Origin of the sequence: Sphingobacterium sp. 1.A.5 (assembly GCF_002734235.1) — a bacterium.
GTDB lineage: Bacteria > Bacteroidota > Bacteroidia > Sphingobacteriales > Sphingobacteriaceae > Sphingobacterium > Sphingobacterium daejeonense.
The window spans coordinates 1-42,175 of the sequence record NZ_PEBA01000019.1 but is presented as its reverse complement, the minus strand read 5'-3'; the positions used below and the strand labels follow the sequence as shown (position 1 = coordinate 42,175).

35 protein-coding genes are annotated in these 42,175 nt (G+C 37.8%); 17 read left to right on the top strand and 18 right to left on the bottom strand.

Annotated features, from left to right (window positions below):
- The 4 genes from CRT24_RS10080 to CRT24_RS10065 all read left to right on the top strand — a co-directional run.
- On the top strand, window positions 1-166 hold a 166-nt coding region (locus CRT24_RS10080; protein ID WP_180269106.1), incomplete at its 5' end, for a transposase.
- A 1,239-nt stretch (window positions 167-1,405) separates the two neighbouring features.
- The gene (locus tag CRT24_RS10075; protein ID WP_099371114.1) at window positions 1,406-2,797 is read left to right on the top strand and encodes a TolC family protein; all 1,392 of its coding nucleotides are present in this window, start codon (window positions 1,406-1,408) and stop codon (window positions 2,795-2,797) included.
- A 2-nt stretch (window positions 2,798-2,799) separates the two neighbouring features.
- On the top strand, window positions 2,800-3,765 hold the full coding sequence (locus CRT24_RS10070; RefSeq protein ID WP_099371113.1) for an HlyD family secretion protein: 966 nt from the start codon (window positions 2,800-2,802) through the stop codon (window positions 3,763-3,765).
- Window positions 3,766-3,768: 3 nt separating this feature from the next.
- Complete coding sequence (locus tag CRT24_RS10065) at window positions 3,769-4,944, top strand: ABC transporter permease (protein ID WP_099371112.1); 1,176 nt, start codon at window positions 3,769-3,771, stop codon at window positions 4,942-4,944.
- 208 nt (window positions 4,945-5,152) lie between these two features.
- On the opposite strand, the gene CRT24_RS10060 is transcribed toward CRT24_RS10065, so the two are convergent.
- The 5 genes from CRT24_RS10060 to CRT24_RS10035 form a co-directional block, all read right to left on the bottom strand.
- Window positions 5,153-5,776 (bottom strand): hypothetical protein, encoded by a 624-nt coding sequence (locus tag CRT24_RS10060; protein ID WP_099371111.1) that lies wholly within the window; start codon window positions 5,774-5,776, stop codon window positions 5,153-5,155.
- 49 nt (window positions 5,777-5,825) lie between these two features.
- Window positions 5,826-6,941 carry a lipid-A-disaccharide synthase gene (lpxB, locus tag CRT24_RS10055; RefSeq protein WP_099371110.1) on the bottom strand — a complete coding sequence of 372 codons (1,116 nt, stop codon included), beginning with the start codon at window positions 6,939-6,941 and terminating at the stop codon, window positions 5,826-5,828.
- 602 nt (window positions 6,942-7,543) lie between these two features.
- Complete coding sequence (locus CRT24_RS10045; protein ID WP_099371108.1) at window positions 7,544-8,746, bottom strand: porin; 1,203 nt, start codon at window positions 8,744-8,746, stop codon at window positions 7,544-7,546.
- Window position 8,747: 1 nt separating this feature from the next.
- Window positions 8,748-9,818 (bottom strand): agmatine/peptidylarginine deiminase, encoded by a 1,071-nt coding sequence (locus CRT24_RS10040; RefSeq protein WP_099371107.1) that lies wholly within the window; start codon window positions 9,816-9,818, stop codon window positions 8,748-8,750.
- Between the two features lie 71 nt (window positions 9,819-9,889).
- Window positions 9,890-10,765 (bottom strand): carbon-nitrogen hydrolase, encoded by an 876-nt coding sequence (locus CRT24_RS10035; RefSeq protein WP_099371106.1) that lies wholly within the window; start codon window positions 10,763-10,765, stop codon window positions 9,890-9,892.
- A gap of 113 nt (window positions 10,766-10,878) precedes the next feature.
- Here CRT24_RS10035 and dinB point away from each other — a divergent pair, with 113 nt between their 5' ends.
- Window positions 10,879-11,949, top strand: a complete 1,071-nt coding sequence (dinB, locus tag CRT24_RS10030; protein ID WP_099371105.1) for a DNA polymerase IV — start codon at window positions 10,879-10,881, stop codon at window positions 11,947-11,949.
- Window positions 11,950-11,968: 19 nt separating this feature from the next.
- Here dinB and CRT24_RS10025 read toward each other — a convergent pair whose 3' ends face one another.
- From CRT24_RS10025 to CRT24_RS10000, 6 genes are all read right to left on the bottom strand, one after another.
- Complete coding sequence (locus CRT24_RS10025) at window positions 11,969-13,387, bottom strand: exonuclease domain-containing protein (RefSeq protein ID WP_099371104.1); 1,419 nt, start codon at window positions 13,385-13,387, stop codon at window positions 11,969-11,971.
- A 69-nt stretch (window positions 13,388-13,456) separates the two neighbouring features.
- Window positions 13,457-14,461: an aspartate--ammonia ligase gene (gene asnA / locus CRT24_RS10020; protein ID WP_099371103.1), complete on the bottom strand. Its 1,005-nt coding sequence runs from the start codon at window positions 14,459-14,461 to the stop codon at window positions 13,457-13,459.
- A gap of 143 nt (window positions 14,462-14,604) precedes the next feature.
- The gene (locus tag CRT24_RS10015; RefSeq protein ID WP_099371102.1) at window positions 14,605-15,885 is read right to left on the bottom strand and encodes an anthranilate synthase component I family protein; all 1,281 of its coding nucleotides are present in this window, start codon (window positions 15,883-15,885) and stop codon (window positions 14,605-14,607) included.
- A gap of 9 nt (window positions 15,886-15,894) precedes the next feature.
- A complete protein-coding gene (locus CRT24_RS10010) occupies window positions 15,895-17,166 on the bottom strand; it encodes an adenylosuccinate synthase (protein WP_099371101.1) in 1,272 nt (423 codons plus the stop codon).
- A gap of 128 nt (window positions 17,167-17,294) precedes the next feature.
- Window positions 17,295-17,789, bottom strand: a complete 495-nt coding sequence (locus CRT24_RS10005; protein ID WP_099371100.1) for a Fur family transcriptional regulator — start codon at window positions 17,787-17,789, stop codon at window positions 17,295-17,297.
- An 81-nt stretch (window positions 17,790-17,870) separates the two neighbouring features.
- Window positions 17,871-20,075, bottom strand: a complete 2,205-nt coding sequence (locus CRT24_RS10000) for a bifunctional (p)ppGpp synthetase/guanosine-3',5'-bis(diphosphate) 3'-pyrophosphohydrolase (RefSeq protein ID WP_099371099.1) — start codon at window positions 20,073-20,075, stop codon at window positions 17,871-17,873.
- Between the two features lie 172 nt (window positions 20,076-20,247).
- On the opposite strand from CRT24_RS10000, the gene CRT24_RS09995 reads away from it, so the two are divergent.
- The 3 genes from CRT24_RS09995 to bshB1 are packed head-to-tail and all read left to right on the top strand — an operon-like array spanning window position 20,248 to window position 22,139.
- The gene (locus CRT24_RS09995; RefSeq protein WP_257214016.1) at window positions 20,248-20,859 is read left to right on the top strand and encodes a DUF4294 domain-containing protein; all 612 of its coding nucleotides are present in this window, start codon (window positions 20,248-20,250) and stop codon (window positions 20,857-20,859) included.
- A 13-nt stretch (window positions 20,860-20,872) separates the two neighbouring features.
- Complete coding sequence (locus tag CRT24_RS09990) at window positions 20,873-21,370, top strand: glutathione peroxidase (RefSeq protein WP_099371097.1); 498 nt, start codon at window positions 20,873-20,875, stop codon at window positions 21,368-21,370.
- Between the two features lie 49 nt (window positions 21,371-21,419).
- Window positions 21,420-22,139 (top strand): bacillithiol biosynthesis deacetylase BshB1, encoded by a 720-nt coding sequence (gene bshB1 / locus CRT24_RS09985; RefSeq protein ID WP_099371096.1) that lies wholly within the window; start codon window positions 21,420-21,422, stop codon window positions 22,137-22,139.
- Window positions 22,140-22,458: 319 nt separating this feature from the next.
- Here bshB1 and CRT24_RS09980 read toward each other — a convergent pair whose 3' ends face one another.
- The 5 genes from CRT24_RS09980 to CRT24_RS09960 form a co-directional block, all read right to left on the bottom strand.
- Window positions 22,459-23,442, bottom strand: a complete 984-nt coding sequence (locus tag CRT24_RS09980) for a bifunctional riboflavin kinase/FAD synthetase (RefSeq protein WP_099371095.1) — start codon at window positions 23,440-23,442, stop codon at window positions 22,459-22,461.
- 25 nt (window positions 23,443-23,467) lie between these two features.
- Window positions 23,468-24,190, bottom strand: coding sequence for a tRNA pseudouridine(55) synthase TruB (gene truB / locus CRT24_RS09975; RefSeq protein WP_099371094.1), 723 nt, complete (start codon window positions 24,188-24,190; stop codon window positions 23,468-23,470).
- 470 nt (window positions 24,191-24,660) lie between these two features.
- A complete protein-coding gene (locus CRT24_RS09970; protein WP_099371093.1) occupies window positions 24,661-25,479 on the bottom strand; it encodes an undecaprenyl-diphosphate phosphatase in 819 nt (272 codons plus the stop codon).
- Entirely contained in the window at window positions 25,479-25,733 is a 255-nt protein-coding gene (locus CRT24_RS09965) for a DUF3098 domain-containing protein (RefSeq protein WP_099371092.1), read from the bottom strand. Before CRT24_RS09965 ends, CRT24_RS09970 begins: the two co-directional genes overlap by 1 nt.
- A 24-nt stretch (window positions 25,734-25,757) precedes the next feature.
- Window positions 25,758-26,636 (bottom strand): ABC transporter permease, encoded by an 879-nt coding sequence (locus tag CRT24_RS09960; protein WP_099371091.1) that lies wholly within the window; start codon window positions 26,634-26,636, stop codon window positions 25,758-25,760.
- Between the two features lie 171 nt (window positions 26,637-26,807).
- Here CRT24_RS09960 and leuS point away from each other — a divergent pair, with 171 nt between their 5' ends.
- Window positions 26,808-29,591: a leucine--tRNA ligase gene (gene leuS / locus CRT24_RS09955; RefSeq protein WP_099371090.1), complete on the top strand. Its 2,784-nt coding sequence runs from the start codon at window positions 26,808-26,810 to the stop codon at window positions 29,589-29,591.
- Window positions 29,592-29,678: 87 nt separating this feature from the next.
- Here the strand turns inward: leuS and CRT24_RS09950 are convergent, their stop codons facing one another.
- The gene (locus CRT24_RS09950; protein WP_099371089.1) at window positions 29,679-30,986 is read right to left on the bottom strand and encodes a S41 family peptidase; all 1,308 of its coding nucleotides are present in this window, start codon (window positions 30,984-30,986) and stop codon (window positions 29,679-29,681) included.
- A gap of 892 nt (window positions 30,987-31,878) precedes the next feature.
- Here CRT24_RS09950 and CRT24_RS09945 point away from each other — a divergent pair.
- The 6 genes from CRT24_RS09945 (at window position 31,879) to CRT24_RS09920 (ending at window position 39,691) form a co-directional block, all read left to right on the top strand.
- Window positions 31,879-32,412 (top strand): RNA polymerase sigma factor, encoded by a 534-nt coding sequence (locus CRT24_RS09945; protein WP_099371088.1) that lies wholly within the window; start codon window positions 31,879-31,881, stop codon window positions 32,410-32,412.
- Window positions 32,413-32,564: 152 nt separating this feature from the next.
- The gene (locus CRT24_RS09940; protein ID WP_099371087.1) at window positions 32,565-33,533 is read left to right on the top strand and encodes a FecR family protein; all 969 of its coding nucleotides are present in this window, start codon (window positions 32,565-32,567) and stop codon (window positions 33,531-33,533) included.
- Between the two features lie 89 nt (window positions 33,534-33,622).
- On the top strand, window positions 33,623-37,018 hold the full coding sequence (locus CRT24_RS09935; protein ID WP_099371086.1) for a TonB-dependent receptor: 3,396 nt from the start codon (window positions 33,623-33,625) through the stop codon (window positions 37,016-37,018).
- A 105-nt stretch (window positions 37,019-37,123) separates the two neighbouring features.
- Window positions 37,124-38,512 (top strand): hypothetical protein, encoded by a 1,389-nt coding sequence (locus tag CRT24_RS09930; RefSeq protein ID WP_257214015.1) that lies wholly within the window; start codon window positions 37,124-37,126, stop codon window positions 38,510-38,512.
- Between the two features lie 57 nt (window positions 38,513-38,569).
- The gene (locus CRT24_RS09925; RefSeq protein ID WP_099371085.1) at window positions 38,570-39,367 is read left to right on the top strand and encodes a hypothetical protein; all 798 of its coding nucleotides are present in this window, start codon (window positions 38,570-38,572) and stop codon (window positions 39,365-39,367) included.
- 9 nt (window positions 39,368-39,376) lie between these two features.
- Entirely contained in the window at window positions 39,377-39,691 is a 315-nt protein-coding gene (locus CRT24_RS09920) for a hypothetical protein (protein WP_099371084.1), read from the top strand.
- A gap of 39 nt (window positions 39,692-39,730) precedes the next feature.
- Here the strand turns inward: CRT24_RS09920 and CRT24_RS09915 are convergent, their stop codons facing one another.
- Window positions 39,731-40,615, bottom strand: coding sequence for a bestrophin family protein (locus tag CRT24_RS09915; RefSeq protein WP_099371083.1), 885 nt, complete (start codon window positions 40,613-40,615; stop codon window positions 39,731-39,733).
- Between the two features lie 49 nt (window positions 40,616-40,664).
- On the opposite strand from CRT24_RS09915, the gene CRT24_RS09910 reads away from it, so the two are divergent.
- A complete protein-coding gene (locus CRT24_RS09910; RefSeq protein WP_099371082.1) occupies window positions 40,665-41,510 on the top strand; it encodes a glycoside hydrolase family 25 protein in 846 nt (281 codons plus the stop codon).
- A 36-nt stretch (window positions 41,511-41,546) separates the two neighbouring features.
- On the top strand, window positions 41,547-41,843 hold the full coding sequence (gene trxA, locus CRT24_RS09905) for a thioredoxin (RefSeq protein WP_099371081.1): 297 nt from the start codon (window positions 41,547-41,549) through the stop codon (window positions 41,841-41,843).
- The last annotated feature ends 332 nt before the right edge of the window (window positions 41,844-42,175 follow it).

Here is a 42,175-nt window from a genome sequence, read left to right as displayed (position 1 = left end):
GGGCAGGGCACACCGAAAGAAACGATGCTATGATGTGGAATCGGTATTCGGAAACATAAAAAAGAACCACGGGTTCAAGCGATTTATGCTCCGTGGAAAGCAAAAAGTGGAAATTGAAATGGGATTATTGGCAATAGCACAGAATATCAGGAAGAAAGCAGCATAGAAAGCTGCTTTTTCTCTACAATTGGACTTCCGAAAGGCAAAAAATGAAAAATCAAGCCGAGGTCATCCACAGACCCTGAGAAATTGATTAGACCAAATATTAACTGAAATATAAATGTGATACAGCCCCGTAATTTCCCCCAAAACCACCCTCATTCCTTAAACAAAGCTGACATTCTTTAGCCTGCTCATTTCCAGTGGCGGCAGGATGGATAAAAGGCCGCGGCCATTGTGCGTCGGCCTTGCCCTTGGATGCTTTCAAGCAATTATCTCCTCCAAAGAGATAATTGATTAGAACGGCATCCTCGGCAATAAGGCATTTTGTTCATGTGCGTTGGGCTAGCGCGACAAGCCACATTAAATGAGCAAGCGTTTTGGTTACTTTTGCGCCTCAAAAGTAACTGCATCTTGCCATGAAATGGTAAAGAATTTGGGTTGTTAGCCCAAGTCAGGCCACCGCGCAAGACTTGCGCTAGCAATGCTAAAGATGGTCGATAGCGTAGCCGAAGCGTGCGCTAGCGTTGCTGAAGATGGTTGGTGTGGACACCAACCATGGCGTATGTGATGCCGCATGGCGTTCAATTGAATTTCAAAGCTACCAATAGAATTTTCAAAGCAGATGTCCGCTCATTTTTAGTGGCGGAAAGATGAATAAAATGCCGCGGCCATTGTGCGAGGGGATTGACCTTGGATGCTTTCAAGCAATTATCTCCTCCAAAGAGATAATTGATTAGAACGGGATCCTCGGCAATAAGGCATTTTGTTCATGCGCGTTGGGCTTGCGCGAAAAGCCACCTTAAATGAGCAAGCGTTTTGGTTACTTTTGCGCCTCAAAAGTAACATCTCATGCCATGAAATGGCATTATTAAATAGTGAAAATTAGCTCTGCTGTAGATGGTTGGTGGGGACACCAACCATGGCGGCCAGGGACACCATGCATAATGTGCGCTATATCCGCAATTACCACCATGTAGGGGTGTCACTATTATAGAATTGATTATTCAACGTCCACTAACCCCGCTAAGGGTGTCACTATTATAGAATTGATTATTCAACATCCACTAACCCCGCTAGGGGTGCAACTATTATAGAGGACAATTCCAAAACCAAATCGTCTCACAAAAAATACCACTCTATTCTTTAAACTCGCAAAATGCTTTTTTTAAGATATCTGAAAATTATTAACCTAAAACAGTCCCATCTTTGTCTTGTTAAAAGATATAAGTCAAACTAATTCAAAATGGATTTTAGATTTAAAAAAACCTTTTCTAGCTTAACCCTTACCTTGTTGACTGCAATGTCTGCATTCGCACAAGATGGGTTAAACAATTTTAAGGTCCCTGTACAACAGGCAGTAACTCACAACAAAAGTCTCATCAATGCAAACCTTGAAAATCAAAAAGTAGCACTGGACAGAGAAAATGTTAAAGGAAAATTATTACCAACTGTATCCGCAAATGCCATGTATGGCTATTTAAACAGTACTTTGGATATAGATCTCCCCGCTAAAACATTGCCTCTATTGGGAACCACAATTTTTGATGGTACCCAAAAAATGAATATGTCAACCCAAATTGGATTGGCAGGCGTAACTGCTACTCAAGTGATTTTCTCGGGATTGCAGATCACGAATGGACAAAAAGCGCTAGAACAAAAATTTAAAGCGCAGCAATTAATGACTGAAGCAGGTTATGACCAACTTGCCCAAGAGGTAATGACAAGTTTTGACCAATTGATGTTGCTCAAAGAAGTGGATCTTTTGATCCTTGATTCAGAAAAACGCCTCAATAAAGAGCATGAAAAAGTTTTAAAAGGAATTGAAAACGGATTCGCAATTCCTTATGACCGTGATAAAATCAAACTGGCAATGCTGGAGCTTGAATCTAAAAAAGCAGAAGTCCAAAGTAACAGAGAATTGCTTTTCTTTAAATTAGAAGAATTGACAGGGATGTCAATGGAGGAATTGAAGGAAGTTAATTATAAACTGGACGAACTCAACCTGGAAATGGATTCAGCAAATCAGATGAACAGAAAAGAGCTGCAAGCATTAGAAGCTTCGCAAAAAGCTTATGAGTTTGTCCTAAAAAAGGAAAAAGGAGCAAAATTACCGCAGGTATTTGCCTTTGGAAACGTGTCTTATTTGAACGCGTTTGGTACCGATTTAACGGTTAAGGATCTTCCTCGTGTGGGTGATTTGAAATTAGAATCCAATCACTTGAGGATGGCGCCGAATTTTGCATTAGGTGTTGGAATGAAATGGACTATTTTTGAAGGTAAAGCTCACAAAACAGCAATCGACAAAGCTAAATTAGATATCCAAATCAATGAAAACAAGCTTGCCGACACCAAGGAAAAACTGTCTTTGCTGCAGCGAAAAACTGAGGTAGATTATAACCTTGCCCACAAAAAAATCCAAGTGAGCAATCAACAGGTTGAAATAGCAAAAAACAATCTGCACCTAGCATCACGTCAATTCGAAGAAGGTCTATCTGATGTGACAGAAAGATTGGAAGCCGAAAACGAATTCTATAAACAGTCTCTAGGCTATTATAATCAAGTACTCAACCAAAGAATGGCAGCATCTGAACTATTGAAAGCAAACGGAAATCTTTACCAAACCATCACTAAATAATCATGAAAAATATTTTATACACTATAGCAGGAATTATTCTTTTACAAAGTTGTTCTGGTGACAACCAAAAAAAGCAAATAAAATTAGAAGGAAAGATCGAACGTGATCAAATCGCGGTCACAACAAAGATCCCCGGGAAAATTCAGAAAATATTGGTCGAAGCAGGTCAGAATGTCCATAAAGGGGATACCTTGGTGATTTTGGAACTTCCAGAGGTAGACGCTAAAGCAATACAGGCAGAAGGAGCTCTTTCCGCTGCGCAAGCGCAATATGAAATGGCAGTGAAAGGTGCAACAGATGGACAAATGAAACAGTTGCACGCCAAAGTAGACGGCTTAAAAGAACAGTACGACTTCGCGCAAAAATCTTTGGACAGAATGAACAACCTTTTGCGCGACTCCCTGATCTCGCAACAAAAGTATGATGAAGTATATGCAAAATATCAAGGTGCAAAAAACCAATACCTTGCCGCTCAAGCCGAATTAGCTGATGTGCAACACGGTGCTAGGATCGAACAACAAAGAATGGCACTAGGCCAAAAAGAACGTGCATTAGGGGCTGTAGATGAAGTGAATGTAGCGGCTAAAGAACGTTATATTTTAGCTCCTCAGGATATGAGCATTGAGAATATAAACTTGCAGGTAGGAGAGTTGGCAATGGCAGGATATAGCTTAGTATCTGGATATATCAATGATGGTACATTCTTCAGGGTAACAATCCCAGAAAGCAAAATCAAGGATTTTGTAAAAGGTCAAAACAAAACCCTTATTATTCCATACTTGGAAAATAAAGAGGTACAAGCTAAAGTCGAAACAATTAAGCCATTGAGCTCTTATGCTAATATCTCAACGGCTTATCCTGATTTTGAAGAACAAGAAACTTTGTTCGAAGTACATTTAAAACCTGTAAATATTCAGGAATCTAAAGACCTGCTAACAAAAGCTACATTTATAGTAAAACAAAATTAAGACATGAAGAATTTTTTGAGTTTATTAAAAAGAGAATTCAGACTCTTCTTCCAAAACAAGGTCTTGCTTGTTCTATTCTTGGGAGCTCCGATTTTATATGGAGTTTTGGTAGGAGGGGTCTATAAAAAAGGAAAGGTTACTAACTTACCTATTATCGTAGTTGATGAAGATAAAAGCCCATTGAGTAGACAATTGATCGATATGTTCAATGAAAATGATGTTATCTATGTAGCCAAGGTCCTTAATGATCCATTCAGAGCAAAAGATGAAGCCCTGAAAACAGAATCTACTGTCGTGGTGCAAATCCCAAGGAATTTTTCTGCAGATGTAAACTATAATAGAAGTACTGAATTGACATTATTTGTAAATGCATCCAACACATTGACCTCAAATTCAGCAATGATGGCAGTAAACGTTGCAGCATCTACTCTAAAAGCTGGGATACAGATCAAGGCGCAACAAAAGAAAGGTGTACCTGAATATGTCGCTTCAAAACAGTTTGAACCCTTCAAAATAACCATGATCAAACAAAACATAAGAAGCGGTAACTATCTTTATTTTATGCTCCCTGGAGTTTTGTTGACTGTATTGCAACAAGTAATGATGTTAGGACTGGCATTGAGTTTTGCCTCAGAATTTGAAAAAGGGACATTCCCGGAACTGGTTCAAAAAAGCAACAATGTATTTGTCCTTATATTGGTGAAAATCTTGCCTTATATCTTTATGTCTGGCTTGATATATATCTTATATTATGGTTATTCCATTTGGTATAGAATGCCATTGAACTTGGACGGCGGAGCATTTTTTGCAACAACCATACTCTTCTTGTTAGCGGTAAGCTTTATTGGGATTTTGGTTAGTATTGCCATTCCAAGTCAGCTGAAAGCTACAGAGATCTTAATGGTCATTGCTACACCGAGCTTTATCCTGAGCGGATTTACATGGCCATTGAGTCAAATGCCTGAATGGGTAGTCGCTATAGCCAAAATGATTCCACTAACACATTACTTGCAGATCTTCAGAACATTAATGATAGAAAAGGGAAGTATAGAATATCTTCAAGGGCCAGTTATTGGACTTGCAATAATAGCAGCTGTGACTCTAATAGCTTCAATTATCCTTCTCCAGATTAAAATCAATAAGGTCAAGAAAAATAAACAGGTCCAAGCAACAGTTTAACTTTGTCTTTTAACAAACCTGTCAAGCATTGAATCACTCGATTCAATGCTTTTTTATTTACACCCCTCGGTCCCTGGGCTTCGACTCCTCTCAGCCACCGAGCCGAAGGGCGGTCCCTGGGCTTCGACTCCTCTCAGCCACCGAGTCGAATGGCCAGTTCTAATGTCTAATGTCTTATGTCTAATGTCTTATGTCTAATGTCTAACCCCTACTTCCCCTCAATAACCACACTTCCTTTCTTACCAGGCGAACCAGAATAAATCTGTCCTTGAGGCATACCTCTAAGACCAGGCTGAGCCATGGAAATACGGCTATAGATCTGACCAATCTCACTGGTTGGATTAACTCGTAACCCACCTTCTTGTACATCCACAAAAAGATAGTTGTTTGCTTTTTTATCGCTGAACTGAGGTTTGATACCAGAAAGATCATACATGATTACAACATCGCCACCATCACCGTTGGGATGAGTCTTGGTGCCATTAAATGCATCTATCCCTCGAGCTATAACAAATAAGGATCCCAATTTATTGAACTTTACATCCATATTGATGTCCGTAGCATTGTTTTTGCTGTCCTGACCCGTAATAACTACATTTTTACCAATCTCAGCATAACCAATCTCCAACTTTACGTCCTTTTTCGCATAAAATTCAATCTTGGACCTATCCTTCATAATCAGCGTATCAATCTTCAAAACCATGGATGAGTCTCCACGGTTGAACACTTTTTTATCCTTCTTTCCAAGTTCTAACTTAGAAATATGCTCTACTTGTTGACCATAAGATAACATGGTACCCAACAATAAAGCTAAACTTAATATATATTTCATTGTACAATTCTCCTTTCTAGTAGGACAAAAATTAAGGGAAATAGTTTAACTATTCCCCTCGCATATATTCAACGATTAGTTTTGCTGTCTTTTCTGAAGCCCCTGGGCTGCCCATTTTTTCAATGAGAACATCATAATTCTCCAAAACACTCGCGCGATGCTCTGGATCAGCAATTAATCTCCCAAGTTCATCACCAATATTGCTTGTTGTACAATCCTGCTGGATTAATTCAATAACTGACAAGTAATTGTTGATCAAGTTGACCAATGATATAAATTGTACTTTAATAACTTGTCTGGCAATCATCACGGTGATTGGATTCGCTTTATAAACGACCACTTGCGGCACTCTTAAAAGAGCGGTTTCTAAAGTTGCAGTTCCGCTAGTAACGGCTGCTGCTTCAGCATTTTTCAACAAATCATAAGTCTGGTCAAAAACAACCTTGATAGGATAGTCACCAATATATCTTTGATAAAGGCTAAGGTCAAAATTAGGAGCACCTGCAATAACGATTTGATGTGCCGGAAAACGATCATATAAGCCAACCATTTCAGGTAATAAATGCTCAATTTCCATTTTGCGACTGCCGGGAAGTAAAGCAATGATTGGACTTTGATCCAATCCATTTCGCTCCCTGAAATCTGACTGGAATTTATACGCCGAAATAGCATCCAATAATGGATTCCCTACATAGTCGACATCATATCTAAATTCCTTGTAGAATTTAACCTCAAATGGTAGAATACAGAACATATGATCAACAACCTTCTTGATCTTATAGACTCTCTTTTGATTCCATGCCCAAATTTTTGGGGAAATATAATAACAAACCCGAATGCCCAACTTCTTGGCAAACTCAGCAATCTTCATGTTGAAACCAGGGAAATCTATCAAGATAACAGTGTCAGGTTGATATCTTTGTATATCTGCCTTTACTTTTTTGAGGTTTTTGGAAATACTCCTCAGGTTTTTCAGAACCTCAATAAAACCCATAAAGGCCATCTCCGAAGTATGAATAAACACGGGAACTCCAGCTGCAGCCTGCATCTGGTCGCCACCTACAATTTGAAATTCCGCTTCCGGATCTTCCTTCTTCAAGGACTTGATCAGATTTGCACCATGTAAATCACCCGAGGTCTCTCCAGCTATTATATAATATCTCATTATTCCGATTAATCTTTAAAGATAAGAATTCTTACAACCATGATGCAAAAATTCAATAAAATGCATAAACCTAAACTTAGTAGCCCACTTTAAACTATTCAATCCTTTCCAATTTGACCTGTCCCAAATCCTTTCGAATTACTAACTAATAGGTGCTTTGTTATACTCTCATTCGTCTCTTGTTCGGACCTCGTTCGGACCTCGTTCGGAGCTGCTTCGGAAAACACCCGAACAAGGTCCGAATCAGGTCCGAACAAAAGAGGACGGAGAGTGGAAGGAGAGTGGAAGGAGAGTGAAACAAGACTATACTCAGAAAAAATAAAAATGACAATATTAAAAACCACAGAAATTAATATTGAACCCATCCAAAATCAAAAAAAATGGCCCGGAATTAATTCCAAGCCATCCTCTAATCAAATATCTACCGACAATAATAATATCTTTCTAAACCATCTCTCTGTCCTTCATTTCAAGTCTATAAATAATAGACAATAGACATTAGACAAGAGACAATAGACACATACAACAGTCAATAGTTTGCAGACATAAAACCTCAACATGTCATTGTCTTATGTCTTATGTCTATTGTCTACTGTCTATGTTTAAATCCCCAACTCAACCTGGAACATAGCGCCCCATGCACTTTTATCATTGTGGTTGTTGAAATTACCGTCTTTGAATGTATAACTTCCATTTAATTGAAATTTCAAACGGTGAGCTTTCATGTACTTGGTAAGACCTACCTCCATAACTTCGGTTTGTCTTTCAAAAGCCTGAATATCTTTATGAGGCTCAACGTAGGTATATCGACCTGCAATTTCATAACCGTGGTTCAACAAATAAGATACTTGTTGATTCACACCCCAACCTTTATAGGCAACTGTTTCTTGAGGATCGTCCTCATCGGTCATATTAAATGGGTTGTCTACATCACGGCGCATGTATTCAGCTTGATAAGCAAATCCTGCATACTTGAATATGGCATCAGCAAACGCAATTTTAAAAGTAAATGGGTTTTGTACAAATCTACCCAATTGACCTGCTTCGCGTTTTGTTCTATCATTATAGCTATAACCACCACCGATTGACAACTTAGGAGTTTCTTCGCGCTCTAAATCACCTTCTTGGTAATCATTGTCATTGGTGAAGTCGCCCAATGGAAGGAATTCAACACGACCGGTATAGGCTAATCCGGCATCTGTTGAAGATGCTGCACGACCCTCACCAGTAGATATCGCTGCCTTAGCATTGATTGGTACATTTCCAATCTTTTTGCTCAAGTTCAAAGAAACACCAAAGTCACGGTCCAACGTGAAGTTCTCGTTTACTAATGAACGATCCGCAAACTGCAACTGACCCGAAGAATTTACACGCTGGCGGTTACCAGGTAACTTGTTCTGACCAAAAGAAATGTAAAAATCATCCGTAAAATTATAGAACATCACCGCGTCCCTTACAATATTTGGAATCTTGGAGTCGTCATAATCTTGGTCACTGCGGGTAAATGCCAACTGAACCGAATAGGAAATCTTAGGTGTATAAATATAACCATCCATACGCATTCTTAGCCTCCTGATACGAGCATCAAACTTACCATCATCTATGCCATTTAATTCTTCCTTGTATCCTAACCGGTTTTGCATACGGAACCTGAAGTTCACATAAAACAATGAATCACTGGATTTATACTGAATTCCTTTGAAATTAAGGATCGTTGCACGGTCATCACGTTCTTGGGCGTAGGCTGATGTAACTCCAATAATTACAAGAGTTAAAATAAGGTAAAGGTGTTTTAATTTTTTCATGTTAAATAGATGGTTCTTGTTGGCTTAAGCAATGAAAACTTCCTAATCCCCAGATAATATCTACGGAATCAATTCCAATTACTTTTCTATCAGGAAAACAACTCTGGATGATTTCGAGAGCCTTAGTGTCATTCTTATCATTGAAAACAGGTACAACGACAACTTTGTTTGCAATATAAAAATTTGCATAGGATGCAGGCAATCGTTGGTCATCGTATTCAACTGGTCTTGGCATGGGTAATTCGATGATTTTCAATGGTCTACCATCTAATAATCTCATGCTTTTCAAGTTTTCCAAATTCTCCTGAAGCAACCCATAATTTTCATCATTATGATCTTCCTCAACCACAGTTAAAACAGTATCCTCAGATACAAAACGCGTAATATCATCGATATGGCCATCTGTATCATCCCCTACAATCCCATCACCTAGCCACAATACCTGTTCTTGCCCATAATAATCTTTTAAATAACCTTCAATCTGATCCTTGGTTAGATGTGGATTGCGGTTTTCGTTCAATAGACAAGCCGTCGTGGTCAGCACAGTACCTTTACCGTTGAATTCTACTGATCCTCCTTCCATAACGATGGGAGGGGTAAACAATTTCAAGCCAAATTCATTGGCAATTCTAGTGGGTACCACATCGTCCAAATCAAAAGGAGGGTATTTACCACCCCACGCATTATAACCCCAATCCACAATTGCTTTTTCGCCTGTTTCCTTATTGATCACAAATGCAGGGCCGTGGTCGCGACACCACGCATCGTTGGTCGGGTTAAAATAAAAACTGATGTTCTCCATCTTGGCACCGCTTTTCTCAATGTGAGAAATAGCAAAGGCCTTCATCGCTTCATCAGCAACATTGATGCGTACTAGTTGATCGGCTGCCACTAATTTGATGAACTCCGCATATGGAGCATAAATAGTGTCAATCTTTCCCGGCCAAGATTCCTCTTTATGAGGCCAGCTTAACCAAAGCGCATCTTGCTTTTCCCATTCTGCAGGAAATACAAAACCCTGGGCCTTGGGAGTATCGTTGTAATTGTAAAAGTCGGAATTTGTTGTGCTCATCACGTGATAACATAAAAGAAAATGCTTCCCTGAGAAAGCATATTTCTAATGGTCAATTTTTTATATTAAGATTAATCTTCGTCAATAAATCTCTTGGTAATAGGCGCATAAGTTTCAATACGTCTATCGCGCAGGAATGGCCAGTGTTTGCGGAAGAAATCAGATTCATTAAGATCAATTTCAACCACCTCAACTTCTTCTTGGTCATGTGAAGCCAAATACAACAACTTCCCTTGAGCATTGGTCGCAAAACTACCGCCCCAGAATTTCATCGCACCATCTTGCTCAAATCCAACACGGTTCACCGAAACTACAGGAACACCGTTAGCAACAGCATGAGAACGTTGAATCGTTTGCCATGCATTGTATTGGTCTTTGTTGGTTTCTTCATCTTGATCCGTAGCCCAGCCAATAGCCGTTGGGTAAAACATAATCTCTGCACCCATCAAAGCTGTAATTCTGGAAGCTTCAGGATACCATTGATCCCAACAGATCAATACACCAATCTTGCCGAATTTCGTCTTGAATACTTTATATCCCAAATCACCTGGAGTGAAATAGAATTTCTCGTAGAATGCAGGATCATCAGGAATATGCATTTTACGGTATTTCCCTAGATATGAACCATCAGCATCCAAAACAGCTGTTGTATTATGATATAATCCTTGTGCTCTTTTTTCAAACAATGAAGCAATAATCACAACTCCCAATTCCTTGGCAACTGCAGATAATGCATCCGTAGAAGGACCCGGAATGGCTTCCGCCAATTCAAAATTGTCGTAATCCTCTACATCACAGAAATACAAAGAGGTAAATAGCTCCTGTAAACAAACAATTTGTGCGCCCTTGGATGCAGCCTCACGAACCTTCTCTATTGCCTTATTCAGATTGGTCTGCTTATCCTTAACGCATGACATCTGAACCAAACCAACTTTTACTTTACTCATCTCTTAAATTATAATTATGATTCGGCGCAAAGATACTATTATTTCATGGCTTATGGGAAGGTTGCCGTTATTTTTGTTGTCAGGTGACAAAAAATTTCCCCTACATTTGTAGCATGCGAAAGATCATTCATATCGACATGGATGCGTTCTATGCTTCTGTGGAACAGCGCGATTTCCCTGAGTTCCGTGGTAAGCCCCTTGCGGTCGGAGGTTCCCCGGATGGAAGAGGTGTAGTCGCAACAGCAAGCTATGAAGCCCGGAAATATGGCGTCAAGTCTGCGATGTCTTCCAGGATGGCCTTGAAGCTATGTCCTCACCTTTTGTTTACCTATCCAAGATTTGATGTGTATAAGGAAGTTTCAAATCATATCAGGTCTATTTTTGCCAGATATACTGATCTGATCGAACCGCTATCCTTGGATGAAGCCTATCTCGACGTTACAGAAGATAAAATGGGAATCGGATCGGCAATAGAAATTGCAAAGGAAATCAAAGAAGCTATTTCAAATGAGTTGAACCTCACCGCCTCAGCTGGAGTTTCAGTCAATAAATTCGTCGCAAAAATAGCCTCCGATTTTCAGAAACCTAATGGACTTACATTTATTGGACCCTCAAAAATTATTGGTTTCCTTGAGAAACTACCTATCGATAAGTTCTTTGGCGTCGGCAAGGTCACAGCCAAAAAGATGAATCAAATGGGAATCTTTACGGGTATGGATTTGAAACGCTTCTCTGAGATGGAAATGATACAGCATTTTGGTAAATCTGGGAAGTTCTTCTTTCAGATTGTCCGCGGAGAAGACAATAGACCAGTCAAACCTAACAGAATCAGTAAGTCGATAGGAGTGGAGGATACTTTTGAAACCGATCTCCATGAGTATGAAGATATGATCGAAGAAATAAATAGGATAGCGGAAAAACTATTTAAAAGATTGGAAAAAGCAGATAAATTTGGAAAGACTATTACCTTGAAAATCAAATTCTCAGATTTTACTCAAATTACAAGGAGCAAGACTTTCTTTACACCATTGGACCAATTGCAGGAAATACGAAAACAAGCCCTAGAACTCTTGGATAAATTGGATTTGCAAGATAAAAGAATCAGATTACTCGGAGTAACTATTTCAAATTTTGCAGATATGGAACCAACCTACGAAGAAGGATTCCAACTAACTTTGTTCTAAAATAATCCTTCCCCAATTATTAATAAATAACATCATCTACTGGAGAGTCCACTTCCAAGGGTAACCCCTTCAGATGCATAACCCTGTTTGGATAAAGTCTCGCAAAGCTCTCAACCAAATGGTTCATGTAAAAATTATGAACTACCAAATTATCCTGCGTAATAAGGTCTTCGATGTCATCAAATTCAAGTTCGTTATCAATAAAACCTAAGGCATGAACTTTATTATCCTTAAAATAAACATAACTTTTTTCTGTGCTTTCTCGACCTTTGTCAATTATCACAAAACTTCGTTTTTGTTCAGTTATGGACTCAATCGCTTGGGTAACTTTATTATTATACTCCTCAACTTGGGGTAAATCTTCCCTTGCCGTTAAATCTCGAACCTCCTTCAGGGCTGTAGGATTGGCGAAAAAAGAACATAAGCGTAAATCCAACTCGAAATCTTTAATCAATTTCAAGAGAAATTGCGTAGAATCATGAACGGATCCAAAAAAATATATCGGTCGAACATTCTTCCTGACTTGACAAATGGATAATCGAATATATCCATTTTGATCTTCATAATCCAGCAAGCCATATTTTGGTTCGTACTTCTTTAAAGCTCTGTTGTAAATCGGCCAGATTTTTTTGATGAGATGACATTCCTTCAAAAATGCCATTAATTCAGTGCCGGTTTCCTCAAAGTCTATATCGCATATTTCATTGATAAAACTCTGTCTCCTTTGCCCTGTATTATTTCCAGTAAAATGCGAAATAACCCTCTTTTTAATATTGTTGGCCTTACCAACATAAATTATTTTAGACGCAGAATTCTTGAAGAGATAAACACCGGCAGTAGTCGGAAGATTATTGATTAACTCAGATGGTATATGCGTAGGAATTCGTTGCTCTTTAGCTTTGACCTGAATGGTTTTCTGAATAATATTTTCAGTATCCGACAAAAATATTTTTTGGAATAAGGTAACAGTTGCTTGAGCATCACCCCTGGCTCGGTGCCTATCTTGGATTTCAATACCAACAGATTGACATAATTTCCCCAAACTATAGGATGTGAAGCCAGGAAATATCTTGCGGGATAATCTGACGGTACACAAGCGAGATGCTTTCCAATCGTAACCTGAATTCTTTAAAGAAGCCTGTACAAAAGAATAATCAAAATGAACATTATGAGCCACAAATACCCTGTTGTTCAGCAAATGATAAATATCTTCAGCTACATCATCAAATACAGGGGCATCTTTGACCATCTCGTCCGTTATACCTGTCAAGGCTTGAATATGGAAAGGAATGGGTTGCTCAGGATTGATCAAGGTACTGTATTCATCAATGATCTTTTTACCATCAAAGATGAAAATTGCAATTTCAGTGATTTGACTCGCTGAGGCAAATCCACCCGTGGTTTCTATATCGACAATTGCAAAAGTAGGGGACTTCATTAAACAAAAATAATACTAATAATTTTAATTACTAAAATTATTAGTATTATTTTAATTCTTTTTTTACAACTATAGTAATTCTACTCCTTGATCGAGTAATTCTTCTTTTTTCTTTGGATCCCAAATACTTACTTGAACCTCGCCAATATGTTTCAGCTTCAACATAAACATACAGATTCGAGATTGACCAATTCCACCACCAATGGATTCCGGCAATAGGTCATTTAATAGCATTTGATGGAATGTTAACTTTTGTCTATCCAAACTGTTTCTGATTTCCAATTGGGTCATCAATGCTTTTTTATCTACACGTATTCCCATGGATGAAAGTTCGAATGCGCTTCCCAATATCGGATTCCAAACTAAGATATCACCATTTAGACCACGGAATCCCAAAGTGTTGTCCGTACTCCAATCATCGTAATCCGCAGCTCTGCCATCATGCGCTTGTCCGTTTGAAAGAACACCACCGATACCATATACGAATACAGCACCATATTCTTTTGAAATGGCGTTCTCACGTTCTTTGGCCGTTAAATGAGGATAGGCCAATAGCAACTCTTCAGAAGATATGAATTTGATTTCCTTTGGTAGGATAGCCTCAACGTGTGGGTATTTTTCTGAAACAGACTGTTCAGTTTCATAGATAACAGCATAAATTTTCTCAACAGTTTCCTTCAAGAAATCCAATGACCTATCATCATAACGGATACTTTTCTCCCAATCCCATTGGTCCACATATATAGAATGAATAGGAGAATAATCTTCATCAGGTCTTAATGCACGCATATCTGTCAAAATCCCTTCCCCAGGTTCCATCTCAAGCTCTTTCAACCTAATTCTTTTCCACTTTGCTAGTGAATGTACTACCACTGCTTTTTGATCAGACAAGGATTTGATCGGAAATGAAACAGGTCTTTCGATACCATTCAAATCATCATTGATACCTGTGCCATCCAAAACCACAATAGGAGAGGAAACAGGGGTTAAATTCAAAGCCTCCTTCAATCGAGATGCAAATGTCTCCTTCACAAACGTTATCGCTTGCTCTCTTTTTAAAATATGACGTCCCATTAAAAAATTTACAATATTAACATAGTTTAGTATGACAGTTGCCTACTAATTTTCATAATCGAAACAAAAATAAGAAAATGTTAATGATTTGCAGATTTTATTGCAAAAATAACTACAATATATTGGGTATCTGATGAAATAATTTAAAGCTTTTGTTCTAGAGCTTTCAAAATCGCACTCGCTTTGGTGTAGCATTCTGCAAATTCATGCGCTGCATGGGCATCAATGGTAATCGCACTACCGGTATGGAATGATAGGTATTGTTTGCTGTGGTTGTATAAAATTGTCCGGATCACTACATTGAAGTCAAAATCGCCATCAGAAGAAAAATATCCTATGGCACCTGAGTAAATCCCGCGCCTGGAATTCTCATAACGATCGCATAATTTCATCGCCGATATTTTAGGAGCACCCGTCATAGAACCAGCAGGAAATGTGTTCTTGATAACTTCCGTGTCTTTAAGACTTGGGTCCATTTGACAGGAAACCGTAGAAATCATTTGGTGTACATGTTCAAATGTATAAATCCCCAGCTTCTCTGTGACTTCCACTGTGCCAGGTATAGCATTGCGGGTTAAGTCATTCCTGACCAAGTCCACAATCATCACATTCTCGGCAATCTCTTTCGGATTCGTGGCAAGGTTATCTTTTAATTGCTGATCCTCTTCTTTGTTCTTTCCGCGGGCGGCAGTTCCTTTTATAGGTTGTGAAATAAGTTTATTCCCTCTCTTTGCCAAAAATCGCTCCGGAGAAGCACTGATAATATACTTATCACTAACTTTAATAAATGAGGAAAATGGAGTAGGAGAAAGCTTGTTTAGATTTAAATAAAGTGCTTCAGGGCTAGATACTTCAGCGTTCTCTCCATAAAATTCCTGACATAAATTAGCTTCATATATATCTCCCTTTTTGATATGGTCCTTTATGCTTTCAAAAGCTTCAAAATATCTGGACTTATCCATTCTCGGTTTTATTTTTCCCGAAAATAAATAACTAGTGTCCAAATTATCAGCCAACTGAATCGCTTCGAAAACAGTATCAGGACTTTCAGAATGAATAATAACTTGATTTTCTAATAATTCTATTAGAATTTCAGGAACAAAAAAATAAGCATCAGGAAACTCCAAAGGATTTGGATGTTCTGTGCTTAAGTCCTCAATTTCATTCTTGAGGTCATAACTAAGAAATCCCGGGATCCATTGATTAGGAAACCGGGATTTAAATTTTTCGAGATCAGCAAATGCTGATCCTACATTTGCAGAGAATTCCTCTTTTGCACCAACGGCCAAAAGACTCCCTACTTTTGAATATTGATTCTGGAAACCATTTGATTGAAAAAGACATACGGTTTCAAACCTTTTGGACCAATTTAAGGCCTTAAGTAAGAAATCAGTAGTAGTCGTTTCAAAAATGGCTCTTGCCATATCTATTTACTATAAAACAATAGTTTGAGTACGATCAGGACCTACCGACAAATACTTAATCGGAACATTTAATTCTTGTTCCAAGAAAGAAATGTAGTTCTGCAATGCTGCAGGGATTTCATCCTTACTACGGATACCTGTTAAATCAGTATTCCAACCTTCAACTTCCTTAAGGATTGGTTCAGGTTTGTGGGTAATGATTTCATATGGCATGTAGTCGATCGTTTCTCCTTGATATTTATAATGAGTACATACGTAAATTTTATCGAAAGTATCAAGCACATCCGCTTTCATCATAATCAATTCAGTTACCCCATTGATCATAATAGCATACTTCAATGCTGGCAGGTCAATCCATCCAGTACGACGTGCTCTACCTGTTGTTGCACCGAACTCATGTCCTAACTGGCGCAATTTTTCGCCGGTTTCATCTTCAAGTTCTGTAGGGAATGGTCCTCCACCTACGCGAGTTGCGTATGCTTTGAAGATACCATAAACCTCGCCGATTCTGTTTGGAGCAATACCCAATCCAGTACATGCACCAGCAGTAGTGGTATTTGATGAAGTTACAAAAGGATATGAACCGAAGTCAACATCCAACAATGTACCTTGAGCACCTTCAGCCAAAACTCTCTTGCCATCCTTCAAATATTGATTTACCAAGTGTTCAGAATCAACAAATGGAATGGTTTTCAAGAATTCGATAGCATCCATAAATGCTTTTTCCTTTTCTGAAAAATCAGGGATCTCGCCATAATGAGATAAAATAGAAAGGTGTTTCTGTTTTAATTTCTCATAGCGCTCCATAAAATCAGGAAGGGTAGTGTCACCTACACGCAAACCGTTTCTACCAGTTTTGTCCATATAGGTTGGTCCGATACCTTTTAAAGTAGATCCGATTTTACCAGCACCCATATTTGATTCAGATGCAGCATCCAATAGTTGATGGGTAGGAAGGATTAAATGGGCCTTGCGAGCAATAACCAAATTACCTTTGCCCACAGGATCAAATCCAGCAGCTTTTAGGTTGTCTAATTCTCTTTTAAGAATGATAGGGTCAATTACCACCCCGTTCCCGATTAGGTTGAGGGTTCCTTCATTGAAGATTCCTGAAGGAATAGTGTTCAATACAAATTTCTTGTTGTCAAACTCTAAAGTGTGTCCCGCATTTGGTCCGCCTTGAAAACGAGCGATCAAATCATATTTTGGACAAAAAACATCAACAATTTTCCCTTTTCCCTCGTCTCCCCACTGCAAACCCAATAGCACATCAACTTGCATAGTATTACTTGAAATTTATTAGTTAAAATTTAATTTGTTTTGTTCACGAATCAAAATAAAAATTCGGAAAAAGGGCGTTACCTGCCTTTTTCCGAACAAAGGTATATATTAATTCCTCGAATGTTAAATTAATTTGAAATTACTGCTTCTTTTGCGGGAGCATCTTGATTAAGCTTGCTTTTGCGGCAGTCAGCACAGATTCCATAAAGGTTTAGCGAATGGTGCTTGATGTCAAAATTCAATAGATCCCCAATCATAGATTGAATCTGATAAACTCTTGGGTCACAGAATTCTACAACTTTGTTGCATTCAATGCAGATTACATGGTCATGCTGTTTGTAACCGTAGGATTTCTCGAATTGAGCCATATTACGACCAAATTGATGCTTGGTCACCAAATCACAAGAAACTAACAACTCCAATGTGTTATAAACCGTGGCACGACTAACACGGTATTTCTTGTTTTTCATGTGGATATATAATGACTCCACGTCGAAATGATCCGACCTAGAATATATCTCCTCTAAAATAGCATAACGCTCTGGTGTTTTTCGTAGGTTCTTGTTTTCAAGGTATGCCTCAAAAATCTTCTTAACGGTTTCGTAATTTTCCCCTTGTTTCATAAGGTGTGTCCTTTGTAAAAATTCAAATTTACCAAAATACAGCGGTATTCACGATTAGAATTGTCAATACCCTGTAAGTCTTTAGTTCTCCGACTCGTATCTCGTCACCCCAGTGATGCCCGGAATCTGCTTCAAATGCTTGATTAAACTGTCCAATTGATCAGTGTCGTTCACAAAAACCATAATGTCGCCCTCAAAAATACCCTCATTACTCGAAATTGATAATGAACGAATGTTTACCTTGAAGTCTTGAGAAATTACAGTCGTAATCTTGTTCACCAAACCAACATCATCGATACCCACAATCTTTAACCCAGTCAAGAATGCAACACTATTGTGCAAAGATGCCCATTTTGCTTTTAAGATACGGTAACCATAGTTCGCCATTAATTTGGAAGCATTCGGACAACTGGTCCTATGGATCTTGATCCCATCATTAACCGTCAAGAATCCGAAAATATCATCTCCCGGAATCGGATTACAACATGGTGCTAAAGTATAATCTACTTTCTGATAATCATCGCCAATTAAAATAGTATCATCCTTCTTATTGATCTTTTCAACGAGACCATTGATATGAGACTGGAATTGATTTTGATTGGCGTCCTCAGAACGTTCATTCGCCACAAAATTCCTTAAGTTCTTGATGTCTATTGTACCCTTGGCAACATTATAAAATAGTTCTTGCGAGCTTGGATATTTAAAGAAATTAGCAATCTTATTGATGTTTTCGGTATTATAGGTAATCTTAAGGGACTTTAATTTACGTTCCAATATCTCCTTACCATCTTCAGCTACACGGCGTTTCTCTTCTTTCAAGGAAGATTTGATTTTGGATTTTGCTTTAGCCGTTACCACAAAATTCAACCAATCTTCTTTAGGAGTTTGTTTGCTGGAAGTGATGATTTCTACCTGGTCACCATTCAGCAGCTCATGGCTCAGCGGCACCAATTTATGGTTTACTTTGGCACCTATACAGGTTGCACCAATATCCGTATGAATTTCAAAAGCAAAATCTAAAGCAGTAGCACCATTTGGCAATTGAACCAAAGTTCCTTTTGGAGTAAAAATAAAAATCTCGTCAGAAAACAAGTTCATCTTGAAATCATCCACAAAATCCAAAGCATTGGGTTCAGGATTATTCAATATATCACGAACCTTCTGGATCCATTGATCCAAGCCATTGTCAGAATTGGATTCCTTGTATTTCCAATGAGCTGCAAACCCTTTTTCTGCGATTTCGTTCATTCTCCTCGTGCGAATCTGTACTTCAACCCATTGTCCTCGAGGACCCATCACAGTGGTATGCAAGGATTCGTATCCATTTGCCTTAGGGGAAGAAACCCAATCTCTCAAACGGTCAGGATTCGGACGGTATAAGTCTGTTACGATAGAATAGACCTTCCAACATTCTGTTTTTTCCTTTTCGTCATCCGTATCGATGATAATCCGGATTGCAAACAAATCATATACCTCTTCAAATGGAATAGACTTCTTCCGCATCTTGTTCCAAATGGAGTGGATCGATTTTGGTCGCCCAAAAACAGAAGCGTTGATTCCTTCTTCTGCCAATATCTCTTGGATAGGAGTGATAAAATCTACAATGAATTTTTCACGTTCCGCTTTTTTCTCATTCAGTTTCTTGGCGATGAATTTATAAGTATCCGGATCGGTATACTTCATGGACAAGTCTTCTAATTCAGACTTGATAGCATAAAGACCCAAACGATGTGCCAATGGAGCATATAGATAGCTTGTTTCCGAAGCAATCTTCAACTGCTTGTGGCGTGCCATAAACTCCATGGTTCTCATGTTATGGAGCCTATCTGCCAATTTGATCAGGATTACCCTAACATCATCTGCCAGGGTCAACAACATCTTTCTAAAGTTCTCAGCTTGCATGGAGCTGTTCGGGTCGAATATGCCTGAGATCTTAGTTAGACCATCAATGATTCGTACAACTTTCTTTCCGAACTGTTCCTCGATGTCCTGAAGTGTTACACTGGTATCTTCAACAACATCATGTAGCAATGCGCAGACAATAGAAGTGGTTCCCAACCCGATTTCTTCTGCAGCAATCTGGGCCACAGCAATAGGGTGGTAAATATAAGGCTCGCCAGATTTACGACGCATGTCTTTATGGCTCTCCAATGCTAAATCAAAGGCCTTTCTGATCTGTTGCTTGTCACCTTTTTGAAGTGTCGGTTTACAAGCTCTAAGCAGCGCGCGATATCTTTTACGGATTTCCTTATTTTCAGCCTCAATATCAATCACATATTCTTCCATAAAAATGCATTGCTAACAATAAAAAAATAAATAATTTTGTTATATTTATTGAACTAATAATTCAAGAATTTATACTAAATTGTAAAGTATAAATATACGGAAAAAAATTAAATTTATTTGCATAGGGCTTATTATAATGATGATGTGTGGAAGTAATTTAAAGTGGGTTTTTATGGTTTTTGTCATGTTTGTTTTGCCTCTATCAATACAAGCTCAGACGCTCATAAAGCCCCAGTATGGACCTGGTGAACCGGAAGTGGTTGAGCATTACGCCACCACAACCCTAGACAATGGGGAGGTCGTGCCATGGTTCCCAATCGAGGAAGTAGTGGTCTATGCCAGAAGGACATTTAAAACAGAAGACGACCGCCAGAAATACCTGAGACTCAGAAGAAACGTCATTCGTGTGTTACCATATGCAATCTATGCTCAGAAACGTTACGAGCAGCTCGACCGCGACTTGGCAATGACAAACTCAAGAAGAGAAGAAAAAAGATTGATCAAAGAATGTGAACAAGAAATCAAAGATAAAATCACTTCAGAAGTGAAAAACTTGAGCGTATCACAAGGAAAGATCCTGATTAAACTAATAGAAAGACAAACAGGTAATACAAGTTATGAACTCGTAAAAGACATGAAAGGCGGAATATCCGCATTCGTCTACCAAGGAGTTGCCAAAATATTTGGTCATAACCTAAAAAGTACCTACGATCCAACAGAAGATTATGAAATTGAAAACATAATTCGCGAATATGAACGTTCGCGTCCTATGGCCAAACCCTAAAAACCTTTTTTTTATGAGTAAGACCGTTTATGATTATAATGCACTAGAGTTCAGCGGACAGAAAAAATCACTTCGCGATTTTGAAGGTAAAGTTTTACTGATCGTAAATACAGCCAGCAATTGCTTTTTTACAAAACAATTCAAAACACTTGAAAACCTATACAAAAAATATAGAGATATGGGTTTTGAAATATTGGCATTTCCTTCTAACGATTTCAGAAATCAAGAACCACTTACTGGAAGAACATTGGAAACCTTCTGCCGTGTGAATCAACAAGTAACATTTCCTGTCTTCAAACGCATCCATGTCATCGGAGAATATAAAGACCCTTTGTATGGATATTTGACAGATATCAATGCTAATGGCAAAATCGGAACCTCCCCAATGTGGAACTTCCATAAGTATCTAGTCAATAAAAAAGGAGAGGTTGTCGACCATTTCTATTCCTTGACCAGCCCAATGTCAAAGAAAGTCCACAATCGCATAGAAGAACTGCTTAGCGACAAGTAATAGCAGTGATTTTTCGTATAATTGTGTATTGTACAAAATACACGATCACATGAAATTAGATTTATTAGTAATGACCGTTCATCCTGATGACGCTGAATTAGGAGCAGGGGGTGTTATTGCCAAATACGTAGCTGAAGGTAAGACCGTAGGAATTGTAGACTTGACTCTTGGCGAACTTGGAACTCGGGGTACTCCTGAAATCCGTGCACAAGAAGCTCAAGACGCTGCAGAAATCCTCGGAGTGGCCGTACGTGAAAATCTGAAACTCCGTGATGGTTTCTTCCAGAACAATGAAGAACACCAAATCGCTATTATTAAAGCAATACGTAAATACCAACCTGAAATTGTTATCACCAATGCATGGGAAGACCGACACCCTGACCATGGACGTGCCAGTAAACTCGTAAATGATGCGCTCTTCCTTGCTGGACTCAGACGAATCGAAACTGAACTGAATGGCATTTCGCAAGAGCCATACCGTCCACGACTGCAGCTGCAGCTGATCCAAGACAAATATATAAACCCCGATATCCTGATCGATATCACAGAATACTGGGACATCAAAGAAAGGTCTATCCTTGCCTATACATCACAGTTCAATGTCGGCAATGACGACGATGAACCACAAACCTATATCTCAAACCCCGACTTTATGGACTCCACCAAAGCTAGAGCACACGAATTCGGCAGATCAATCCAAGTAAAATACGCCGAAGGATTTACCTCTAGAAAAATCTTGGGAGTAAGGGATTTGTTTGAGTTGTATTAAAATAGACATTAGACAATAGACATAAGACATAAGAACTGAGATAGTTTATTAAAATAATAAAAAGGTCTGAAGATTGAAGCTTCAGACCTTTTTTATGTGAAATTGATAATTTGATAGTGGATAATATATGATACAAAAATGGTTTTAGTGTTATTAGGAGCGAAAATTTGACTAAAAAGTCCTAGGTTCAACCCATTGCAACGCCATAAAATTCTTATGTCTAATGTCTAATGTCTAATGTCTAATGTCTAATGTCTAATGTCTTATGTCTAATGTCTTGTGTCTTATGTCTTTTGTCTTTGTCATGTCTACTGTCTATTTACCCTTTCCCCTCAAAATAACTCCTAATTGCTACTTCATCCTTTTTGATCTGTTCCTGCATAAGTTCAAGGCTTTCAAACCATTGATCATGACGGATAAATTCCAAAAATTTTACTCGGATGGTTTTGCTGTAAAGGTCATCGTTGAAATCCAATAAGTTAACTTCGATTTTTCTGTTCATACCGTCAACGGTTGGTCTTGTACCGATATAGCACATTCCTTTTGCTACGCGTTCTGGTTCTGGTTCAAAATAATCGCCAGTTACAATCTCAGTAGTTCTAGGATAAATCTCAACTTCCACAGCATAGATACCATATGCTGGGATCAATTTATGAGCTTCGTGCACATGAAGGTTTGCCGTCGGAAAACCGATTTCTCTGCCAATTTGATCTCCTTTTATAACGGTACCTGTCAGCTCGAATGGATATCCTAAATATTTATTTGCTGTTGTGATGTCGCCTTTGATCAACGACTCACGAACACGGGTCGAAGAAACTGCCACATCCTCAATATCTTGTTCCGGGATTTGGTCAACGGAATAATCAAATATTTCAGAGAAATGAATCAGATCCTTAATAGTTCCTTTTCTGTCTTTTCCAAAATGGTGGTCATAACCGATAACGATTTTCTTGCACCCAATCTTATTCACCAGAACATTGGAAATATATTCTTCAGGAGTTTGGATCGAGAAATCTCTCGTAAAAGGAGTGATGATCAAGTGGTCGATACCTGCCAATGCCAATCTTTCAGCCTTTTCTTCAATATCATTGATCAGACGAAGGGTGTCATCGTCCGGATTGATAATCAGTCTAGGGTGGGGGAAGAAGGTAAGCAATACAGTTTCTCCGGTATTATCCTTGGCTAACTCTGTTAGCTTGTTCAAGATTTTCTGATGACCGACATGAACTCCATCAAATGTACCTATTGTAACGATGGCATAATCCAGTGGTTTGAATTCATCCAGATTCCTGTATATTTTCATTATATATTTTTCTAAGTCTTTGAATTTAGACCGCTTGGTGCTTCAATTCTTTTACTTGGTTAATTAATTCAGTTAGTTCCCAGGCGTCTTTGACATCAAATTCGCCAGATTTAGTTCTTCTCAATGATGACAGATGACCTCCGTTGTTCAATACTTTTCCGAAGTCATGGGCAATAGAACGGATATAGGTGCCTTTGCTACACTTTATCCGGAAGTGAACCACAGGCATTTCAATCTTCACAACTTCAAATTCCATGATTTCAACTCTTCGAGCTTTTAATTCTACTTCCTCACCTCGGCGTGCCTTTTCATAGACTCTTTCACCACCAATCTTAATGGCAGAATGCGCAGGTGGATATTGGTCCTGAACGCCAACAAATCCAGCAGCAGCATTTAGGATATCTTCATCCTGGATATTTGATATATCGAATGTTTGATCAATTTCGGTTTCTAGGTCATAAGATGGAGTGGTAGCTCCCAAAGTAATTGTCCCGGTGTATTCTTTGTCTTCAGCTTGAAAACCATCGATCTGTTTGGTCATCTTGCCAGTACAGACAATCAATAAACCAGTTGCTAAAGGATCCAAAGTCCCAGCATGACCCACCTTGACCTTCAAAGGCTTGATGCTATTCCTTAATTTTCCTACCACATCAAAACTTGTCCAAGTTAATGGCTTGTCGATTAATAGTACTTCACCCTCCGCAAAAGCAAATTTTGGCTTAGCTTGTCCTTCTGTATTATTGCTCATTAAATCTAAAGTTTCATTAAAATGTCCCAAAAACCAATTCGATGTTGAAACATATCCCTGGCTAAATTTTGTGCAAAAATAGGAATAATTAATGAGATGTGGGATATGAGATGTGAGATATCAGAATAGATGTGAGATATGAGATGTGAGATATGAGATAGAAAGTGGAAAAGGAGGAAATTAGATATGGGATATGAGATATTAGATAGAAAACGGAAAAGCAAGGAGTCAATGTTCCGTTGCCGTGGCTGGTGTCCCCACCAGCCACTGATGGAAAATAAAAAAAGGGCTTTTCCAAGCCCTTATTAATAATATTTTTTCTCTTTATTCGCAATCCCACCTAGCACCTTCACTGTCGCAAATCTCATATCTCACATCTAATATCTAATCCAAATCTCACATCTCATATCTAATATCTAATCCACTCTAACCCGCTCACTGTCGCATATCTCACATCTCACATCTCATATCTACCTTTGCGTATAAAAAAACACCAACAGCGCTATTCCGATAACAATTCGGTACCAACCCCAGAATTTGAAGCCATATTTTGTCAATACAGTGATAAAGGATTTTACAGCAATCATGGCTACCACAAATGCTACAATGTTTCCTATGATGAAAACCATAATGTTTTCATTGCTGGACATAATCATTTCATAGCCTTTTTGGGCATGAGCAGTTCCTTCACCCCATGTTTTTACAAAGATGGAATATACTGTTACGGCAAGCATGGTAGGTACGGCCAAGAAGAATGAGAATTCTGCGGCTGCCTTACGGTCCAACCCTTGGGTAAGTCCACCAATAATGGAGGCTGCAGAGCGAGAGGTCCCTGGCATCATCGCTAAACACTGCCAAAAACCAATGATAAATGCTTTTTTAACCGGAATTTCCTTTTCGTCGGTAATCTTTGGATTCTTGAACCATTTGTCAACGAACAAAAGAACCACACCTCCTAATACCAGAACAGTAGAAATAGCGATCTGATTTCCCAATACAGCTTCAATTTTATCATCCAACAGTTTTCCTAGAACTAATGCTGGAATAACAGCAATAGCCAATTTATAATAAAACTTAAGGTTCTTGAAATCGAAGAATTTCTTCCAATAAAGAACAACGATTGATAATATTGCTCCAAATTGAATAGATACTTGGAACATTTTAAGGTATTCACTTTCTTCCATGCCCATCAATGCGGCAGTAAAGCCCATGTGTGCAGTTGAGGAAATTGGAAGATATTCTGTTAAGCCTTCAACGATGGCTAGGATTATTGCTTCAAAAATACTCATTACTCCTGATTTGTCTTGTTCTTAGGTTTATATAAAATGGCTACGAATCCTAGAGCAAAACCTGCAACAACCACTAAAGGTGCCAATGTAATCTTGGTAAAGCTATAAATATTCTCGGTACCCATCATCAAAATGAAACCTATTGCAACAATAACAATGCTCGCAATGAATAATTGATAATTTATCTTTTTAAATACGAACCCCGCTCTGTTTGTAGTCACTGGAGTTGTTTTTACTTTTTTTGTCTGACTCATTTTTTAAACTGATTAACAATTGATTTATCTATATAAACTTGCTGACTTAGCACGTAAATATTTGGTAACGGCAAAATATGTACTCGCTGCAGAAATCAAGATCCCCAATCCAAGTACGATGGCAAATATCATCGCAAATTCAAACCAATCGCGAAGAAAAACCAATTCAGGTACCTGTTTCTGAGCAAACTGTAAAGTTAAGATCAATAAAAGAATGGCTATCAAGGCCCCAATCAATCCATGAGCAATACCATATAAGATATAAGGCCGACGAATAAAACCTTTTGTAGCACCAATCAACTGCATACTCTTGATCAAGAAACGTTGAGAATAGATCGCCAATCGAATGGTATTGTTGATCAAAGCAACAGCAATGATTAAAAGCACAACCGTAAATGCCAAAATAACAATCGAAATCACACGGATATTCTTGTTGACCATATCAATCAATGACTCCTGGTAAACAACTTCTTTGATACGGCTGTTCTTGCTGATTTTATTGATGAAGGTCTGAATAGAATCACTGTTGGCATATTGTTCCTTCATATAGATGTCAATAGAAGGAAGAAGAGGGTTTCTACCTAAATATTCAACAAAATCTTCACCCAAATCTTCTCTTAGATTCTTGGCTGCAAGTTCCTTGCTGACATATTCAGAACGTAATACATAAGGGTCTTTTTCCAAATCCTTCTGCAAAGAAAGCACATCGCCTTCATTAACATTATCATTCACGATAACATTAAGGACAATATTCTCTTTGACATAGCGGGATAAGTTTTTTGCGTGGACTAGAATCAATCCCAAAAGACCTGTCATCAATAGAACCAGTGCGATACTGATTACTGTAGATACGTATACTGATTTCGTTTTTTTCCTTGGCGAACCCTGTTCGATCACTGACATATATTTGAATCTGCGTTTATTCTTGCGAAAGTAAGGATTTATTTTTTTCCAATACTAATTTTCTAACAACGAATATCTGAATTTATTGTATAGAATAAAAAACTTTTATACTGAATTTACCCTAAATTCGCTAATTTCGCAGTTCTTTGTACAATACATTTACAATATATAATGGATTATAATCATCAATCTATCGAGCAAAAATGGCAAAAGTTTTGGGCTGACAACCAGACCTTCAAAACTTCTGAATCAACAGAAAAACCAAAATACTATGTTTTGGACATGTTTCCGTATCCTTCAGGGGCAGGTCTGCATGTTGGTCACCCGCTCGGCTATATTGCTTCCGATATTTTCTCACGATACAAAAGATTAAAAGGCTTTAACGTATTGCACCCAATGGGGTATGACTCTTTTGGTTTGCCTGCTGAACAATATGCAATCCAAACAGGACAACACCCTGCAATTACTACGGAAGCAAATATCAATAGATATAGAGAACAACTTGATAATATTGGATTCTCTTATGACTGGTCCCGCGAAGTGCGTACTTCTGATCCTGAATATTACAAATGGACCCAATGGATCTTTATGCAACTTTTTGATGCATGGTATAATAAAGAGTCTGACAAAGCTGAACCTATCTCCAATTTGATCTCTAAATTTGAAACTTCAGGCTCTGAAGGTATCAATGCTGAATCTGATGATGATGTTCTATCATTTTCCGCTGAAGAATGGAGAAATTTCTCGGACAACGAAAAACAAACCGAGCTCTTAAAATATAGACTGGCGTTTCTTAGAGAAAGTACGGTCAACTGGTGTGCAGCTCTAGGTACAGTACTTGCAAATGATGAGGTCATCAATGGTGTATCTGAACGCGGAGGATATCCGGTGGAACAAAAGAAAATGATGCAATGGTCTTTGCGAATCACAGCTTATGCTGACCGACTGTTGCGTGGCCTAGATACCATCGATTGGCCAGAACCTCTTGTAGAAATGCAAAGAAACTGGATCGGAAAATCAGTAGGAGCTAGCGTTAAATTTCCAGTCCCACAATTGAACGAAAATATCGAAGTATTCACCACACGAGTAGATACAATCTATGGTGTTAGTTTCGTTGTATTGGCACCCGAACATGAGCTAGTATCTGCTTTAACTACAGATAGTCAAAAAACTGAAATTGAATCTTATATAGATAAAACTTCTAAAAAATCCGAATTGGATAGATTGGCAGATACTAAAACTGTCTCCGGCGCATTCACAGGATCTTATGCCAAACATCCATTGACAGGAGAAGATGTGCAAATCTGGATTGCTGATTATGTATTAGCTGGATATGGCACCGGAGCCGTCATGGCAGTACCTTCAGGCGACCAACGTGATTACGTATTTGCAAAACACTTTAACCTTCCTATTATTCCTATTTCCGATTCTCAAGATATCTCAGAAGAAGCGGATCCGAATAAGGATGGAAAATATATCAATTCCGATTTCATCAATGGTATGACCTACCAGGAAGCAGTTCCTGCATTAATCGAGCGACTGGAAAACCTGAAATTAGGAAAAGCAAAAATCAATTTTAGGATGCGTGATGCCATTTTTGGAAGACAAAGGTATTGGGGCGAACCAGTACCGGTATACTTTAAAGATGGATTGCCCCATTTAATTAAAGAAGAAGAACTGCCTTTGCTATTGCCTGAGGTAGATAAATACTTACCAACAGAAACTGGCGAGCCACCATTGGGCCGTGCTGATGGTTGGAAATATCAAGATCAATACGAGTATGAATTGAGCACCATGCCAGGATGGGCAGGTTCTTCATGGTATTGGTTCCGCTATATGGACCCTAAAAACCAAAGTAATTTTGCATCCCAAGATGCTGTAGATTATTGGAAAGCAGTGGATCTATATATCGGTGGTTCTGAGCACGCTACAGGCCACTTGCTGTACTCTCGCTTCTGGAACAAGTTCTTGAAGGACCTAGGTTTCCATAATGAAGAAGAACCGTTCAAGAAATTAATCAACCAAGGTATGATTCAAGGTCGATCTAATTTTGTGTATCGTGTGCTCGACAACGAAGGGAAAGGAACAAATCAATTTGTGTCTTATGGATTGAAGGATCAATATCAGGTTTATCCACTACATGTGGATGTTAATATCGTCCATAACGATGTTTTGGACCTTGAGAAATTCAAACAGTCGCGTCCCGATTATAAGGATGCCGAGTTTATTCTTGAAAATGGTAAATACATCTGTGGCACTGAAGTTGAAAAGATGTCAAAATCTAAATTCAATGTTGTAAATCCTGACGATATCATCGAACAATATGGGGCAGATACCCTTCGTCTCTATGAAATGTTCTTGGGCCCGTTGGAACAGGCAAAACCTTGGAACACAAATGGTATTGAAGGGATATATAAATTCTTACGTAAGGTATGGAGATTATTTCATGACGCCGAAGGCAACTTCCGTGTTTCTGATGAAGAACCATCGAAAGCAGAATATAAAGCTTTGCACAAGATTATTAAAAAAGTGGAAGATGATATCGAAAGATTTTCATTCAACACCTCCGTTTCAGCATTTATGATCTGTGTAAACGAGCTGACTGACCTTAAAACAAATAAGCGCAAGATCTTGGAAGATCTATTGATTGTCCTTGAACCTTATGCACCGCATATTACTGAAGAACTTTGGTCATTATTGGGCAATCCTGCAGGATCTATTTCTTATGCTACTTATCCAGAATTCAAACCTGAATATTTAGTAGAAAGTGAATTCGCATATCCTGTGTCTATAAACGGCAAGATGAAAATGAACCTACCTTTGGCTCTTGACCTTGATCAACAGGCTGTAGAAGCAATATTGAATGATAATGCCGATGTACAGAGACTGTTGGATGGAAAACCTGTAAAAAAGGTGATTTTTGTAAAAGGAAAAATTATTAATATTGTTATTTAAGACTAATTAATATTTTTAAAATATAAAAAGGCAGACCTAATGGTTTGCCTTTTTTAGTATAATAGATGTAATATTTTACAAATAAAGTTAAATTTCATCTACCACCATCTGCAGTGCAGTTTTTGACCTGTAAACCACCTCAATAGTTGGTTCTTTCCTTGTTCCAGCTTTCAGTTTGACTTCTCCATGGACCGCAGCTTGAATTAGCGGATCCCTGATATCTCCAAAAGGATAGAGCTCCTCTGCTGAAAATTCATTAATGTTTATCTGAGGCTTTAATCCCGTTTTATAATTTCCTTCACCTTTGCTGTTGAATAGTTGATAGACAAGGGGAGACATAATCCATTTATATCTATTGCCGCTCGTTTCATTATCAGAAGTAATGTTGATGCTGGCCATATCTTTGCCCATAGTGGATTCACCAATCTGAATTACATCCATATAAGGCTTGAGGTTATTGATCATTAATTCGGATGCGGATGCCGACTGCTTACTACTTAAAATATAGATTTTTGAAAGATTTAAACTTTTTGATTTAATATCCTCTGCTTTAAATGAATATCCATCAGGTTGGGTAGAAAGAGCATCAATAAAACTGTATTCTTTTTTTCCAACTTTACTATTCCCTACCATATTGACAAAACGATCAGTAGGATTTACATTTCCAAGGAGTAGCGCACAGAATGCAGCATAAGATACTTGACCTCCAGGATTATAGCGCAAGTCCAGAATAACATCTTTTACCTGCTCGGTTTTAAACTTTTGGATTTCCCTGATCAGGTCATATCCGGAATCAAAATTAAAGTGACTGAGGTAGACATAGCCCAATTTTTTGTTATCAACCTCAATTGTTGTAGCCTTATAAATTCCGGGTTGTGCGATATAAGCTGAAGCAATCTTAAATTCTTTTCCATCCTTTCTCATCAGATTTAGTGAATTGCCATTTAATATTTTTTCAACTGATCTCGAAATATCTGCATTTAAGTTCAAATCATTGATCTTTAAGAGGACATCTCCTCGTTTAATTCCCATTTGCTCTGCCTGTGATCCAGGAACCACCAAGGTAACAATTGCTTGGATTGAGCCTTCTCTTTTCACCTGGATGAAATCAAAGCCAAAGCTGGTTTCAAAATTGTTTTTGTAACTGGCTAAGTTCATGTTTTGGACGATTGCAGAATAGTGATCATCCTTATGAAGTAAGTTCTGAAAGAATTGGATAGGATTATCAGAAAGATTATGACCAGATTGATTAATCTTCCAGAAATAATAATCATCCATGTTTTTCAATATCCATTGGTTTATGGCTTCATTACTACCAGAGTCATAATGGACAGGTTCCTTTTGACAGGAAAATAACAGACTCAATATTAGCAGGATAGCCACATAAAATTTCATGATTAAAGCTAAAAAGAATTAGTTGAAATTTTCCTAAATCTTAAATTTGATAGTTTAATTTAATATAAGATTAACATACCTATCGAAAAGATCGCCATGGTTTGTGTCTCCATCAACTATTCCGCCATGGTTGGTGTCTCCACCAACCATCAATAGCTCTAGAACCCTTGGTTAAACAATCATGTTACACAGATGGCAGTATTTCGCCATTGTTAGCACCCCATATCGCCATGGTTGGTGTCTCCACCAACCATCCGTAAATGTGGTAATCTTGGTTTAATCACATTGACTGTAGGGGTGAAACTATAATAGAAATGACTATTCCTCACTATTCAACCCTATTGGGGGACAGTATAAATTGCTGTATGATAGAAAATTACTCTTGCTCTGCGATAAACTAAATTCATTTAAAGCAAAAAATAGTTTCCTGAGCTAAAGCTCAGGAATGACACCTTCTTTTTTATAATAAGGGCGATTTTTAGGGAAATTTAGGTTCGGCGAGCCGCACCTAAATTTCCCCAAAAATCGCCCCCTTTCACACAACATGTCTGTCATTCCTAATCGCAAGATTAGGAAACTATTTTTATGATTTAGAAACAATAGTGGTCGGTGAAGATACCGACCACGGCGAACCACGTCCAACTCAACGCCATCACCTTGGCATGTTAGTTAAATTCCCTTAACTTAATGACATTGCCCAATGGGGTGTATGAGGTGTGTGGCCTTATATTTATAATAATTACCCAACAGGAATCGGTTGCCCGTCACGCGCGTCGTACCAAATTCTCAAATCTCACATCTCACATCTCATATCTAAATATTCTACTGGTTACTATTTTTAACAATTGATTAATTTTAGATGATTATATTTGATCACCAAACTTAACCAGATATGAACAGTTTTTTAAGATTATTGAGAGAGGAGGGTAGTCGGGATGCTTATACCCATATTTATAACCACTATGCTGACCAACTTTACCGTCATGCTTTGGTCCGAGTGAAAGATACTGTAATAGCAGAGGAAATCTTGCAGGAACTCTTTATTCAATTTTGGGATCGACGCGCTAGCCTGAATGACCAAATTGATTTGGACAAATATCTCTATTCAGCTATTAAATACAAAATCATTGACCATTTCAACAGATTGAAAACACATTCCACGCAATTGGACGAATTGGCGCAGCACTTAAAAAATCATGCTGAACAAAATCCGGACTACCTAAAGACTTATTTGGCATTGGAAAGGATCGTAGAGTTGGAACTCGAGAAAATGTCTAAGAATATGCGAGAAATCCTCCTTCTGAGATGGGAAAAGTACAGTATTCCCTGTATTGCAAAAAAAACTGCAACTCTCAGAACAGACCGTCAAGAACAATCTCACCACAGCAAAAAGAAGACTGAAACGAAAAATAGACGAGAATTCTGAGAATTTAGATATCATAATGATTTCTCAAATCAGTTTTGCGCTAATAGGTAACTTATAAAATCAGTTCACAAATTTTTTATCTATTCTTAACATTTTCTTGAAGTACAAATTGGCATTTCACAAGATATATAAGTGAACAAGCCAATAAAGAAATGAAAAGAAAAATCTTACATATATTATTAAGACAATATCTGAAAAATGAAGTTACCCAACGCGAGTCTGAATTGTTCGATAGTTGGTATCATTCCTTTGAAAATAAGGATGTTCCCCCTTTAGATTCAGACTCAAAAGCTAGGATATTAGAATCGTTAAATAAAAATATTGACAATAAGCCAACAGCAGTATCAGTTTCAAAAATAAGCACTCCTAAGTATATTATTTTCAAGGTAGCAGCATGTATTATCTTTCTTTTGGGTTTTTATATTTTTATCCAGCATGCCCAGTATAGTCCCAACATACCGAAAATAATCAAAAATGAGATCAGAACTTTCAGCAGTAAAATCGGTGAAAGAATCCGGATTGATTTGCCCGATGGTTCAATACTAACCCTGAACCCGAATTCCAAGATTAAGGTTGACATCGCAGGATTTCATAATGGTAAACGCCACATTGATCATATCCGTGGTGATGTATTTTTCGAAGTAAAAAGTGATAGCAACTCCATCTTTACGGTAAATGCAGGTGAACTGAATACAAAGGTTCTGGGAACTTCATTCATGATTAGTTCATACCCAGAACTTAATCAGCAGAAAGTTTCCGTTCGATCTGGATTAGTCGAGGTAAAATTAGGTCATAAACTATTGAGTAAGGTTTCGAGATCAGAAGAGTTGATCGTCAACCGATCTTCTCAAGAATTTAAGTTGGGGAATCTTGATATTATACAATTTAATAAACGTGATTATGGTCAATTGCTCCTAAAGCAAGTGACTTTTCAAGAACTAGCCATACAAATCAACAATTATTTTGGTATACAGATAACGACCAAATCAAAGAAAATATTAAGCCAAAAATATACGGTTCCTATAGATAAAAATAAGCCGATTCAAGATTTACTCAAAGCTATTGCTGAGCTACATAAAAACCAATATAGAAAGGAGGGTGAGCTGTTGATTTTTTATTAAAAAATAGGTCAATGACCGCCATCATTGACCTAAAATACAATTATTAATCCTAAAAATTTAATTAAAGAATTTAATACAAAAGCAAATCTATGCATTATTATTTACATATCAGATTATTGTTCATGAGAACATCCATATTTATAGTACTGCTAAATATCTGTAGTACACTGATTGCAAATCCCAGTAAAGGACAATTGCTGGAGACTAAAGTGACGGAAGAAAAACCAACCCCTAGTCTATTGGGATTGATAAATGAACTCGAAGAACAGTTTATACCATTAGTCTATGACCGAGAATTGATTGCATCGGTTTCTCAATCTCAAAAAACTAAAAACTTTATTAACAGACCACTTAAAGAAGTCCTGAGTTATACGCTCAAGAATTCGACCATAACATTCAAAGAAACTGCTGGCTATATCCTGTTAGAACGGAAGAAACAGCAGCATGGACGTCTGATCGGTAGGATATTGGACAATTGGGGAAAGCCATTGAGCAAAGCTAATATCCATGTGTTGGGCACGAATTATAAGGTAGAATCTTCGGTAGACGGGAGTTATGCGCTTAGTTTACCGACCGGAACATATAAAGTTCAAGTTAGCCATATCTCAAAACAAACTCAAGAAATAGCATCAGTGGAGGTCAAAGCTGGCGAATCAACAAAATTGGATGTTGCCATGATTGATCGTAGTTCAAAGATTGAGGAAGTAAGGGTAGAAACTACTTTCAAAAAGGCTTCCACAGCAGGACTCTATGCCGCCCAAAAGAATGCCGTAACAGTTACCGACGGTATATCAGCTGAACAGATTGCTAGAACGCCGGATAATGATGTGGGACAGGTACTGAAGAGAATTACGGGTTTAACCACTGTAAACAACAGGTCTGTCATTGTAAGGGGGATGTCTGACCGTTATAATCAAGCAATGTTGGATGGGATACCTTTGCCAAGTACATCGCAATTTAAGCGCGATTTTGCTTTCGATATTATACCCGTAGAAATGGTAAGCTCGGTCGTAGTAAATAAGACGGCAAGTCCTGAGCTTTCAGCTGAGTTTTCCGGAGGACAGGTCACTATAAATACCTTAGATATTCCTGATGCGAATTTTACATTGTTCCAATATGGATCGGGAACTACAAGTCAGTTAGTAGGTAAGGATTTCCTACGACTGGGGCAGCGCAGTACTTCAGAATATTTCGGATTACCAAGCAAATCGGCACAACAACCTAAAAATATTTTTGTCTGGAACACCCATACCGAAGCAATAAGAGAAGATGCAATTCCTTTAGGCGAAAAAACCAATGAAAAAGCAAGAGATCTCATGTTAAATTATCGCCATAATAATTTGACCTATAAAGATCTTGACGCTATTGAACAAAGCAAAAAACTCAATCCAGATGGATTTAAGTCCTATAGATATGGTGCTAATCCTAATCAGAATATTCGGATGACGATGGGAAGGGTATATGACCTCCGCAATAATTCGAGGTTTGGGTTTTCATTGAGCGGAAATTTCAGAAATGAACAAAACATCGTTGAATTTAATAATGTTAGGGGAACTATTGGACTTCAAAACTTTATGGACAGTGTAGGATTTGGAAAAAGGGGGCCTGGTCAATCTTACCGTTTCAACAGTAATTCGAGTGTAGTCGCAAATGTCGGCTATCAAACTTCCAGATTTAAAGCATCATTGAAAAATATGTATGCCCGAACATATGCAGACCATTTCAACCAGATCACCAGATTATATTATGGTGATTTAACACCTCCAATTGATAATCCAAGCAATTTGATTCGTGAGCAATATCAACAACCGGAGGCGATGTCTCTGCAACAGCATCAGTTGAATACTGAAGTTTCACTTCCATGGGGAATCAAATCTGATGTCATGTTTACCATAAATAAAATCAAACAGCAGATCTTGGATGAGAAAAGAATGCGCTATAATGTAACCACCAAGATTGGAGACACCTATTATTTCCAAAACCCAAATTTATTTAGGTTCGCTGCATCCACCAATGTTACTGAAAAATACGATTACAGAATGTGGACCAATATCAACCAAAGGGATTTGAATTGGGCAGCATCATTTTCCAAATCGTTTAAGATATCTGATTTTCTTGAGAACACAATGAAAATAGGATATCAGGGAGTCAATAAGTTCCGATCATTGGATGTCCTGGAAATGTTGCCTGCGACAAGGTCTTATGATGAAAACCCTTCCAATAGTAATCGTAGTGCACCACGTATTATGACAAATTATGCCGAATTGATGAAACACGAGAATCTCGGTAATGGAAATGGTCAAGCTTATTATTATGCAATGAATACTGGTGGAAGAATATCCTCAGGAGGCATGAATAATCATTCTGCCTATATCATGTTGGATCAAAAGTTATGGGATAAATTACGATTAGTATATGGGGCAAGATTGGAATTTTTTGACTTGGAAAACAGACAACAACAGCAGATCCTCGCATTGTTTGGACCAGATGCATTAGATGATCCAAAATACGCCTATAGACTTACTGTTGGAGATAAACAGACCCGTATCCTTCCATCCATTAACCTAACTTATCAGATAACGGATAATTTCAATTTCCGAACTTCTTTTTCCAGAACGGCTATCCGCCCCGATTTCCGCGAGACCGGTATGTTTGCTTTCTATTCTTTTGATATCAATGGTTATATCGGAGGGGAGCAGGTAGTTTCAACAATAGTAGAAAATACAGATATACGTTTGGAATGGTATCCAGGTCCCGGAGAAATTATATCAGTAACCGGCTATTATAAATATTTGGACAAACCAATTGAATTGGTTCAGGGTGAGAGGTATAGAAATCTTTATAAATATGCCAATATGGAATCTGCCACCAATATGGGCTTAGAAATGGAAATCAGGAAAAATTTTGGATTCCTATCGGAAAAACCATGGCTCAACAACCTGTTTATATATGCCAATGGTACTGTTTTAAAATCACATGTGAATGCTTTGTCGGCGTATAATTGGATCAATCCCCCGGGAGAAACAACAGCAGTCCGTATGCAACAAAGAGTACCAAGCCAGGACCGACCGTTAATGGGCCAGTCTCCTTGGTTGCTAAATCTTGGATTTGGTTATTGGGGCGACAAATTTGGAGCTACAGCTAATTATAATCATCGAGGTTATAGAACAAACCTGGGCAATATAGATATGAGTCGAGTTGAATTCGAATTAGCTCCTAGGCAATTGGACTTTCAGCTATACGGTCGCTTCCTCAAGAAAAAGCTCGAAATGAAATTTAATATAGCCAATCTCTTGAATGACTGGACCAGGTTTTATCGCAACAATTTATATTACTCACCCGGCGAAATAGCTGACCAAAAGGAGAGAGGGAATACCGTAGAAAGCAAGGGTGATGTCAGATATAACAAAAAAGACGGAGATATTATACTGTATCAGAGCAGGGAAGGGGTTCGATATAACCTGTCATTGACTTATTCTTTTTAATCAGAGCAAAATATAAATATTAAAAACCTGGACTGTAACCGAAAAGCTGCTAAGGAATACAGTTTGGTACACTATTTTATATAGCAGCAACCATAAAGAATCGTTATGAACACAACAAAAAAATTGTTCATTTTCGCATTGGCTGCATTCATGTTATTTGGATGTAACAAAGACAGATTGATGTCTCCAAAGGGAGATATGACTGCAGGATTACCTGCCAAACCACATGCCACCATTCCGGTTGACGAGAATGGCCTAATCACTAAATTGTATCTTTCAAATGATACCGTTTGGAAAATCAATGGCGTTGCTTTTGTTGAACCTGGAACAACCCTGACCATTCAAGAGGGTACATTTATTGTCTCTGGTGAAACCAAACCCTATTATGATGAAGAAACCGATAAGACTCATCATATCAAGGGAGTCTTGGTAGTTCCAAAAAATGCTAAAATCATGGCAATAGGAACTGCAACTGAGCCGATTGTATTTACCTCCGATAAAGCAGCTGGTGAAAGAAATACCGGTGACTTTGGTGGAGTTGTATTATTGGGAAATGCAATGATCAATCCAGGAACGGCAAGGATCGAAGGTATTCCAAAACCATTGAATGTAGATGTAGATTATGGTGGTCAAAATGACGCAGATAATTCTGGCGTTATGAAGTATGTGCGTATCGAATTTGCTGGTTACAATCTTTCCCAAGACAATGAAATCAATGGATTGACTTGTGGTGGGGTAGGAAATGGCACTACATTGGAAAATATCCAGGTTTCTTGGGGTAGAGATGATGCATTTGAATTCTTCGGTGGATCTGTAAATGCTAAATACCTCGTAGCAATCTCTACAGATGATGACGATTATGATTTTGACTTTGGATATTCTGGTACTATACAATACGCTCTTTCATTGAAAGACCCTCAATCCACTAACAGTTTGGATAGAACCGGTAAATCAGATTCTAACGGAATTGAGTCTGACAATAATGGTAAAGGCCTTCCAGCTGATCCAACTACAAGACCAGTATTGAAAAACTTCACTTTTATTGGTATCCAAACTCCAGCAACTGCTAAATCGAAATTGAAATATGGTAACCGCTGGAGAAGAGCTTCTTCTATGAATATTACCAATTCGATTATTGCAGGTTATGATATTGGTGCAAGCTTTGAATCCATCACAACTACTGGTTCTGTATTTAGCAATAATGTTGTACATGCTTATACTAATCCATTCAATGGTACAGTTCCGGGAACAGGAAATGCTACTGGAAGCGGATCATCTACTACCGCTGCTGCGGTTTATTTAAAGTTTGAAGGTGGTAATGATATTTTTTATACAACTAGTACTGCATCAACTTTTGAACCAGCTAATTTAATTCCATTGTCTACTTCTCCAGCATATGGTGATGGTTCGACAACTTATAAAGGAGCATTCAATCCATCATCGTCAACATTGTGGACTGATACATGGACACAGTTTGCCCCAAAAACCTATTAATATCAATTAATAAAAATAGCGAGTTGCCTTTGCAACTCGCTAATAATCAACTTTAAAATGAAAAAAGAATACAAATATATTTTATTAATACTTCTATTTATTATAATTTCTTCGTGTGAAAAGGGAGAATATTTAAATAAAAGCCAAGAATTCTCAACTATTAAAATAGATATTTTAGGAGATGTTATTTCTCCTAGTGCAGTAATTATTGATGGAAATAAATATAATTCTAGTAATTTTTTAATACCATTTGAAGAAAAGGACTCAATCGAGTTGTCTCTTGAATTTCCTGATCAAAAGTATAATTTCAAAAAGAAGATTCTAAATAAAAAAGGTGAAAATAATGTTTTTTTATTCTTTAATAATATACAGGATTCAACAATTACCATAGGACCACATCCCCTCGAAGGTGTTGAAGTTCCTGATGGATATGTGGCTGTGAAAGTTATGGGGTCAAATGAGCAGTTCTCTGATGAAAATGGAAATCTAAATTTGGGTGTTTATGACGTAATAGGAGAAATTGTTTGGGGACAGGAAGTAAATTATACTAAAAATCCAGTAGATACAATCGCAGGTATTACAAATACCTTCCCAGAGCATTTTACTCTCATAAAAAGACCTCAAATGGACAAATTGGTTCGTTTTAAATTTCTAAACAGTAAATATGAAGATATTTTAGTGAACGGTTCAAGAGTTTATGCCTTTAGAGGATTCCCAGAAGATCAAAAAGTTTTTATGTTTCAAATAACTGAAGGAGGAGCCCTGCGTATTAGGAGAGATCCTAATAGTGGCCTAAACAATGCTGATCGAGGATATAATGTTACCCCTGTGTTAAATTATTATATGTCTAAATAGATTTAAAAAATGCGTAAGATCAACTCAGTAAAACATGCAAAATTTATATTAATTATGCAGGAAATAGAGAAGATATTTTCTGATGAATCCATGTTTTCTGAAATGGACGCCTTAGATATACACTGTGAAAAATTAAATGCAATACATCAAAATTATCAACAAACCATTACTAATCTCGAAAAGATAATTGAAGAATATCATGCCGAATCCAAAGTCATAAGGCATCTTATGCTTTCTAAACCAATCCGAAAACTAAAACTCAAGAAAAATCAACCTGATAAATTTAAAGGTATTGTTAATCAGGTCAATAGTTTCATAAGTTAATGGGTAAGAGTGAAAAAACCGGGAGAAATTCCGGTTTTTTTAGCCCATCAACAATTCATTACTATGTTTCTTAATATTAGCCGCAATCTTGTCTATCGGCAAATCATCAGAGTCTTTCCCAAATGGATCTTCTATAGATTCGCCAATCATCTCCAAAGTCGCTAAAACATAAAATATAAAGGGTACGGCTGCCACCACAAAATAACCCATCGAAAATACCAATCCTATTGGTAGTGTTGCTGTATACAATACAATAAATGTCTTGATAAAGGCACTATATCCTAAGGGAATAGGCGTATTCTTGATTCTTTCACAAGCACCTGTTATCTCTGTAAGTGCTGTGAGTTCTTTGTTCAATACAATAAGTTGATCTCCTGAGATTTTCCCTTCTTTATAAATCAGATTGGTCTTTTTATAGATCAACGAGGCAACCTGGTTTGGTCCGTGTTTTTTGTCATCCAGGTCCTTAAGCTCAGGGTGATCATTCTCATCTAACATAAACTTGGTATAGTCCGAACGCAAATAATTGAACAGAGTTTCTGCAAATAGTGGAATTGATTTCTTGTAAAAGCTCCTGGTCACTTTATCCTCAGGATCCAAAAATGAATTCAGCTTAATCGCCAGGATTCTGCTCGTATTGGTCAAAGCACCCCATTGTTTCCTGGCTTCCCACCATCGATCATATGCAGTATTTGTCCTAAAAACCAACAACAAGGAAAGCACAAATCCCAATAAATTATGGACGGTAGTAATATTTCGCATCCAACTTTTGTCAGATAGTTTTAAATATTCAAGTTCATAATATGCTAATGCCCAAGAAACCAAAACGGAAATAATAAGATAGGGTAGAAGCCTCTTGAAAATTTTACTGGTAAAAATATGAGAAATGGTTTTCGACCAATCTTTGGGATTATAAACAATCATTGATAAAATTTTTTGACTATCAAACTTAAATAGCCTAATTTCACGCAATATGACAAAAAAGCGCAAAACAGTCAAGAAAAAAGTAGTCACCGAACAGGAGATTAAAAGAAAATTACTGTTTTGGAGCATTACCATTCCTTGTTTGATGGTGCTTGCAATTTTCGCATGGCAGCATCGTGCCGGATTATCTTATCTGATGATCAAGTGGTTCGAAAAAGATAAAATGATTGCTGAAGATAACAGCAAATATGATATTCGGAATATTGAATTGATGCGTCGTCATCAGGAAAAAATATTTGGAATCGATGTTTCCCAATATCAGGGTAATATTTCTTGGGATGAAGTATTGACAATCAATGATGAATTCCCCGTAGACTTTATCTTTATCCGTGCAACAATGGGAGAAAAAGCCAAGGATTCTAAATTCAAGTCTAATTGGAAAGAGGTAAAAGACAAGAACAAGCTCCGTGGAGCCTATCATTATTTTAGGCCAAATGAAAATTCTATTAAACAGGCAAATAACTTCATAAAAACCGTCAAACTTGAACCAGGTGATCTTCCTCCAGTATTAGACATCGAAGAAATGCCACGAAATCAATCTATGGATAGTCTGAAGACTGGTCTCAAACGTTGGTTGATTCAGGTTGAAAAACATTTTAAAGTCCGCCCTGTTTTATATTCAGGCGACAAATATTTCGCTGATTTCCTTGAAAAAGAATTCGCTGATTATACACTTTGGATTGCTAATTATAACTTCTGGGTCGAAAGTCCCAAAAAACATTGGAATTTTTGGCAATTCTCTGAACGTGGGACAGTGAAGGGAATTAGAGGTCCGGTAGACCTAAACCTTTTTAATGGGGATATTGAGGAATTGGAGAAAATTTGTTTGAAATAGGAAGTTGGTGAGGACACCAACATTAAATAATTAATTATGGCATCTTTTAACGAAATAATTCAGAAAAATTCATTGGTTTTGGTTGACTTCTCGGCAGCTTGGTGTGGACCATGTCAAATGTTGGCGCCGATTTTAAAAGAGGTAAAAGACGAACTTGGAGACAAACTCTCAATTATCAAAATTGATATTGATAAGAATCAGGCGGTAGCATCCAAATTTCATGTTCAGGGAGTACCAACTTTGATTCTATATAAGGATGGAAATCAGGTTTGGAGACAGAGTGGCTTACAACCCAAACATGAACTCCTCAAAATTATAAATTCGCATTCTTAATTAATGAATACAAAAAAGGCGCAGTATAATCTTGAGGGCACTGAAAAAGTCTCAACTTTTTAATGAGATTTAAAGAAATGACTGAGTACAGGATTTATCTTACTCGGTCATTTTTGTTCTAAGGATTTCTGAAAATTTGTTTTTTAATGGTTTTATTGAAGGTTTAATCGACCATGAGTGGCTATTTAGGCTTTCAGAATCTCAAATCCATTGATTTTGAGGTAATATTCCTCCTTTTTAGATCAATTTCAGGATTCTTTTCAAGTTTACCGTGAAGATGGCCATTGCACCCTGCATTTCCATATTTTGGATGCCATAGGAATCTGCTCTTC

What these genes read in the sequence shown, in the direction of transcription:
- CRT24_RS10075 (WP_099371114.1), top strand. Translation starts at nt 1,406, where the DNA reads ATGGATTTTAGATTTAAAAAAACCTTTTCTAGCTTAACCCTTACCTTG.
- CRT24_RS10070 (WP_099371113.1), top strand. Translation starts at nt 2,800, where the DNA reads ATGAAAAATATTTTATACACTATAGCAGGAATTATTCTTTTACAAAGT.
- CRT24_RS10065 (WP_099371112.1), top strand. Translation starts at nt 3,769, where the DNA reads ATGAAGAATTTTTTGAGTTTATTAAAAAGAGAATTCAGACTCTTCTTC.
- CRT24_RS10060 (WP_099371111.1), bottom strand. Translation starts at nt 5,776, where the DNA reads ATGAAATATATATTAAGTTTAGCTTTATTGTTGGGTACCATGTTATCT.
- lpxB (WP_099371110.1), bottom strand. Translation starts at nt 6,941, where the DNA reads ATGAGATATTATATAATAGCTGGAGAGACCTCGGGTGATTTACATGGT.
- CRT24_RS10045 (WP_099371108.1), bottom strand. Translation starts at nt 8,746, where the DNA reads ATGAAAAAATTAAAACACCTTTACCTTATTTTAACTCTTGTAATTATT.
- CRT24_RS10040 (WP_099371107.1), bottom strand. Translation starts at nt 9,818, where the DNA reads ATGAGCACAACAAATTCCGACTTTTACAATTACAACGATACTCCCAAG.
- CRT24_RS10035 (WP_099371106.1), bottom strand. Translation starts at nt 10,765, where the DNA reads ATGAGTAAAGTAAAAGTTGGTTTGGTTCAGATGTCATGCGTTAAGGAT.
- dinB (WP_099371105.1), top strand. Translation starts at nt 10,879, where the DNA reads ATGCGAAAGATCATTCATATCGACATGGATGCGTTCTATGCTTCTGTG.
- CRT24_RS10025 (WP_099371104.1), bottom strand. Translation starts at nt 13,387, where the DNA reads ATGAAGTCCCCTACTTTTGCAATTGTCGATATAGAAACCACGGGTGGA.
- asnA (WP_099371103.1), bottom strand. Translation starts at nt 14,461, where the DNA reads ATGGGACGTCATATTTTAAAAAGAGAGCAAGCGATAACGTTTGTGAAG.
- CRT24_RS10015 (WP_099371102.1), bottom strand. Translation starts at nt 15,885, where the DNA reads ATGGCAAGAGCCATTTTTGAAACGACTACTACTGATTTCTTACTTAAG.
- CRT24_RS10010 (WP_099371101.1), bottom strand. Translation starts at nt 17,166, where the DNA reads ATGCAAGTTGATGTGCTATTGGGTTTGCAGTGGGGAGACGAGGGAAAA.
- CRT24_RS10005 (WP_099371100.1), bottom strand. Translation starts at nt 17,789, where the DNA reads ATGAAACAAGGGGAAAATTACGAAACCGTTAAGAAGATTTTTGAGGCA.
- CRT24_RS10000 (WP_099371099.1), bottom strand. Translation starts at nt 20,075, where the DNA reads ATGGAAGAATATGTGATTGATATTGAGGCTGAAAATAAGGAAATCCGT.
- CRT24_RS09995 (WP_257214016.1), top strand. Translation starts at nt 20,248, where the DNA reads ATGGTTTTTGTCATGTTTGTTTTGCCTCTATCAATACAAGCTCAGACG.
- CRT24_RS09990 (WP_099371097.1), top strand. Translation starts at nt 20,873, where the DNA reads ATGAGTAAGACCGTTTATGATTATAATGCACTAGAGTTCAGCGGACAG.
- bshB1 (WP_099371096.1), top strand. Translation starts at nt 21,420, where the DNA reads ATGAAATTAGATTTATTAGTAATGACCGTTCATCCTGATGACGCTGAA.
- CRT24_RS09980 (WP_099371095.1), bottom strand. Translation starts at nt 23,442, where the DNA reads ATGAAAATATACAGGAATCTGGATGAATTCAAACCACTGGATTATGCC.
- truB (WP_099371094.1), bottom strand. Translation starts at nt 24,190, where the DNA reads ATGAGCAATAATACAGAAGGACAAGCTAAGCCAAAATTTGCTTTTGCG.
- CRT24_RS09970 (WP_099371093.1), bottom strand. Translation starts at nt 25,479, where the DNA reads ATGAGTATTTTTGAAGCAATAATCCTAGCCATCGTTGAAGGCTTAACA.
- CRT24_RS09965 (WP_099371092.1), bottom strand. Translation starts at nt 25,733, where the DNA reads ATGAGTCAGACAAAAAAAGTAAAAACAACTCCAGTGACTACAAACAGA.
- CRT24_RS09960 (WP_099371091.1), bottom strand. Translation starts at nt 26,636, where the DNA reads ATGTCAGTGATCGAACAGGGTTCGCCAAGGAAAAAAACGAAATCAGTA.
- leuS (WP_099371090.1), top strand. Translation starts at nt 26,808, where the DNA reads ATGGATTATAATCATCAATCTATCGAGCAAAAATGGCAAAAGTTTTGG.
- CRT24_RS09950 (WP_099371089.1), bottom strand. Translation starts at nt 30,986, where the DNA reads ATGAAATTTTATGTGGCTATCCTGCTAATATTGAGTCTGTTATTTTCC.
- CRT24_RS09945 (WP_099371088.1), top strand. Translation starts at nt 31,879, where the DNA reads ATGAACAGTTTTTTAAGATTATTGAGAGAGGAGGGTAGTCGGGATGCT.
- CRT24_RS09940 (WP_099371087.1), top strand. Translation starts at nt 32,565, where the DNA reads ATGAAAAGAAAAATCTTACATATATTATTAAGACAATATCTGAAAAAT.
- CRT24_RS09935 (WP_099371086.1), top strand. Translation starts at nt 33,623, where the DNA reads ATGCATTATTATTTACATATCAGATTATTGTTCATGAGAACATCCATA.
- CRT24_RS09930 (WP_257214015.1), top strand. Translation starts at nt 37,124, where the DNA reads ATGAACACAACAAAAAAATTGTTCATTTTCGCATTGGCTGCATTCATG.
- CRT24_RS09925 (WP_099371085.1), top strand. Translation starts at nt 38,570, where the DNA reads ATGAAAAAAGAATACAAATATATTTTATTAATACTTCTATTTATTATA.
- CRT24_RS09920 (WP_099371084.1), top strand. Translation starts at nt 39,377, where the DNA reads ATGCGTAAGATCAACTCAGTAAAACATGCAAAATTTATATTAATTATG.
- CRT24_RS09915 (WP_099371083.1), bottom strand. Translation starts at nt 40,615, where the DNA reads ATGATTGTTTATAATCCCAAAGATTGGTCGAAAACCATTTCTCATATT.
- CRT24_RS09910 (WP_099371082.1), top strand. Translation starts at nt 40,665, where the DNA reads ATGACAAAAAAGCGCAAAACAGTCAAGAAAAAAGTAGTCACCGAACAG.
- trxA (WP_099371081.1), top strand. Translation starts at nt 41,547, where the DNA reads ATGGCATCTTTTAACGAAATAATTCAGAAAAATTCATTGGTTTTGGTT.